This window comes from Nocardia stercoris (assembly GCF_003696265.1).
Lineage (GTDB): Bacteria > Actinomycetota > Actinomycetes > Mycobacteriales > Mycobacteriaceae > Nocardia > Nocardia stercoris.
Genome location: NZ_RFFH01000005.1, coordinates 1 through 54,828, shown reverse-complemented (window position 1 = coordinate 54,828; position 54,828 = coordinate 1). Strand labels below are relative to the sequence as shown.

The window sequence follows — 54,828 nt, the reverse complement described above, 5'->3', positions numbered from 1 at the left end:
ATCATCGATCGCCTGCACGCGGCCGGTCTGCGCGCGCATCTCGCCACCCTGCTGCCCGCGTCGAATGCCATCGCGGACGGCATCACCGCCCCGTTCGCCGAGCCGATCCGGCAGCGGATCAATGCCTGGGTCCGCGCTCAGCAGCTGAGCCACTCGGTGATCGATTTCGATGCGGCACTGCGTGATCCGGCGAATCCGTCGATTCTGGCCGCGCGCTACGCCGGGCCCGACCAGCTGCATCCGAATTCGGCGGGCCATCAGCGGATGGCGGAGGCGATCGATCCGTCCGCCTTCGCCGCCGGGCACTGCTGACCGGATGCACCCGGCCGATCGTGTCGGGGTACGGAACTCCGATGCCGCGGGTTAGGTTGGGCCCCACCAGCCGCAGCGGCCGCATGCGAGCGGCCCGGACAGCGAGGATCGTTCATGGCCCAACCGCCCAGCTACCCGGCCCCGCCTCAGTACCCGGTGCCGCAGCAGCCGCCGGCGCGCGTGAAACCCTCCGGCTGGTGGATCCTGGCCGGGGTCCTGGTGATCCTCGCCGGTCTGGCGGGTGCCGCCACCGCGGGGGTCATCGGATTCACGCACATGTCGCACACCATCGACGGATTCCAGCGTGTCCCGGTGCCGGGTCACGGTGACCTGCACCTGTCCGCCGGCCACGACTACACGGTGTACCTGGAATACCCCGGGGCCGGTTCCCGGCAGGTGCCCGAGCCGGTGCGCGCCCAATTGAGCGACCCCACCGGGCACATCGTGCACATGGGCGACTACGGCTCCGAGGAGACCTACTCGCTCGGTGCTCACGAGGGCCGCGCGGAGTTCACCTTCCACGCCGCCACGGACGGAACGTATCTCATGCGGACCGATGGTGATCCGGAGGCGACGCTGGCCGTCGGTGGCGGCATCGGCTCGTCGATCGTCACCTCGATCCTGGTCGCGGTGGCCGTCGCCGTTCTGGGTTTGCTGGCCGGGCTGGCGATCATCCTGACCACGGTCGTGCGCCGCGGCCGGGCCCGCCGCCGGCCCATGGGCTACGGGCCGGCCGCGCCGCCGGGTTACCCGGCGCCCTGAGCAATCGCGCTCAGTCGCGCGGGTGCAGTACGACGACGGGGATCTCGCGTTCGGTCCACGCCTGATAGGTGTCGAAGTCGGCGTAGATGCCGACCAGCAACGGCCACAGCCGGGCTCGTTCCCGTGCGTCGGCGGTGACCGCGCGCACGGCCCGCCGTTCCCGGCCGATCTGGATGTGCACGTCCGGGTTCGCCCGCAGATTGTGGTACCACTGCGGATGTTTGGGCAGCCCGCCCTGGGACGCGACGATCACGATGTCGGCGCCGTCGCGCAGGTAGAGCAGTGGCGTCGTGTACTGGTTGCCGGATTTGCTGCCGCGGTGTTCGAGCAGCAGCGTCGGGACCGGCTTGCGGAAGCCGGCGCCGATCCGCCACTTGCCACCGATCCGCCCGCCGGTGCGCCGGTACAGCCAAACATGTGCGCGGCCGGCGTATTTGAAGATCTTCGGCAGCACCGGCGCGTCGAGCTGCTTGGGCCGGGGTGGCGGGGTGACGGTCATGGCGTTCCTCACTGCGACGGTCCCGGGTGCGGGGTGCTCCCGATTCGCTCGGCGAGCATACATCTACGCCCCAGTGTATGGTCAAGAGCAGCAGTGTCGAGCCGGAAAGGGGCAAGCGTGCGCACCCATGGCTGGTCGGGGTCGGTCCCCGCCGACGACGCCGAAGCCGTCGACCGCATCGTGGCCGCCGCGCGCCGGGCCATCGACCGATCCGGAACCGAGTTCAGCGTCGCCGAGGTCGCGCGCGATCTCGGCGTCACCCGCCAGACGGTGTACCGGTATTTCCCCAGCGTCGAGGCCCTGCTCACCGCGACCGCCGTCGCCCAGACCGGGCATTTCCTCGACGTGCTGGCCGAGCATCTGCGCGAGATCCGCGACCCGGCCACCGCCGTCGTGGAAGGTATCGCCTACACCCTCGAACGGCTGCCGCACGAGAAGTACCTGAACCTACTGCTCACGCCCGGACGGGCCAGTGCCTTCTCCGCGGGTGTCACCTCCGACACCGCGCTCGCCTTCGGCCGCACCATGCTGCACCGGTACGCCGTCGACTGGGCGGCCGCCGGTATCGACCCCGACGAACTGACCGAGCACATGCTGCGGATCGTCCAGTCCTTCGTGATCGACCCGGGCCGCCCACCGCGCCGGGGCGAGGATCTGCGCGCCTACCTGCGGACGTGGGTCGCGCCGGCGCTCCTCGCACCGGGACACGCCGGTCGAAATTCGGTTTCACCCCGACCGTTGCGGCGGCAGGATGACCGCCATGACCGAGATCGTGCTGATCCAGGGTGATATCACCGAACAGGCCGTCGATGCCGTGGTGAACGCGGCGAATTCGTCGCTGCTCGGCGGCGGGGGCGTCGACGGCGCCATCCATCGCAAGGGCGGCCCGGCGATCCTGTCGGCCTGCCGCGACCTGCGCGCCGGGCACTACGGGAAGGGGCTCGCTACCGGGCAAGCCGTCGCCACGACCGCCGGAAATCTTCCCGCCCGCTGGGTGATCCACACGGTCGGGCCGGTCTGGTCCGCGACCGACGACCGGTCGGCACTGCTGGCCTCCTGCTATCGCGAATCACTGCGCGTGGCAGACGAATTGGGTGCGCAAACGGTGGCGTTCCCGGCGGTCTCCACCGGCATCTACGGCTGGCCGATGGACGACGGCGCCCGCATCGCGGTCGAGACGGTCCGGGCCACCGACACCGCGGTGCGCGAAGTCCGGTTCGTTCTGTTCGGTCCACAGGCCTACGCGGCGTTCGCCGCCGCACTCTGACCCGGTAGCGCGGGCGTCAGCTGGTCAGGATCCGGTCGCCAGGCGCTGCGCCCGCGCGACCGCGTCCTGCTGGATGCTCTCGAACCGCTCCCCCATCCGGTCCGACAGCGCCTGCGCGGCCGACAGCGGCCGGACCATGACCATGAGGTCGTCGATCAGACCCTGCTCGTCGACGTGCAGGAAGTCGCATCCGGTGATCTTCTTCCCGTCCACGACGGCCTCGAAGACGAGCGCGTGGTCGTGGCCGCTCGCGTCGGCGATCTCGCGGACGTAGCGGAAGTCCTCGAACTCCTCGATCACCGCGCTCAGGATGGCGGCGGTGATCGCCCTGCCGGGATACGGCTTGAAGGCGACCGGGCTGGTGAACACGACATTGTCGGCCAGCAACGCCTCGACGGCACCGAGGTCACGGGCCTCCACGGCCGCCCGGAAGGGATGCATGTTCTGGACCTTTCGTCGACGATCAGTGCATGCTATACCCCGGCCCGCGACGGGCAGAGGCGATGCGCCACAAGGAATTCCGGCAATTCCGGCCGGTTCGGCCGGGTTCGCGCCACCTCGGCGGACGCCCAGCCGTGTGGTGACCCGGACTCACTGTTTGTCGAACAACCGGACGTCGTGTGCGACGGCGGTGACCTGGAGTCCGTCGGGACCGGGCTGGATCGCGGTCAGCCGCGTACCCAGTGGGAGCTGCTGCAGCGGAACGGCGAAGGTGAGGGTCCGCCGCAGCCAGGCCAGCGAGATGGTCGGCCCGCCCGCGGCGGCCCGGGCCGAGACCGGGGTGACCTCGATCCCCTGATCACTCGGGGCGACGGTGACGACAACCGTGGCGGGCACCTGGAATCCCTCCACCGGGAACGTTCCGGCGACGTGCAACCCGTCCGGACCGGACGACACGGACTCCACGCCGGCGGGCGCGAAGCTCTTGACGGTGTCGTAGGGAACCAGGGCCGTCGCGGTGGCGGTCCGCGCCACGATGTTCGAGGTGCGATGCTGCAGCATGTCGCCGAGCGGGGCGGAGATGTCGCTCAGCTTCACGTTCAGATCGTGGACGGTGATCTGCTTGCCACTCCAGTCCCCGACGGTGATGTCGACGTCGTGATAGGTGCCGTCGACCGCCTGGGTGAGGAACGGGAACCCCCCGACCGCGACTCCCGGCTGCCGCGGGAGGTTGTACTGCGCCGCGGTCTCGCGACCGATCTCGTTCTGCGCGAGCACGACCCCGGCCCGGTCACCGACGATCAGCGCGATCGCCGCCACCACGGTCAGTATCAGAATTACGCGCATGCGCTCACCCGCTCGGCCATTCCTCCATCATGCTGGCGCCGGCCGGCGAGCGCCGCTGCCGACCCACCACCAGTGGAATTACGGTGACCACGATCACCTTCGGTGCGCGGCCGGTTCGCCGAATCGGACACATCCGGTCCCCGATCGGGGGGATCATCGTTATCCGGCGTCCCGCTCACACCGCCGCCGCACACCGTGGAGAAGGAAGGTCCGCGACCACGGCAGCGCGGCAGCATAGTTGGACGGAAGTCTATAAGCACCCGCAAACGCAGGTCGGAGGGACAGAAGGGGCCATAGTATGGCGACTCCGGCCCAACAAACCGACCGTCTGGAGTTTTTAGTTCGTGAACGATCCGATGAACCGGCTGACACCTGAAGACGACCTGCAGCTCAAAACCCATTCGATCCTGCCGAACTTGATGACACCCCAGGGTGTGTGGGTCTTCGACGAACCGCTGCCGAAGGAGACCTGGATCCGGGTCAACGAGCACTTGGCCGCGGGCTTCGGGTCACGCCGGGTCCGTAGAACCAGGATTCCGTTCGCGCGGGACTGGTGGGACACCCCGCTGCGCACGCACCCCGTCGACTTCGACGACCGGCCGGTGCCCGAGAACGGCTACCTGGACTGGATCTGGGAGAAGGGCGAGGTCGACCTGGACCCCTACGAGGGTTCCGTCTACCGCCTGTCGGTGTCACCGACCGCCGCGGGCGGCCAGATCATCAGCTATGTGGTGTCGCACGTGGTCCTCGACGGGCTGGGCGGCATCCTCGCGGTCGGCGACACCGTCGCCCGCATGGACAGCGACGCGCCGCCCTCCCGGACCGAGAGCGCGGGCCGGCTCGTCGGCACCACCCCGGCCCAACGCCGCCGCCGGGCCCATCTGGCCGACGCCCGCGGACAGCTGAAGGAGGCGGGCCGCGGCATGCGGCAGGCGTGGGGCGCCCGCAAGGTGAAGCTCCGGCCGCGCAACCCGCGCCCGGAGCTGCCACGACTCCCGCTCGGAAACCGCTGGATCCCCTCGGTGACCATGGCCGAGATCTCGATGGCGGAATGGAATCGGGTGGCCGCCGAGCGCGGCGGCACGGTCAACGCCCTCTACATCGGGGTGCTGGTCGGACTGTACGGCCGCATCGGCCGCGTCAGCGACGGTGACGAGGTGTGTGTGGTCGTTCCGCACTCCACCCGGGTCGACATGGAGGATCCGCGCGGAAATGCCTTGAGCAGCAAGGCGATCTGGGTTACCTACCGGGAGGGCACGAAGACCGACCTCGGCGAGATCCGCCGGGCGCTCAAGGCATCGCTCAGCGAGTCCGACGTCGAGAACAAGCCCGCCGCGGCGTATCTGGGCGCGATCACCCAGATGGCGCCGCAGTTCCTGGTGCCGATCGCCGCCAAGTCGACCAAGTCCCCCGAGTTGTTGTGCTCCAACCTCGGCAACCTGCCCCAGGTCGTGGCCGGGATCCAGGGCAAGCGCGCCAAGGTGGCCTTCGGCCTGCGCATGGCGGCCACCGACCCGGACAACTACCGCCGCTGGGAGGCGGGCCTGATGTGCCTGTGCGGGAACGACGGCGAGACCATGATCATGCAGATCGCCGGCCTCGACCCCGACCGGTTCCCGACGCGGGAGTCGCTCGAGAAGCTGGTCGTGGAGGAGTTCAACGAGTGGGGACTGCACCCGACCTTCTGGGGTTGAGCCGCGCCGGTCAGGGCACGAGCACGATCTTGCCGCGGGTGTGTCGGCGTTCGAGTTCGGTGTAGGCCTGGCGGACCCGCGCCAACGGGTAGATGTTCGCGATCGGGACCTCGAGTTCTCCCGCGGCGATCAGGGCGGCCAGCTCGGCGAGCACCTCCGCACCGGGCCTGGCGTCGGCACCCGGTTCGGTCCTGACTCCGTATTTCGCGGCGGCGGCGAAATCGGCGATGGTGTCGATCCGTTCGACCGCGACACCGAGGGCGAGGGCCAGTTCGACGTACCCGCCGCCGTGGGCGTCGATGAAGGCATCGACGCCGTCCGGTGCGGCGGCCTCGATCCGGTCGGCGACACCGTCTCCGTAGGCGACCGGGATCACGCCGTGGCGGCGCAACCATTCGTGGTTAGGTCGGCTCGCCAGGCCGATGACCGTGGCTCCGGCGCGGCGCGCGAGCTGCACGGCGAGCGAGCCGACGCCGCCGGCGGCCGCGGCGACCACGACCGTCTCGCTGCGGCCGGGGTGCACGGAATGCACTGCGCCCCAGGCCGTCACGCCCGCGACGTAGAGGCCGCCCGCCACCTCCCAGGGGACCTGCTTCGGTTTGGGTGTGAGGTTGCCGGCTTCGACCAGAACCGATTCGGCCTGGGCGGAACGCTTTTCGGAGAACCCGAGTACCTCGTCGCCCACCCGGAATCGGCTTGCGCCGGGCCCGATCTCGGCGACGACCCCGGCGAGATCGCTGCCCTGCCCGGACGGGAAGGTCGAGGGAAAGATCTCGGCCATCGCGCCGGTGCGGATGGCGGCCTCACCGGGGTTGATGCCCGCGGCCCGCACCTGCACGAGGACCTGTCCGGCTCCGGGCACCGGGCGGGGGACCTCGTCGACCCGCAACACGTCGATTCCGCCGAACTCGTTGTATCTGACTGCCTTCGTCGTTCGGGCCGCTCCCGTCACCACGGGACCGCTCCGGCGTCGTCGAAGAAGCCGCCGGTCGGCCCGTCGCCGGGCAGCGTCGCGAGGCGAATCGCGATGGCCGCGCCCTGCTCTGGTGTGCGGTCGCCGCGGAAGCCGTTGAGGTCGGTGGCGGTGAACCCGGGGCAGCCGGAGTTGATCAGGATGCCGGTGCCGCTCAGTTCCTTGACGTATTGGATCGTCAGGGCGTTGAGGAAGGTCTTCGAGGCCAAGTAGGCGGCCGGCACCGGGCCCAGATCGACGCCGGGTGTGGTCTGCAGGGCGAGCGAGCCGACGCTGCTGGACATGTTGACGATTCGCGGTGCGGCCGAGGCACGCAGCATCGGCAGCATCGCGTTGGTGACCCGGACGACCCCGATCACGTTGGTTTCCACGACGATTCGCACGGTCGCGGGATCGAGCGCGGTAGGGGTCTGGGGCAGATCACCGGTGATCGCGGCATTGTTCACCAGGACGTCGAGGCCGCCGGCCTGTTCGGCGATCGATTCGGCTGCGGCAGCGACGCTTTCGTCGTCGGTCACGTCGAGTGGTACACCGAACGCGTCGGTGCCGGCCGCGCGCAGCTTCGCCACCGCGGCGTCGCGGCGGTGCGAATCCCGCGCGCCCACACCGATGCGCCAGCCGAGGGCGCCCAGGCCCGCGGCGATCTCGTATCCGATTCCCTTGTTCGCGCCGGTCACCAGCGCGATCGTCTGTTCACTCACACCACCGATCCTGCGGCTGGGCGAGGTGCGGCGTCCAAGACCAGCCGAGTGGGCGGCGATACCGCGCGGATATCGCTCATGTTCAGCGCCGGATACGATGAGCCGGTGGAGACGCGGGAGATGCGATACTTCGTCGCCGTCGCCGAGGAGTTGCACTTCGGGCGCGCGGCACAGCGGCTCTCGATGGCGCAACCGCCACTGTCGCGCGCCATCCAGCGGCTGGAGCGGCGGCTCGGGGTCGTCCTGCTGCACCGCACCACTCGCGGTACCGCACTGACCGAGGCCGGGTCGGTGCTGCTGCGGGAGGCCCGCAACGCGCTCGACGCGGTCGAGGCCGCCGAGCGCCGCACCCGCCGCGCCGGCGCGGACCGGCCCGGTGTGGTGTTGGCTACCAAGGCGGGAGCCTCGAGGGAACTGGTGTCGAAACTGCTGGATGCCTACGCCGCGGAACCGGGCGCGCCGGCCGTCGAGGTGATGCTGTGCGGGCCCGGGGAGCCGGAAAGCCTGCTGCGCAACGGACGTGCCGATGTGGCCCTGCTGCACCGGCCTTACGACACGACAGCCGGATTCGACACCGAGGATCTGCATACCGAACCGCAGGTCGTGGTGCTGCCCGCGGGTCACCCGCTGGCTGCTCGGGCGCAGGTGTCGCTGGCCGAGGTGAACGACCGGGCGGATCTGCCGCTGCCGCGCTGGCCCGGACAGGACGGCAGCTATCCGGACGGGCCCGGCCCGCAGGTGCGCGACATGACCCAACTGCTCCAACTGATTTCGCTGGGGCTCGCCTGCGCGGTCGTGCCGGAGTCGCTGCGCAGCCAGCTTCGCGACGATCATGCCGTCGTGCCCGTGCCGGACGCGCCGGCGGTCACGACTGTCATCGCCTGGCCCCCGCACAGCAGATCCAAGGCGGTCGCCGACCTGGTGCGTACCGCGACGCGGCTCTGACCGACACCGCTTTTCCACCAGCCGCGCCGACTCGGCCGGCGTGCACCGATCGCTCATTCGAGGCCGATTCGACAGTACGCCGTGGGAATTCACACTTCGGCGCCTGCGTCATCGACATGAGAATGAGCGACCGGTCGGTCAATGATAAGCCGCCCTTTCGGAAATAGTCCTGCCGGAAGTTTATCTGGACAATCGCCCAAATTACGCCGCGATCCGATTGCTCTTTAGTCCGTTCTGCCGCTCGATTACTTATCCAGACAATTGTCCAGAGACTTGCCCGGCAACGAGCAGCGCCGCGTTCGGCGACGCGTACAGCATGCCGATTCCACCAAGGCGGAGAGTTGAGAAAGTGGAACCCGTGTCACTTTCAGAGGTGGAATTCATTTCAATTTTCCGGCTGTCCGAACACAGAAGAAGGGGCCGTCGCATCGTTGCGACGGCCCCTTCACGGATCGGCGAGCCTGTGGTTCACACCGATTGCTGAGAGTGCGCTGACGGACCGCAACGCACATCTCACCGAGCAAGCTCAGGACAGCGAACCCCGCGTCATAGTCGGGTAGGTCTGGATGGTGGTCGGGATCGTCGTCGTGGTCGGCGGCACGGTCGTGGTCGGCACCGTCGTGGTGGACGTGGTGCAGCTCCCGGTCAGCATGGGACCGGCGGCGGCCGGGGCCGATCCGCCACTGAGCGAGCCGAACAACGGGCCGAGGAACGGCAGCGAACCGGCACTGCCCGTCCCGCCACCGGAGCTGGTCGTGGTGGTCGGCGGCACGACGGTCGTGGTCGGAGCCGTCGTGGTGGTCGGCGGGACCGTGGTGGTGGTCGGCGGAGCCGTGGTGGTGGTCGTGCAGCTCGGGGGGGTGGTCGTGGTGGTCGGCGTGGAGTCGTAGGGGCCGATGACGACCGGCGCCGACGGGTTGGTGGTGTCCTTCACGGCATACGTGGCCGACACGGACGCGAAGCCGGTGTTACCCGGGCACAGGCCGCCGCCGCTAACCGCGACCGGAACCGTGCCGTTGACCACCGAGACCTTCGACGGGTTGTTCACCGAATCGGTCCCGTTGGTCCAGATACCCGGCAGGGTGACCGCCCCGGCCGGCGCCGCGTTACCGGTGCACGAGACCAGCCCGCTGATCGACGCGTACACGCCGTTCTGCGGAATCGTCAGATATCCGTTGATGGGCGAGCCGTACTGCCCGGTGATCGCCCAGTTGCCGCTGACCTGCACCGTGAGGTTCTCCAGCGGCGCGTTGATCGAACAGTTCGAGACCGTGGGTGTGCCCAGCGGCACGGTGATCGCACCGTCGCTGACGTTCGACGGGGACGCCGGGATCTTCCCGCTCACCGAGGAGATCGTGCAGGTGCCCTGGAACGAACCGACGTTCACTACCAGGTTGCCGACCAGGGTGCCGGTGACCGAATCACCGGCCGGCGTCACCTGGGTTCCGGCCGACGCAGGTGTCGCGCACACCGCGGCAACCGCGAGACCGGCGGTCGTCGCAAGTCCGGCCGTGGCCGCGATCGTCTTGGAGAATTTATTGCTGGGGCGCATTTCGTTTGCCTTTCGAAGCCACCGGTCGACACCCGCGGTATCGACCGGCTGCAAAGATAAAGTGCGCCTCCGCCGAATCGCAATCGCCATCCATTCGGCACCCGCTGAGCGGAACCGGATCGTCGAAATCCACACCGCGAACCTGACCGTCCAGTAGTGTGGAACACCGATGTGTCGGATCGTCGGAGAATGATCGGACATTCGACCGCACCACTATTTCCCGTCCGGCCCCAGAGCCGCCGGACGGTGCATCACGAGAGGCACAATTATGAGCAAGACCAAGGCGGGCTTCGGCATCACCGCGTTCGGCGCGATGGCCGCCGCGGCGACCCTGGTGGCACCGTCGGCGAACGCGCAGATTCTGAGCATTTCGTTCTCCAACCCCAACCCGATCGTCGGTTGCAGTTACAACGTCTTCGCGAACGTGGACCTCGTCGGCACCGCATTCCCGGTCACGTTCTCCGACAACGGCGTTCAGTTCGCCTACGTCAACCCCTCCGCGGGCTTCCAGCAGGCGTTCGCGGGCTGGGCCCCACAGACCGCGGGCGAGCACGTGATCACGGCCGCCGCCTCGACCAACGTGGTGACCACGAAGATCACCGTGAACAACCCGCCGCTGCTGCAGCAGCTGACCGGCACGGTGAGCTCCAACTGCCCGCCGGTGAGCATCCCGCTCTGATCCGGGTCCCGCGCACGACGCAGCACCGCAGCCTGGAGATACGTTGCGGTGCTGCGCATCTCAATCGCAGGACCGCCGGTCCGATGTGGTGCGCCCGGGAGGATTCGAACCTCCAGTCTCTCGCTTCGTAGGCGAGCGCTCTATCCGTTGAGCTACAGGCACTGGGCCCGCGCGCGGTGTCGACGATGACACCACCTCGGCGCCGAGGCAGAAGAAAGGCCGCGACGGAGATGCTCCGCGCGGCCCACATATCGGCTCCGAACCAGGTCAGAACCGATATCGAGCTGCCGCCACGGAGGCCCGCCACAGTCGGTACCGGCGTCGATTGCGGATCGTCGCGACCATGTGCTGCCTCCTTACTTGTTGTGCGGCTTGATGATTCGACGGTAGCACCGGGAGTTGCCGAGCGAAACCGATTATCCGGCAGGCCAGTTCACCAGTGCCACCGAGCCGCGCCGACACCGCGTCGCTTCGGGTCACGGAAGCCGGTTCGCGCGTCACCTACCATGCAGTGGAGAGCAGACCTGGAGGTACGCGATGTTGTCGGCCGTATTGGCGCAGCCGGAGAAGTTCCACACCGCGGTGTCGGTCGGGCAGCAGGTCGGCGAACACGTCGGCATCTTCGCCTTCGCGGTCTCGGGAGCCCTGCTGGCGGTGCAGAAGAAGTTCGACATCATCGGAATCGCGGTCCTGGCCACCGTGACCGCCGTCGGCGGCGGGATCATCCGGGACCTCGTCATCGGCCGGACCCCGCCGATCGCGTTCACCCGGCTGTCCTACGCGGTGGTGGCGCTGGCCGGCGCGCTGCTCATCTTCTGCTGGCATCCCCCGCTGCGGCTGACCCGCTGGCCGCTGTACACCACCGACGCCTTCGGCCTGGGCATCTTCTGCGTCACCGGCACCGAGACCGCTCACCGCTCCGGCCTCGGCGGCCCTTCCGCGGCGATCGTCGGCGTGGTCGCCGCGGTCGGCGGCGGTGTGCTGCGCGACCTGCTCGCCGGCGAGATCCCCCTGCTGCTGCGCCGCGACTCCGAGCTCTACGCGATTCCCGCCCTGGTCGGCTGCACGGCCACCGCGCTGCTGATCCACTACGGTCACCTCGACGACTTCACCGGCGCGATCGCCGCCCTCGCCGTCTTCGCCCTGCGCGTCCTCGCGCTGCGCTACCACTGGCACGCACCCCAAGCCCGCCCGCACCGCCGCCGCTGACCGCCTGCAGCCCAACGCATTTCCCCCGACTCGCCCCGAAGGAGATCCCGTGCTCGCCGTCGTACAGCTCATGGCCGCCCTCGCCGGCCTCGTCCACGTCTATATCTTCGTCCTGGAGTCGATCCGCTTCACCGACCCGAAGGTCCACCGCCGCCTCTTCCGGGTAGCCGAATCCGACCTTTCCGCCGTCCGCAACTGGGCTTACAACCAGGGTTTCTACAACCTGTTCCTCGCCATCGGCGCCATCGCCGGGGCGGGCCTGGTCCGCTCCTACCCCGCGACCGGATGGGCGCTGATCGTCCTGGCCTGCGGCTCGATGCTGGCCGCCGCCGTAGTCCTGATCACCACCGACCGCGCCATGCTCCGCTCGGCCATCGTCCAAGGCATGTTCCCGGCCCTCACCCTGCTGGCAGGTCTGACCCAGCTGTAGCGGCAAGGATCGCCACCGCAGGCGCCGGACCGTCCGAGGGCGACCTCACCGATCTGATCCTCGTCGATCCGGCAGGTGAAGGTCGCCTCGAACGGGTCTTTCGGTGTCCTTGCCGTTCGGGCCGTCGGCGGCGCCGAATTCGAAGGTGGTCGTCACCCGCTGCGTCACCGCCGCCGTGACGGTGAGTCGGGCCCGCCGATCAGAATCAGGTTGCAGCGTCGCTGCTCCACCGAAAGGCGGTGTCCGGCACCGAGATTGACATTGCGCACGCCGATACTGTGCAGCGGGTTCTTCGGGCGCACACAGGCCTCGATCTCGAAAGATGATGGGCGCCAACGAAAGTGGCGACCGGCTGGCGCCGTGTGGATGAGGTACATTCTGCTGAACCCGATCCGAGACCGCCTGCGGGCAGTCGATCGATGGAATCAGTCCGTCCAGCTGAAAGCTCAACTCCGCGTATGGAACCCAACGAACCGCCGTCGCCGGAGCAACCTGCCGTGCGGATGCCCCCCGCCTATCCGGAACTGTCGGCGGCGCAGACACGAGTCGTAGAGCAGACGATCCGGTGCGTCGACGAGATCTGTCGGCGCCATCCTCAGTTGGGTTCGGCGGTCATCCGCCTGCTGCGGACCGACTACAAGAACTCCAGCATCCATCGACTGCTGCCGGTGCCGATCCTCGGAGCGCTCACCGGAGAAACGGATCCGGCGCTGCCGCTGTGCGTCCTCTCCCGGCTGTGGTGGACCGGCGCCGATATCTTCGATGACCTCAACGACGGCCATTTCGACCCGACCCGGGTGGGACTGTCCCCAGGCCAGGCCACTATCGCGGCGGTGGCGTGCATGGGCCTGCTGCCGTCGGCCCTCGTCGCGCAGCAGGTGACGCAACCGACCGCGGTGCGCAACGCATGGATCGAACAGATCGCGGACGCCAATCTCGACGCCGCGGACAGCCAGCTGGCCGACATATCCTCCGCCGTCGACGCCGGCTCCGTGACCGACGTGCTGCGGAACTACGCCGGCAGATCGGGTTCGGCCTGCGCCCGCGACGTCGCGATGACAGCGGAGCTGGCCGGCGTCACCGCAGCCGAGGTTCCGTTGTGGCGAGAGTTCGGCCGCCGGTTCGGCGTGCTGCGCCAACTCGCGAACGACCGCAAGTCCCTGCTGCGGGATGTGCGCGACGACGAAGACCTCGCCAACGGCACCCGGACGCTGCTGCTGGCCCACGCGCTGGAGGGTTCGACGGCACAGGGGCGCGACGAGATCCACCGCGTGAGCGACCGAGCACGAACCGATCTCGCGGCCCGCGCCGTGTTGCGGGATGTCCTCACCCATCCCGACACCACCGAGCGATATGACGCACACGTCGTCGAGATCGGCCGGCAGCTGAAGTCGACGCTCGTCGATCTGGCCGCGCCGTCGCGACACCGTGCGGCCGTCGAGTGGATGATCGACGAGTCTGTCGTCACCGCAGTGTGTAGCGTGCGGATTCCGACCTAGCCGCAGTTCGAACGACCGCCCTGCCGACGGTGATTCGGCGCGAACACAGAAATCCCCGAACCCACAACAGCGGGTTCGGGGATTTCTCACACAGGTCGGATCGTTCGCGCCTGAGCGGACACCTGTGCCGAACTACCGAGAACGGCAGAGGTTCGGTGCCGGCACCTCGTCAGGCATCGATCGTGGTCTTCGGCCCGGTGAACCACTTCTTGACCGACAGATGCCAGGCGGCCCACAACAGGGCCAAGGCGCCGAGCACGACGATCGGGGTGTAGTTCACGAACTTCCAGGCGAAGTCCGGCGACCAGGGTGCGCCCGCCTCCGCGGTCGGGAACATGGCGATCACCGAGGTGACGAGGATTTCGACCACCGCCAACGGCGCCATCCACTTGTATTTCGCGCCCAGGTTCCATTTACCGGCCGGGAACGTGTCGCCGGCCTTCCAGCGCAGGAAGATCGGGATCGCGAAGGACAGGTAGAGGCCGACCACGCCGATGGACACGACAGCGTAGAAGGCGACCGGGGTCGGCGAGCCGTTGATATCCACCTTGACCAGTGCCGGCAGCGTCAGGATGACGCTGGTCACCGCAGTGGCGAGGACCGTCGCCACCGGCACGTGCCTGCCGTTCAGCTTGGACAGGGTGCCGGCGGCGGGAATCGCCCGGTCCCGGCTGAACGCGTACATCATGCGCGAGGTCGAGGTCATGCTGGCGAAGACGCAGAAGAACTGCCCGACAGTGGAGATGATCAACACCGCGCCGGTCCAGTTGGGGCTCAGGGACTGCCCCAGCAGCGCCGGGATCGCACCGTTGGCCTTGGTCAGCCCGTCCTCGTCCTGTACGGCGAACAGGAACGCCAGCAGCAGGATCCAGCCGCCGATACCCGAGTACAGGATGGATTGCCAGATGCCCTTGGCCGCCGCCTGCGAGGCCGATTTGGTCTCCTCGGACAGGTGGGCGGAGGCGTCATAGCCGGTGATCGTGTACTGGGTGAGAATCACCGAGATCGGCAGCACGAACAGCAGGAAGCCGGCACCGCTGGTGGAACCGCCGAAGAATCCGGTGTTGTTCACGGTGTGGGTCAACACCGCACCGAGGCTCGCGTGGTGGTCGGGCAGGGCGAACAGGATCACCACGACCGCCGCCGCGCCGACCACGTGCCACCACACCGAAATGTTGTTGAGGATGGCCAGCAGGTGCGAGGAGAAGATGTTCACAGTCGCGGCCAACGCCAGGATGACGATGAACTCGATGAAGACCCGAGTCAGGCTGTAGCCGGCGGCCCAGCTCTGGCTGAAGGTGCCCACCACGGTGTCGAAGAACGACGCGCACCCGTAGGCGACCGATGCGGTGACCGCGAGCAGGCCGATCATGTTCAGCCAGCCGGTGTAATACCCGGCTCGCGGCCCGCCGAGTTTACTGGCCCACCAGTAGATCCCACCGGAGGTCGGGAACGCCGATACCAATTCCGACATACAGAACCCGATCACCAGGATCAGGATGGAGACCAACGGCCAACCCCACGCGATGGCTGCGGGACCGCCGTTGTTCCAGCCCAGCCCGAAACTGGTGAAACAGCCCGACAGGATCGAGATCATCGAGAACGAGATCGCGAAATTGGAGAATCCTGACCAGGACCGGGTCAATTCCTGTTTGTATCCGAGTGCGGCCAGCACCGATTCATCGGAGTCTTCCTCCGAAATTCTCGCCTCGGCATCGATACTCACCACGAGCCTCCACTTCCGTAAATCCGGCGGTCCGGGAAGTCTCCGGTCCGCGACGGATCGAGCATCGAGCCGCCGTGTTTCGGAATGTGACCTCAGTCGTTAGGTCGGCGTAAGAGCGTGTTTCGACTCGGAAAACCGTAGTGAGAAAAGTTCGGCTGTGCGCCACTCGGCCGCCGAACAGTGCACGGTCATGCCGAATGCTGTGCGTTCTGTCGGAGCGTCATAGTTCGGACCATGGAACCTCGAGCCATAGTGAGGTCCGTCCGGCTTGGAGCTGGAGGTGGAAGTCGGGGCCCTCATGGGTCCGATCCTCTTCGGGATCGGTGAGTTGGCTGATGGTGCAGATGTAGTCGCCGTTGGGGAGCTCGAGACCGGATCCGTAGATATCCCTGTCGTCGCCCACGGTGGAGTCCGCGAACTGGGCGGCCATGGTGACGGTGTCCAGATTGACGACGACCAGCTCACCACGCGTCACGGTGATGGGCCCGGCGATTTGCCTGATGATCGGCAGCCCCGGATCCACCGGCGAATCCGACAGGTCGATCCGCCACTGCTCCTCGCCGCCGGTCCCCCACAGCAGCATCGTCCGCTGCCGCATCTGTGATTCGACGCGCTCGAACAGCCCCTCCAAGGTCCAGTCCGCACCGACGAACGACGTGTACGCGTGTGGGTCGACAAGACCGAGAAATCCCGAGTCGTCGGTCATTTCGTCGATCCGATGCTGAAACTGCGCCATACGTTCGATCCTCCCGGGATTGATCGCCGAACCTTACCGACACCACCGCGCCGCGCACGTCACGACCGTTCGGTCAGTGTCGCGATGACGGGGTACTTGGTGTTCAGTGTCAGCGAGGAGATGGGAGTCAGGTCCGGCTTCTCGACGGTCCACTCGAAGCGCCGCGCTATGGTCGACAACGCCAGCTGCATTTCCATCAGCGCGAACGCGTTACCGATGCATATGTGACCGCCCGCTCCGAAGGGCAGCAGCAGGTTACGGTCGCGGGCGGCCACGGCGTCGGGGGCGAATCGGTCCGGGTCGAAAGTGTCCGGCCGGTCCCAGAATTCGGGGTGCCGGTGCGCGTGGTAGTAGCTGTAGATCACCGAGGTTCCGGCCGGGATATGGAAGCCGCCGATCTCGTCGTCCGCCACGGCGCGGCGCTGCCCCATCCACGCCGGCGGCTTGAGCCGCAGCACCTCGTCCAGCACCTGCTTGGTGTAGGACAGCGCGGACAGGTCGGTCATCTCGGCGTGCCCGCCGGGCAGTGCGCCGTCCACGCTCTCGTGCAGTCGCTTGCGCTCGTCGGGATTCACGCTCAGCAGCAGCATGGCCGACGTCAGGGCGGACGCGCTGGTCTCGTGACCGGCGAAGAGCATGGTGACGACCTCGTCGCGCAACTCCTTGTCGGTGAAACGCTCGCTGGTGTCCTCGTCCTCGGTGTTCATGAGCATGGACAGCAGGCCGCCGGTCTCCTTTTCGCGCAGTTCCTGGATGACCGCGTAGACGACGGCGTCCATCTCGGCGATCGCCCGCCAGAAGCGACGATGGCTGGGGGTGGGAACCTTCAAGGGCACGAACGGCATTCGCACGAACCGGCCCAGTTCCACATTCGCGTTCTCCGCCGACCGGGCGAAGTCGGCCACATAGGCGCCGTGCGGATCCAGGCCGAACAGCGCGCGCACCACGATGCGCAGAGTCAGGTGGCTCAACTGCTGACCCAGGTCGACCGGCTGCCCGGTGCGGGCGTACTCGCTCCATTCCGTGCACATTCGGTCGATCTCGGCCACCATGATCGCGCTCAGGTCGGCGATCTGCTTGTGGTGGAACGCCGGCTGGACCAGGCGCCGGTTGCGCCGCCAGCGATCGTGGTCGGCGATCGTCGCCAGCCCGCGGCCCGCGAACGGCTCCATCACGTCGTACATCTGGGTTTCCCGCGTGAAGTTCCGCATACGTTCCTGCAGGATGTACTTGATGTAGTGCGGATGGGTCACCCCGAGCATGTTCCCGTTAACCAGCTGGAAGCGAAAGACGCTGCCGTGCTTGGCCATCGAGTCGGACAGGAACGAGATCGGGTCACCGACGAATTGTTTGGTGTTGCGGACACGACCCTTGATCAGCGGGGAAAGCTCTTGGGCTACAACAGAACTGGACATAACCGTTGATTAAAGCGGGCATTGCCCGGATTTCCCGACCATGGGGATCGCCCACCAGACCCCGCTGACCCCGGCGTCATCGAGCGAGCCGGCCAACAGTTGTGGAACCCTTGACGTTCCCGGGCCTGGCCGTGGAGCCCGGACACCCTCGACGATTTGTGGCTTGTCGCAACATAATTCAGGCTTGCGTCAGGGACGGCGACGGTTAGATTGTGTGGGTGCGAGCCGTGGATCAGGTCCTGCTGCCGAAGTATGTGCTCGACCATACCGGCTTGGCAGCCGCGGCGCGGCGGCGGGTGGCGCGGGAGGCGGGTCTCGAGGACTGGATGCTGTCGAGCGGGGATGCCATGGTGTCCAGTGATTGTCAGCTCCGGTTGTGGGAACTGGCCGAACACGAGCTGGACGATTCCGATGTGGCGCTGCGTGCCGCGGCGGCCTACGCACCCGGCAAGCTCGGACTGCACGACTATCTGCTGACCACGGCTCCGACACTGCAGGAGGGCTTGGCCGCCTGCAAGCCGTTCCTGAACACGATCACCACCAACTACGATTTCGATCTCGCGGCCTCGGACGACAGCGAGGTGACCGTCGCCATCCAACTGTTCAGCGGTGAGGGCCGAGCACGGGAACTGGCCATGCAATTCGCCGTGGTGGCCAACGTAGTCCGGGCCCGCCGCCTCACCGGTCGGCGGGTCGCCCCGGTGCGGGTCGGTTTCCGGCAGCAAGCTCCCGGCCGGACGGACCGGTTGGTCGAACTGCTCGGCACCACCCGGGTCGACTTCGGAATGCCGACCGATCACATCACCTTTCGCCTCGGCGACCTCGACAGCCGCCTGACGACCGCCGATCCCGTTCTCGCCCGAATCGTACGGCGGTATGCCGAAACGATTCCCGCGCCGTCACCGGTCGTCACCACCTGGACCGACCGGATGCACGGCATCCTGCTGAGCATGCTCGGCGAGGAGCCCGTCACGATAAATGTCGTCGCTCGGCGAATGGCGACCAGCGGGCGCAGTCTGCAACGCCGGCTCGCCGAGGAGGGCACGACCTGGACCGCGGAACTCGATCGCGCGCGACGCGCCCGCTGGGACCGTGTCGAGCGGTCACATCCGAAGGTCACCGGCGAAACCGCGAGAGAAATGGGCTATGCGGACGTCAGGGCGCTGCGTCGAGCTCATAGGCGGTGGTCCCACATGCGCTGAGCGCCGCGCAGGTCATGGCGCGGGATAGCGGGTATTCGGCACGTTCCGTCCTTACGCGTGGTCACCGGCGGCTGGATGATGAACCGGTCCACTCCCATCAAAATCTCGGAGTATCCCGTGTCCTCAGCAACGATCGTGGCAGCTCCCGGAGGGAAGCCTTTACTTGGGCATGCCCTGCAATTCCGCAACGACCCGTTGGCATTGTTCGAATTCCTTCGGGACCAAGGCGATATCGTCTCGGTCACGTTGGGCCCGCTGCGCGCCTACGTGCTGAGTTCCCCGGACCTGATCCGGGAAGTTCTTGTCGCGAAGGCACGGTCGTTCGACAAAGGGGCCCAGATCCAGGGCGCACGGGACCTGTTCGGCAACGGTCTGGTGGCGTCCGAGGGTGAGGAACATCGGCGGCAGCGACTGTTGATGCAGCCCGCGTTTCGGCGCGAACGCATCGCGAACTATGCCGTCGTCATGCGCGAAGAGATCGTCTCTCACCTCGACACCTGGCAGGACGGACGGGTTGTCGACGTCCGCGTCGAGATGACCGCACTGGCGCTGGCGGTGGCGTCGAAGACGCTGATCTCCTCGGAGATCGGCGAAAAGCTCTCCACCGAGGTGAAGTACAGCATGCCCCGGCTGCTGGATCTACTCTTCCGACGCATGACCAACCCGGTGCCGGTGCTGAAACGGCTGCCGTTGCCCAGCAACCGGGAGTACAAGGCCATTCTGGAGCGATTCCACGGATTGGTGGACGTGGTCATCTCCGAGCGCAGGCGCGACACTGCTGCCCGGAACGACTTGCTGAGCATGCTGTTGGAGGCGCGCGGAGAGGACGGAGAACCGCTGTCCGATCAGGAAATCCACGATCAGATGGTGGCGATCATCATCGCCGGATCGGAAACCACGGGGGCGATGCTGTCGTGGGCGTTCCACACGTTCGGCGAGAATCCCGAGATCGAGGCGCGCGTGCACGCGGAGGTCGACGAGGTGCTGGGCGGCCGCCCCGCGGAATACGCCGATGTTCCCCAGCTGGCCTACACCGCCCAGGTGGTCAGCGAGACACTGCGGCTGTACCCGCCGGGGTGGATCCTGACCCGCCGCGCCACTGCGGACACAGAGATCGGCGAGTACCGCATCCCGGCCGGGACCGACCTTCTGATGAGTCCGTATGCCGTGCAAAGGGATTCGCGCCTATTCCCGAACGCGACCACCTTCGACCCTGACCGCTGGTCGCCGGAACGGGTGACCGAGATTCCCCGGCACGCGATGCTGCAGTTCAGCGCCGGACCCCGCAAATGCATCGGCGATGTATTCGCCGTGGTCGAGGGAACTCTCGCGCTGGCCACCATCGCCGGCAGCTGGCGCCTCCGTCCGCAACCGGGCACCCGGATGGAAAAGGTCGCCGCCAGCACTTACACCACCCGAAACCAGCTGATGATCACAGAGAAACGGGGCAGCTGACCGCACCCCATCCGACGGTTCGAGCGACGCATGGGTGGACCGGTCACTCGGCTACCGGTTCGCAGGTGTCGCTCCACCTGTCGTGCTTACCTCAACTCCCGGTCACCCGAGCGAGAGACGACCCCCCGACCTCCGCGCTCGTTATCCATCACAGTGACGAGGTCGTGGCGGTCACGAGCGAAACAGCCGTACGAGTTGGCGTTTGGGGACCTTGGCTCGCAGCTCGTGCAGCGCCGTCGGGCCGGGCGCCGCGTTACCGATGACGGACCAGCTCCGCCGTGTCCCGAGGACCGCGTCGATTCCGATGCGCATGTCCTTGACGGCGGCCCGCTTCGCCTTAGGGACGTTGTCCATGGTCGCCATCAGGGCGAGCAGGTCAGCCGCGAGGTTGAGCGTCCACACCTCAGCTGCTGTGTACACCTCGAGGGTGCCGCCGGCGCCGTCCACCGCGAGCCCGGCCAGCTCGACGCGTGCTCGCGCGGCCATCACGGCCTGGGTGAGTACGTCGGCCGCCCCGGTCAGGCCGCGCGCTTCGATTCCGCGCCGCACCGCGGGCTCGTCGACCAGGGCGGCGTAGCTCCGCAGCATGGCGCCGATCAACCCACGCTCGTGCGTGTAGGGCCCGGCGTCGACCCGCACCAGCGAATGGCAGTAGGAACACAGCCCCTGGGGAGTGAGCGTAAGCGGCGCACCACAGTTGGGGCATTGAACAGATTCCGGCTTCATGGTCCGTTCCTCACCGCACGCGGTCGGTGAACCGTCCGGATTGCGGACCCAACCAGCTCCGGTGATGTTACCCGAGCCGAGGGGCCGGGACACTCCGCCGGCGTCCGGTGGGCACTCGGCCCGCGCGATGCGTGAGCGGTGGAAGGCATTCCGCCACAACGCCACCCAGCCGCCGCGGCTCAGCTATCCAGAGTCATCGGGGGACAGATGAGGCCGAACCCGCACTTCTGTCCGTTCCGGATTCAGGTGGCGAGGTTCGGGGCCCTGAGGTGGATTCCCCGCAGACCTCGGCTACGCGTCTGCGCCCTCGAATTTTCCGGGACGGAAAACTGCAGTGGCGCCGTGACCTGCCGCGATCCGGCGGGCTCGCCCGGAATCACACACAGCCGAGCCGCGCGATGCAAATCTTGGCCGCACCCAACGAGAGATCGATGACGGTGCCGTTGGAGGTCGGCCTGCTGCTCTTCGGCTGCCTCGGCGACCCGTGCTCACCGCTGGCGCCGACCGTGTCCGCCGACCTCGGACTGCCGGCGAGCCAGAGCTACTGACCCGACCTGGCGTCACTCGGAGGCCGGCCCTCCGTCACGCGGCTACCCACGAGCCGCGCGACGGAGCCCGAAATACATTGGGCAACATAAATCGAAGCCCTGACCCCCAGACAGGGGAGCAACCGACGCCGAGATCGGCCGATTCCTGGCATTTCAGGCAAGCACCCTGACGAGCTCGGTCGCAAGCGAAGCTGCCGAAAGAGGGTTCTGGGCGGTGAATACATTGCGATCCGCTTCGATATGCACAGACCACGGAGGCCCGGATCGATAATCGATCCCGAGGTTCGCCAGCCGGTCCGCGAGCAACCACTTTGCCATTTCGGCATGCCCAGCTTGCCGCTCCTCAGCATTGCTGAACGCAGTCACCCGATATCCGGCGAAGGGCGAAGTACCGTCGGCTCGGCCAGTCGCGAGTAGTGCGGCCGGAGCATGGCACGACATTCCCAGCGGCGTCCCTGTCGATAGCGTCGCAGTAAGGATCTCGGCCGAGATCGGGTCCGTGGCGAGATCTTCCATGCAGCCGTGTCCGCCCGGAATGTAGATCGCCTCGAAGTCGTTCACCCGGACCTCATCGAGGGGCACCGGCTCCCAGAGCTCCGTAGCCGCCTCGAGGGACGCACGTACATGGGCGGACCCGCCTGGACCGGCCATCGGCCCGGGCGTCAGACTGAGCCGATCAACGGCCGGGAGCACACTACCCGGCGTGGCGACCGCAATCCGATGTCCAGCCCTGCATTCGCCGAAGTCAGCGCGGCCCAATCGTCGACGCCGCCGGTGCGGCGCAGGGCGGTCACCTGTTCGTTGACGGCTCCCGGCGACGTGAAGTGCAAGGTCCTACGACCGAGCATCTGTTCTTCCGTTCCCGTCAAGCGGTGGGTGAGATCCGCCGGGGTGGGCGCTCGGGGTGAAACCCGGCAGCGACGAACACAGCTCCGACACCGTTCGCCCGCAAGCCTGCACAGTGCCGTCGGGGCGGACGAGCACGGCGGCGGCGCGCCCGCCGCGCAGCCAGCGGTGCAGCGCGGTACCCGGCACGGCACGCAACACCACGCCGCCGCGCTGTTCGACCGTCGCCGCCTCCGTCGGCGACGGCCCGGCCGTCGTGATGACGGCATAGCGCCCCGCGATGATGTCGTCGACCCGACGCCCGTCGGCCATCTGTTCGTTCGGGACCAGCCTTCCGGCCAGACCGCGCCGCAACCGCGGTGCGGCCACCAGCGCGGAGCGGTGCAGCGGCGGTGACTCTCCGCTGATGATCGTCCGGGTCAGCCCGGGCAGCCGGTGCAGTCGCGGAGCGAGCAGGCCGCGCAGTCGATCGCCCAGTTCGCCGCCCTCGGTCATGGTCAAGCCGGTGAGCTTGGCCAGCCGGATCATCATGTGCGCGTGCGGTTTCCGCTCGGTTTGGTAGGTGTCGAGCATCGATTCCGGCAGCTCGCCGCGCAGTACCCCGGCCAGTTTCCAGCTGAGGTTGGCGGCATCGCGCATGCCCGCGCCCATGCCCTGACCGATGAACGGCGGAGTGAGGTGGGCGGCGTCACCGAGCAGGAACACCCGCCCGGCACGCCACCGGTCGGCCAGTTGCGCGCGGAAGGTGTACTCCGCCACCCGGACCAACTCCAAGCCCTCGCGGTCGACGTCGGCCAGCCAGGGGCCCAGCAGCGGCCACAGTCGGGCGAGATCACGGAAGTCATCGGCGGATTCGCCGGGGCGCAAACGGAATTCCCACCGATGGCGGGTCGTGCCGATGCGCATGTAGGTCGCGGCTCGACGCGGGTCGCACACCTGATGCACGCCGCCCCAGTGTCCCAGGTCGGCGGTGGTCGCGAGGTCGACGACCAGCCAGCGCTGCTCGAATCGCAGGTCGCGCATGCGCGCGCCGATGGTGGTGCGCACCAGGCTGTTCGCGCCGTCGCACCCCAGCACGTAGCGGGCGCGCACCGACTCGGACCCGCCGGTGGCGCGGTCGTCGAAATCGACTCGGACACAGTCTTTCTCCACGGCTATTCCGGTGACTTCGACACCGCCGCGCAGCGAGACCGCCGGATGCAGCGCCAGATCGGCGCGCAACAGCGCTTCCAGCTCCGGCTGGTCGAACAGGTTGGCCTCGGGAAAACCGTTGCGGCCCCCGGCCGGATCGCGGTCGAATTGCGCCAGCACTCGATGCCGCGAATCCACCAGGCGCAACCCCAGGGCGGGCCGGCTGATCGCGTCGAATCCCGCGCCGATACCCAGACGTTCCACGATCCGCCGGATCTCACCGTCGAGATGGACCGCGCGCGGTTGCGGATAGACACCCTCCCACCGCTCGAGCACCATCGAGGGGATCCCGTACTGGGCGAGCAGCGTGGCCGCGGTGAGCCCCGACGGGCCCGCCCCGACGATCACCACCCGAACTGTCGGCGACGTCATCGGGGCCCACCGGTCAATGTGGCCACGTAGGCCGCGGCGACCAGAGCTGTTCCGGCCGCGGGCACGATTCCGGCTGTACCGTCGCCGTTTCGGAGATGGCCGGCGACCGCACCGGTCATCAACACCACCAGCCCGACCCCGGCCGCCCGGCCTATCACGGGTCGGACCGGTCCCAGCAGCACTCCACCGGCCGCGAGGAGTTCGACCGCGCCGATGCCGCGATAAGCGGTGGTGGAGTACCCGAGGTGCGCCGCACGCTCACGCATCGACGCGACCTTGGCCGTCCCGAGGGACAGGAATTCGGCGGCCAGCACGCCACCGAGCACCCTCGCCACGGTTTTCATTGCCGCACGTCGATTCTCGCGTCGATCGCATAGCGGCCCAGGATCGCCTCGACTGCGGGTCGGTCGGCGTCGGGGTTCAGCACGACGGTGGCGACGATCGTGCCGTCCTCGACCGCGGCGGCGATACCGGCCACACCGGTGGTCTCGGCGAACGCGTCGAGCAGTTCGCGGCGGGTGGCATCGGCGCGCAGGCCCAGCTTGTAAGGCTTTCCGACATCGGTGACGGGTAGCGCGTCGAGGATGGTGACCGTCTTGGGAGCGGCGGCGCGCTCGTGCACCCGCTCGGCGGCCCACGCCACCAGTTCGTCCTCGGTGACCTCGGCGCCCGCGGTGAGCGCGACGTAGGCGACCGGGACCTCACCGGCGTGGACGTCCGGGCGGCCCACCGCGCCGGCCGCGCTCACCCGCGGGTGGCTCAGCAGGGCGTCCTCGATGCTCGCGGGATCGATGTTGTGGCCGCCGCGGATGATGAGATCCTTTGCGCGACCGTGCAGATGGATGAATCCCTCCTCGTCGATATGGGCGAGGTCGCCGGTGCTCAGCCAGCCGTCGACCACGGTGCCCAGTCCGTCGAGGCGGTGACCGTGTTCGTCGCGGCCGGTCACGTATCCGGCGAAAACCGTTGGGCCACTGATGACCAGGACCCCGGTCTCCCCGGCGGGCAGTGCCTCCCACACCCCGTCTTCAGCCGTGCGGACGACCGCGACCTGCTGATAGGGCATGCGTTGCCCGACCGCGCCGGGCCGGGGAACATCCGGGAAGCTGCGCGCGGTGGCGCACGTCGCCTCGGTGAGACCGTATCCCTCCACCAACGTGACCCCGGTGTGCAGCTGGAAGTTCTCGCGCACCGCGAGCGGCAGCGGGGACGCGCCGACCATCGCGTAACGCAAGCTGGTGATGTCGGTGTCGATCGGACACTGCGCCAGCACCGCGTAGACCGTCGGCACGGCGCTGATCGCGGCAATTCGGTAGTGCGCCAGGATATTCCAGAACTCCGCGTAGAGCGTCATGTCCCGGTATCCCAGCGGACCGGCCCATACCACCGGCTGTCCGCGGAACAGCGGGGCGAGCAGGGTGACGACCAGTGCGTTGACGTGGAACAGCGGCAGCGCGGCGAAGACCACCGATTCCTCGTCGAGCAGCGAGTTGGCGGCGATCATCCACGCATTGGACACCTCACCGGAATGACGGTGCGCCGCCAGCTTCGGCACACCCGTCGTACCGCCGGTGTGGAACAGCGCCGCCAGATCCGATGCCTTCGGCGGTTCTCCGTGAAAACTGATCGAATCCTGTTCGGCGGCAAGGGTATCGAGGTAACCGATGCGGAGGCCGTCGATACCGGGCAGGGTCGGCGGCGGCTCCGGGGCCGCCGTCGGACGCAACACCAGCAGGGCATCCAGCAGACCGCGCGCCGCGAGTTCGCGTGCGGCGGCCCAGGTGTCAGGCTCGAGTTCCGGACCGGCGGCGATCAACACCCGCGCTCCCGAGCGGCGCAGCAGCTCCGCGACGTGCTCGTGTGACAGGCCGCCGTTGATCGGTGCGGCGATGCCCGCCAGCTGTGCGGCGAGAGTGGCCGGGATCAGTTCCGCGCAGTTGGGCGCGATCAGCGCGACCGCGTCGGCGCGGCGCACACCCAGCTCGTGCAGCAGGTTCGCGTACTTGTGCACGTCGACGAGCAGCTCGGAGTAGTTGCGCTGCAACGGCTCTCGCCATCGCGCCGCATCCGGCAGCACGGTGACCGCGGTGCGCTCCGGCCACCGCGCCGCCGCGCGGACCAGCAGGGCGTAGGTCGATTCGGGCAGACCGCGCGCCTCGAGCGGTACCGCTTCGATGGCCGCCAGGTCCTCCGGGCTGGTGTACCGGGGCCAGAGCGAGTCCTCGGTCGAGGTCTCGAGGGTCGTCGTGTTGTCGGTCATCGGGCGTACCTCACGACCGTGCGCTGGCGGCCCAGGTCGAGGGCGCCGTCGTCGGTGCCGATCGCGGCCTCGACCACGTCCCCGTCCTGCAGGTACTTCGGATTCTTGGCCTGCCCCTGGAAGAACAGCTTCCACTTGACCTTCGGCGGCAGCAGCGAGCCGAGCAACGCTACGGCCTTGGGCGGGGCACTGAGCGCGGTGCCGATCGGGGTTCCGGTGAGCAGCAGATCCCCGGCGTCCATGCGCTGGAATCGGGTCAGGGTACGCAGCGTCTCGACCGGCCGGTAGATCATGTCCGCGACCGTCATGTCCTGCCGCACTTGGCCGTTGACCCACAACCGCAACCGCAGGTCCCCGAACCGCTTCAGCTCGTCGGCGTCGAGCAGCACCAGCGCCGGGCCGACCGGCGTGAAGGTGGGATACGACTTCGCCTCGTAGAACTGGGTTTTCGGCAGCTGGACATCGCGGGCGGACACATCGTTGGTGACGACCAGGCCCGCGATGTAGTCGGCCAGGTTCTCCGCCGTCACCTCCGACCCGACCGGCATCTCACGGCCGAATACGAGGCCGATCTCCACTTCGTAGTCGAGCAGTTTCACGTGCGCGGGCCGGATGACGTCGTCGTGGGGTCCGCTGATCGATCCGGACGCCTTGCGGAAGAACGTCAGCGGCACGGTTTCGGGGTCCATGCCCGAGTCCTTCACGTGCGAGGCGAAATTCGTCATCTGCGCCACCACCCGGCACGGCGCCGTCACCGGGGAAATCAACGAAAGGCTTTCCACTGCCACGGTTTCCGCGCCGGATGCCGCTGCGGTGATCGCCGCACGATCGGCGAGCAGTTCCCGCGTGGTCGTCGCGGTGGTATCGATGCGGGCGGCACCGGCGGGGGTCTGCACCCACCAGGCGTCGGCGGTGCGGAGGATGGATGTGCTCATGAGTTGGCTACTTTCAACAGGCCGCGCAGGCGGCGGAGATCGAATTCGTTGTCCTCGCGCAGCGCCTCGACGATCGAGCGCAGTTCGCGCAGCGATTCGGCTCCGGGCTTGATGCCGAGGAAGTCCTTGGTTATGGGCGGGCCCCACTGCGCCAGACCGGACGCGGTCATCGGCGCCCAGCCCGGTTCGAGGGTGGAGTCGAACATGTCGCCGTCACTGAAGTGCTCCACCATGAACCCGTCGGGATCGCGCCAGTAGTCGAAGATCTGGCTGCCCTGAATATGGCGGCCGATCCCCCACGATCGGTGATAACCCTGCTCGCGCAGATACTCTCCACCGGCCGCGAGCGCGTCCAGGTCGGCGACCTGATACGCCGAGTGCACATACCGGTTCGAGGGGCCGAGCGTGAGCGCGAGGGTGTGATGATCGGCCGGCACCGAACCCTGGTCGCAGCGAATGAAACTCATGACCGGACCGCGCTGTCGCTGGCCCGGGTAATAAAGGAAGTCGCTGACGATCAGGCCCAGATTCCGCAGATACCAGTCGAGGGTTTCGCGGTATTTCGTCGATTGGATCACCACGTGCCCGAGCCTGCGCACGCGTGCCGGTGCGCGCAGCGGCCGCTGCGGGGCATTCACCCGCGCCACCTCGTGCCCGAAGTTGAACGTGTGGGGCCGCTGCGTCGGCAAAGCCTCCAGTTCGTGCGTCTCGGCGACCACCCGCACCCGCAGGCGGCTCGGATCCACGAGGTCGACGGTCAGCCCGCCCAGCGACTCCGGCAACGGCACGGCTCGCGCACCGGTCGCGGCGGCCAACCGCAGCAGATCGGCGGAATCGACCGCACGAAAGGCCGGGCCGACGAAGCGCGAGCGAGCCCCACGTCGAACGAGCACGCACGGCGAGCCTGGGTCAGTCCCGCGCAACTGCAGCTCGTCGGCGGTCCGCGCGGCGGTCGCGAAACCGAAGGCGTGGGCGAAGGTTTCCGCCCGATCCAGATCGGGCTTCTCGAACTCGAGCCACGCGAGGTCCAGCACTTTGATCACGGGGTCGCTCGCCCGGCCCGGATGCTCGCCCGCATGCGCCCCGTGCTCGCTGTGCAGATCGCTGTGTACATCGTGATGGCCGGTCATCTACCACTCCCTTCCAAGTACTGAAGATATCGTCACTTAAGAGTGGGTCGTCAGTCAAGACTTCTCTGACGATTACGTCAATATTGATTCGAGCGGCTACGATGTTGAGTCTGTACGGCAGGAGAGGTGCATCGATGACCGCAAGCAACGGGTCCGAACCCAACCGCCTGGAACGCCGCAAGGCCCGCACTCGCGCCGCGTTGGTCGGCGCGGCGCAATCGCTGCTGGCCGAGGGCAAGATCGCCGTACCGATCCTCGAGATCACCCAGGCCGCCGACGTCGGCATGGGTTCGTTCTACAACCACTTCCAGAGCCGCGAGGAGCTGTTCCAGGCCGCGGTCGAGGAGGCGCTCGACCGCCACGGCGCACTGCTCGATCAACTGTGCAAGGACATCGAGGATCCGGCTCAGGTCTTCGCGCAGAGCTTCCGCCTCACCGGCCGCCTGCACCGTCTGCACCCCACCCTCAGCAAAGTGCTGCTCAGTGACGGGTTCCGCATGGCGAGTTCGGACCGAGGACTCGCGCCCCGCGCGCGACGCGACATCGAGGCCGCAGCCGAAGCCGGGCGCTTCGATATTCGCGACCCGGAACTGTCGATGACCATCGTCACGGGTGCCGCCCTGTGCCTGGGGCAACTGCTGCACGACCACCCCGAACGCGACGACGCCGAGGCCGCCGACCAGGTGGCCGAGGACCTCCTGCGCCTGTTCGGCCTCTCCCCCGAAGAAGCCCGGGAAATCTGCCGACGCCCGCTACCCCCTCTCGACCTGCCGCGCGCCGGCTCGACCCCCTAGCCGGTCCCGCCTTCGGCCGAAGGAACGTATTCCCAAGTCACCGTTTACAGTTCGCCATGCGCTCGTTGTTCACGGTTGTTCGCCGAGAGCGTCGCGCATGACGTCGACTGCGGTGGTCACGTCCAGGGCGGGATCGAGCTTCGCGGCGGCGCGCACCGCGGCCAGGGCCAGCTCGAGCATGCAGTCGACCATCGATTCCACCTCGAACGGCTCGCCGTTGCGTAGCCAGTAGACGGTGGCCTGGTCGAGCGCGCAGCTTGGACGACGACGCGGAGCTGACCCATCGATTCGAAGGCACCGACATCCCCGCCGAACACCTCCCCACAGCACGGGCGGCCATCGGCTCCTGCCCGATGGCCGCCCTACGGGAACAGTCGAATTCGGACTAGCGCTGCGTCTGGATTGCGCAATCACATGGCACGGCCTGGACCTGTGTCGTCACCGACGGCAAGCCACAGCTGCCCGGTGCGCGCGAACATGTGGCCGGTGAGGTGAACGTTCGGCGGCTTGATGTAGAGCACGGCCGCTTGCCCCCTGGTCGCCAGGAACTCGACAGTGATCGCTGGGCCGGCCGCTCGGCCGAGCGCGATGAACGCCGACCTGCTGTAGGAGCGCAGCACGCTGATATAGGCGTCGTGCAGGATCGGAAGGACCGCGAACGGCGAGGAGAAGATCAGCACGATCAGGACCATGGGCAACAAGGTCAGCACGGGTACCACCGCCAACGCGATCGCCGGTGGCCGTATCACGTCGAGAACGAGGAATCTCCTACCGACACGGGTGGCTTCGGCGATGGCTCGGCAGGCGAGGCCGGGCGGGAGATGATGCAGGGTCATCGCCAGCACGACCAGGTCGTAGCTGCGATCGGGTGCGTCGATCGCGGTCGCGTCGACGACGCGAGCGATGGCGCGGGGATGGGCGCCCAAGGGACCTGCCTCGATCGCGGCAACCGATTTCGGATCCAGGTCGGTCACTGTCACCGTCGCGGTGGCGTGCAGATCCAGCACCCGTGCCGCCAGCCCGCCGTGGCCCGCACCCAATTCGAGCACCCGCGGATTCCGCAGGCCATCGAGCTGCCCGACCACCAGATGCGCGTTGCGGTCGTAGTCGTTGAACAGCGTGCTGACTCGATCGAGAAATGCGACGACCCTCTGTCTGCGCTGCGCGTCGTCTCTGTCGAGGTATTCGAGCCGCCCGGTCTGCAGACGCCGGTCGAGCCAGGACGCGTCCGGACCACCACGCGGCATCGTGTCGATCATCTCGATATCGGGTGAGTACTGAGCCATAGTCCTGCCTCTTGCCCAATGTCGGCCGGCCCTCCGACGAGGAGGTCTTGCGGTGGCCAGGGACTTCGGACCCTTGGAGGTCACCGACACCGGACGTGCGCCTCACAGCCTGGTCATCGCCTCCGGGCACCGACGCCCGGATCCCCGAACGCGACTCGGACGATCACCGGTACGACCAGCAGGGTGTCGAGCCGACGCCGCGTGCAGGCGGGACATGGGACCGAAACAGGATCCCTCCTGCAACCTACTCCCTCGGGCGTTGTCGAACACCAGTTCGGCGAGCGACTGTCGACAGTGCGAACGGGCCCGTCCGCGGACGGGCCCGTTCGCAGTGTCGATAGATCACGCGGCCTCGGATGCCAGTTCCAGGGCCGGCTTCGGGGAGCGCATGACCGCCGCGGTGACGGCGGCGCCCACCAGGGCGATGGTTGCCGCGCCGGCGAAGGCCGCGGAGAAACCGTGGGTCAGTTCCGGCGGGTTACCGAGTTCGTCGGCACCGGAGGCGCCGGCTACAGCGGTCATCGCGGCCAGGCCGACCGCCGAGCCGACCTGGTAGCTGACGTTGACGATGCCCGACGCCAGACCGCCTTCCTCGGGACGGGCCGCGCCGATCGCGGTGCCCAGGGAAGGGATGAAGGCCAGCGCCATACCGCCGGCGGCGACCAGCGACGCGGGCAGCACATCGACCCAGAAGTTGCCGGTGGCACGGACCAGCGACATGATCGCGAGCCCGACGCCCAGCACGGCCAGGCCGGTGACGATCATCGACTTGGCGCCGAAGCGCTGCATCGCCTTCGGGGCCAGCACCACCATGCCGAGCATGATCAGGGTGGTCATCGGCAGCAGCGCGGCGCCGGAGGGGAAGGCGCTGTAGCCGAGCACCTGCTGCAGGTACAGGTTCAGGAAGAACCACATGGGTACCCACGCGGCACCGAGCAGCAGCTGAGCGATGTTGGCGGCGGCCAGGTTCGGCGCGGTGAAGATGCCCAGGCGCATCAGCGGTTCCCGGCGGCGGGACTGGATGACCACGAAGCCGGCCAGCAATACGACGGCCGCGGCCAGTGCGCCCACGGTCGAGCCGGCGGTCCAGCCGACCTCGGGGGCACGGACGATGCCGTAGACCCCGGCACCCAGTCCGGCGGTGACGGTGATCGCGCCGAAGATGTCGACGGAGCCGGAACGTGTGGGGGCACTGGGCATCAGAGCCGGCACGGCGAGCATCGCGAGTACCGCGATCGGGATGTTGATGTAGAAGACCCAAGGCCAGCTGGCATATTCGGTGATCACACCACCGAGGAAGACGCCGGCGGTGCCACCGGCCGGTGCCGCCGCGCCGTAGACGGCCAGTGCTTTGCCCAGTTCCTGTGGCACGGCGCCGAACAGCATCATCAGCAGGGTCAGGGCAGAGGGCGCGATCAGTGCCGCGCCGGCGCCCTGCACCGCGCGCCCGGCGAGCTCGACGCCGACGGTACCCGCGGCCCCGGCGATCACCGAGCCGATCAGCAGCACCAGCCAGCCGGCCCCGAACACCCGGCGCGCGCCGAGCAGGTCCGACAGTCGACCGCCGAGCAGCAGCAGCCCACCGAAGGCGATCACGTAGGCGTTGAACACCCAGCTCAGGTTCCCCTGCGAGAACCCCAGCGAGGTCTGCAATTTCGGCAATGCGACCCCGATGATCGAGGTGTCCATGATGACCATGAACTGGGCGGCCGCAATGACCGCGAGTGCCAGCCACTTTCGAGAGGCCGGCTGTGTGGGGGTGGACATTTCGCGTCCGTCCTTCCAGAAGTCCGATGCAAAATACCGTACCCCCCTAGGGTATGCAGCTGTCAAGGTTCTCACCGCTGAAGGTTCGAGTGGCGCGCCGACCAGCGCAGTTCGCCGCGTCCCCCAAACGCTGCCGAACAACAATCCCCGCGGCACCGCGGCTGTTTCGAGGAGTGAGCCGCGCATACGCAGCTCACTCCTGTGATCAGTTGCAGCCGCAGATGTGCTGCAGAACAGCCCGCAATGCGGTCTGCCACTCGTCTTCGATCGCCACAAGGTTGCCGTGGTGGACGAATTCGTTGACGTCGGTGTCGGTGTCGTGCAGGAAATCGCCGAGCGGTTTGGTCCAGCCCTGCCAGTCATACGGGACACCGAGCAGATCGGCGGGCTGCTCGGGCAGCGCAGTGGCGGCACCGCCGGCCGCGATCGGCGCGTGCGGAAGAAAGACGTCCGGCTTCACGACATCGAGCGGCAACGGCAGTCGCAGCACCTGGCGCGACATCAGTTCGTGGACGAGTAAGCCCAGCGAGTCAGGACACGCACCGTGGAGAACCGACACTCAACCGGCGCGAAATGCGTTGTCCCAGTGATTCAAGCGCAGCTACGCGCCCGCACGGCTGCGGCGAGACGCCGGGCCAGATCGTTGACTTCGTCACGGAGCCCGGACAACTGCTCCGGTGGCAGCCCGACATCGCTGGTCACGCTCTCGATCATGCATTCGGACTGATCCTGCAACGCCCAGCTCACCGCGCTGGGCCGCAGGACGACCGCACGCTTGTCGCCGGCCGGGTCGCTCTCGACCAGACCGGCCGCGACCAGGCGTTTGACCAGCGGCGACACTGTGCCGTAGTTGAGGCTCAGCCGGGCACACAATTGCTTCATGCTCGATCCCGGCTGCTCCCACAGGGCCAGCATGACCAGGTACTGCGGATAGGTGAGTCCCATCTCGTCCAGGAACGGTCGGTATGCCGCCGCGACCAGACGTGACGCCGCGTACAGCGCGAAACACAGTTGATTGTCCAGCGCCAGCGAGATCCCCGCGGCGGGCTCGTGATCCGCCGCGGAGGTGTGTGTTGTCGTCGAGCTGTTCATGACTCCCATCCCGCGAGCAGCCGCATCACCGCCTCGGACGCTGATCGGTCGGCGACGGTGATGCGTACTCCCGCACCATCGTAAGATTTCACCACGATTCCGGATCGGTGCAGGGCCGTTGTCAGCCGCACCGTCTCCTCGTCGCCGCACTGGATGAACAGGAAGTTCGCTGAGCTGGCCGGCACCGCGAACCCCTGTGCGCGCAACGCCGTGCCCAGATGGTCACGTTCGCGGGTGATCAGCTCGATCCGCTGAGCCAGTTCGGATTCGGCCGCGTACGAGGCGGTGACGGCCACGTCGGCGAGCGAGTTGATCCCGAACGGCAACTGCCAGCGCCCGATCCGCGCGGCCAGCGCCGGTGCGGCGATACCGTAACCGATCCGCAGCGCGGCGAGCCCGTAGGCCTTCGAGAACGTGCGCAGCACAACGACATTGGGGTGCCGCCGCAGCACGTCGTGCACGTCGGGACGGTCCGCGGCACCGGCGAACTCGACATACGCCTCGTCGAGGACGACGATCACTCGATCCGGGACCGCGCCGAGCAACCGATCCAGTTCGGCGCGCGCGATACAGGTGCCGGTCGGGTTGTGCGGTGTGCACAACACTACGACCCGGGTCCGGGCATCGATCGCGGCCGCCATGGCAGGCAGATCCTGATATCCGTTCGCGGTCAACGGCACCCGCACCGACTCACCGCCCACGGTCGCGGTCATCAGCGGATAGCCGTCGAACGTCGGCGTCGCGGTCACCACCCGCTCACCGGGGGCGACGAATTCCTGCAGGATGTACATCACGACCCCCGTGGCGCCGGGGCCGACCACGATCTGGTCGGCCCCGAAGCCGGTGTGCCGCGCGATCGACCGGTGCAGCCGATCGGGCAGGAACTCGGGGTAGCGGTTCGCGTGGGGCAGCGCGGCGGCCAGCGCGTCCCGCACCGACTGCAGGGGCTGGAAGGGGTTCTCGTTCAACCCGAGTGCGTGCACCGTGCCCACGGCGGCCGGGCTCATGCGGCCGCCGGGCCCTGCCAGTCGACGGCTGCCGCCGCGGCGAAGTCACCGGCGTGCGCGAACCCGGCGAACAGCACCAGGTCTCCGGCCGCGACCCCACCGGTACGCACGACCCGATCGAAGGTGACCGGGATGCCGGCGCCGAACAGGTTGCCGCAGTCGTCGAAGGTGTCCGGGTGTCGCTCGGGCGGAAGCTGCAGTGCGTCACGCCAATTCCGCAGGAACAACCGGTTCGGCTGGTTGGTGACCAGCAGGTCGACGTCCTTGGTGTCGGTCCCGATGTTGCGGCACACACTGTAGGCGACCTCGGGCACCATCTGGTTCCCGCGGGTCAGCACCTTCGCGATCTTCGATTCGGTGAAACCGACATGCATTTCACCCGCGCCCGCCTCCCAGTACTTGCGCGGCGGTTCGGCGATCCCGGTCATCTGCCCGGCGTAGGCCGGATAGTGCCGGGCCACGATATCCAGGATCGGCGAATGACCGGACTTGGTGAGCAGCCCGACACCCGCGCCGTCGCCGGGAACCGCGGCCTGCGGCTTGGTGCGAACGGTGGGCTGGGTGAAGATCTGGCCGGCCGCGTTCTGCACCGTGCAGATGAGCGCCGCGCGGGCATCGGTGGTTTCGAGGATCTGGCGGGCGAGTTTCATCGCGTAGACGAATGCCGCGCAGCCGCCGTTGTGCAGGTCGATGAGCCATTCGGGGTTGATCCCGAGCCGGTGGGCGATTTCGCCGCCGTTGCCGACCACCGCGATATCGGGCAGCTGGGTGTGGGCGATCAGGACGTCGACCTCGTCGAGCAGCCCGCGGCCGCGCCGCTGCAGCATCGGCGCGATCGCCCGCTCGACCATGTCGGCGGGTGTCTCGCCCACGGCGATGTGGTGGCGATAGGCGGGCGCCTTGAACATGACGTGATCGGCGAGTTCGTCGGACTCGGCGAATTGCGCGAAATACTCGGCCGGCACCCGGTTCTCGGGCAGGTATCCGGCGATGTCGTCGAGACTGACCAGGGGCTTTCTCATCGTCAGCGCATCCAATCGGGCTTGATCGGCAGTCCGTTCGCGTGCCGGTATTCGGCGATCGCCTTCAGGTTTCGCAGTTCCAGCAGGTGACCGGCGTAGAAGAGGTCCCAGAAGTCGCCCACCCAGACCGGGCGGCCCGCCGGAGCGGTCTCCGGGTGCCCGTTCTCGTCGTAGAAGGGGTGGCGGCAGTTGGTCCAGATGACCACCGAGCCGGGCTTGCCGAACACCACCTGGGCGTCGATCACCCGCATCAGGTAGATCATCCACAGGTGTTCGCTCTGGTCCCAGGCACAGTGGTAGTCGACGGTGCGGGCTCCGGCGTTGACGACGGTGCGGGTGTAGATCCTGGTGTGGTCGCCGATCTTGTCGTCGGACACCCACAGCCCGTCGTCGCTGTTGCCCGGACCCGACGGGGGGCCGGGCTCGGCGACGCGCTCGAAATTACGCATGCTGTAGGTCCATTCACCCAGGCTGCGGGTGTCGGACAGATAGTCGAACAGCTCGGCCGGCGGCACGTCGATGTGCTCTTGAACGGTGATGTAGTCGCCGTACACCTCGGCGTGCGGATACACCGCGCGGGTCATGTCCAGTACCAGCGGCATTCCTGCCTTGACGCTGAGCTTCTCCACCCGGTACACGCCGGGCAGGTCGAGTTCGGGTGGATCGGAGACGGTCATGCGGAGAACTCCTCGAGAAACGGTGCGAACGGCGGGATCTCGTCGGGATCGCAATCGATGCAGACGAATACGGGACCGGGGATCGCCGCGGTCTCGTCCAGGGCTCGCTCGAGTTCCGCGAGGGTGCTCGCGGATCGAGCGGTAATGCCCGGCAGCAACGCGTCGATCGCCGCGGCCGGGTCGGAGGGTGCGAATCGGTTGAACGTGTAATCGCCGGAGTAGTAGAGCTGTTCGCGGGTCACACACATCGCGTGCGCGTTGTTGTTGAACACGACGAACGTCACCGGCGCCTGATATTCCGCGGCGGTGTGCACCTCGAATCCGTGCATGAGGAAGGACCCGTCGCCGGCGAGGACGTAGGTGCGCCGGCCACGCCCGAGCGCGCTGCCGATCCCCGCGCCGAATGCGTAGCCCATGCCACCCATGCCCAGAGCGACGACGAACAGGCCGTCCTCGGGCACCGGCAGGTGATGGATGACCGCCGCACCGGTGTTGCCGGCGTCGGCGAACACGCCGTCGCCCGGCGCCAGTCGCGCGGCGATCGCCGAAACTGCCTGGCGGTAGCGGATTCCCGCGCCGGTTGCGCTGGGTGGTTCGAGGCTGCCGGCGTCGATCCGGCGCGCGCGCGAGGCCCGCGGTGGTGCGGCCGCCGTGAGTCGTGCCAGGTTCTTCCGCAGCTCACCGCTCACACTCGCCGCGGCCGCGACGAACGGCGCGTCGATGCCGAGGTGGAGGACCGTCGTCTGCGCCAGCGCGGATTCCAGCCCGCCCCGCTCGGTCGTCGGCAACGGTGTTCCGACCACGAGGCACAGGGCGGCGTCCGCGATCAGTGCGGCGATCCCGGGGTGTCCCATGATTCCGGCGACTCCGGCGTACAACGGGTGGGCATTCGGGAACACGTCTTTGGCGTCCGGCGCTACGACCACCGCCGCATCCAATGCGACGGCGAGCGCGGACAATTCGGCTCGCGCGTCGGCCCGGGCGATCTCCGCGCCGGCGATGATCACGACCGTCCCGGCCGCGGACTCCACGACGAGGTGCTCAGCACGCGCATGGTCGGCCCGCGAGTGGTCGGCGGGCTTCGGATTCGCTGACCGTATTCCGTTCGCGTCGTGACCATCCGGTTCGCTCGGACGCCGGTCGCTCCCTGTTCGCGGCGCCCGGGCCTCGGTCTGCTGAATGTCCTTGGGTAGCAGCAGAACCGCGGGTCCCCCCTCGGCCACGGCCGCCAGGGCGTCCGCCAGCAGTTCGGGAAATCCGGCCGGGTCGTCGACCCGCGCACAGAAGCGCGAGACCTGACCGAACAGCATCTGTGCGTCGATGGTGCCCGCACGGCCGCTGGTGTCCTGGAAAGCGCCCCGACCTTCCAGCGCGGTCGGCGGCTGCCCGACCAGCGCGAGGACCGGTACCCGCGACGCGAACGACTCCCCCAGCGCCGCAACGAGATTCAGCGCTCCACCGCCCGAGGTCGCCAGCACGACACCGTATCGGCCGGTGGTGCGTGCGTACCCGTCGGCCATCGTGGCCGCCCCGAACTCGTGCTTGGCCAACACCAGGCGCGGGCGCGGGCCCAGCCGGTGCAGCGAATCGAAGACGTCCTCGATGTTCGCTCCCCCGACGCCGAAGACGTGATCGATCCCGTCGGCCGCCAGCCGAGCAACCAGATGATCCGCAACGGACGCCACATCGAACCCCTCTCAATTACATCGTGCGCGATGTATCGTGGGCGATGCTACTGCGGAAGTGGGCCAGATGCACATGACGGTGGCGCGGTTCACGTTTGCGACACGCGACCGAAACCCTTTGCGCCCGAACGGTTTCGACTGTCGTTCAGCCGATAGTGGCCGACAGATCCGGCAACATCTTGCCGATCTCCGATTCCCAGTTACGCCAGTTGTGTACGCCCTGGGCAGGCCAGTCGTAGGTGATGTTGTCGTAGCCGAGCGACCGCAGGCGCAGTTCGAACATTCGGGAGTTCGCCAGCGTCACGACCTCGATGGGGGTGCCTTGAACGATCTCCATGGGGTCGGAACCGTCACCGGGTCCGGGAAGGCCACTGGCTGCCGAGACCCACAGCCGGGTGTGGTTGGCCGCATCCCCGGCCCGGAAAGGTTGGACCAGAAAGCCAAGCAGCGTAGTGCGTCGCCACAGCCTCGGCGGGCACAGACCGGGAAGATCACGCGCCACGATGACAGTCGACGAAGGCGCCCACCCCCTGTTCGTGTACTACGAGCCGGTCGGCGGCGGCATGACGGTCAAGCGATGGAACCCGGGCAAGAACTGGCTCGATGTCGCCCACGAAAAATTCGCACGGACCGGGATACTCACCTGCCGGACGTGCCGGCGTGATCTTCGGCCGAACGCGCCGGAGCGGTTGTCCGCGTTCGACATCCCCGGCCAGGACCACTCCGGCATGCGGTTGTACTGCGGACCGTGCTGCAACGACGGCAAGGACGAGATGCACGCTGACCGCCGCGGCGTGTGGGATGAGTCGGGCGGCCGTCGTCTCGTCGAATCCGACAGCGGTATAAGCGTTCTCGGATTCGAGAGTCTTCGACTGCCGGTCTCATCCCGTCATCGGTCCTCACGTTCGGAGGGTCTGTGTACTGTTTGACGCTTCTTCTGAACGTCGCCGAGGAAATCCGCGACCTTCTGGCCGGCCGCGTCGAGTGCGCCTTGCGTCTTGTGTTTCGCCGCGCCTTCGGTGACGTCGCCGACGATATCGGTCAGACCTTTCGGCTCAGTGGTCGAGATCTCGAGCCGGTTCACCGCCTCGGCGAAACGCAGATAGGTGTCGACACTGGCGACCACCACGCGGGCGTCGATGGTCACCAGTTCGATACCGACCAGCGACACGCGGGCGAACGCGTCGATAACCAGTCCTTTGTCGAGGATGGTGTCTACGACATCAGCCAGGCTGGAAGAGTTCGGCCGCGCCAGTGTGCCGCTTCCGCCTCCTCCTGAGGGTTGGATAGTCATCTGGTTGCTCCTTGACTTACACGCGAGCGGCGGGCTACCGGGGTCTTGCGGCGGGTGGTCGTCGGGCGGGAAGGCGGCTCTGGTTCGTCCGCCTCGTTGTCCTCGCCTTCCTCGTCCTCCTCGTCGACCTCGCCTTCGTCGGTGTCGCTGATTTCTGCGTCGCGGGACGCTTCATCGTCGCCACGATCGTCTTCGGTGTCGGCTCGTTCCCTGCGGCGAGCGGTCTCGTCGTCTTCCACGACCTCGTTATCGTGGATCTCGCCGTGCCAACCCACGATGTCGTCGCTGTGCAATAGTGCCTCCGTCATGACATACCGCTGGAAGTGCTTGAGTTCCAGCCGGCATCGGCGACCCGCGGCGCGCCAGATATTGGCGGTCTTCTCGAACACTCCCTGCGGGTGGTACACGAGCACCACGAGAATGCGGGTGAGATCCGGGGTGAGCTCGTGGAAGCTGACGGCACCGTCGATGTAGCCTTTGGCGCCTTTGGAGCGCCACACGATCCGCTCGAACGGCACCTGCTCCACGATCGTGGACTCCCAGGTGCGTCTGGACCAGAACACTTTGCCCGTCCAGCTGAGCTTCTCGTCGGACACCTGCTCGACCTGCTCGAGCTTCTTCGTGAATTTCGGAAAGTCCGCGAACTGAGTCCACTGGTCGTAGGCCAGATCGATCGGCACGCCCACATCGATGTGCTCGACAATATTGGTCAGTTTCAGCTTCGTCGTGCCGCCTTTGCCCTTACCACCGGTCAGCGACTCCTTGACAGACTCGAACGTCTCCCGAACCGTGTGCCCGAGCTTGCTCGTCCCGGCGCTCATCGCCGCTTGCAGCGGCGACGCGCCGCCAGCCAGCTTTTCCACGCCGGTGACGGCCGCCAGCAGGTTGCCGCCGTTACCGTCTGCGTAGTCGTTGAGCCGGTCCACAGTTCCGGACACCCGGTTCGCCAGCCCGGCTGCCGCGCGTTGGGCCACAGTTCCCGCGAGGTTCTGCACCGATTGCTGCAGCAGACCCGTCGGGGCAGATGTGGCGGTTTTCCGTGCCGTCTCCCCAGCATGGCTCACGGCGTCGGCGACCTGGCCGATGGTGTGTGCGGTCGCTTTGCGATGCCCGTCGGTCTTCGGCATCGACCTCACCTCCTCACGCGTCGTACCGGCGCTTTGCTGCCGGCATCGGCATCGGCGCCGGCTCGGACCGAGGAGGACGACTTACGGTCCGTGGACCCGGAGTGGAGCTGTGGGCGTGGAGAGCTCGTTGTCCTGCTGCTTGTTTCACACTCGTCGTCGCCTCTCTCGGCGACGAGTGTCGAACCCGGTTCCAGCCGGGCACTGAGCGCATCGATACGGTTGCTCGCGGCAGTCACCGCAGCCGAGCGGACCGCTCCCAGCAACTCACCGCGCACCGTGTCGGTGAGCTGCGTCAGCTCCGGCGACGATTTGAGCAACGACGTCCCGCGCTCGAGCAGTTCCGTGGTCATCCCCGTGTTCCGCCTCGCCATCGCCGCACCTGCCAGCGACAACGCGAAACGCATCTTTCGCCTGCGCCCCAGCATGTAACCGACGCCCACCCCCGCCACAATTCTTGCCCCGCCTTTCATGATCTACTCCCTTGCTTGCTCGACTGCCGCAGCACCGAAATGGCCCCAGATCGTTCGAGGTCGAGCAACGACACCCTGATGAGTGGATAGGCCGTCATGCGAACGGCCATATCCAGCAAATACCCAGCAACCACACACCGAACCTGGCGTCAGGCGACCAGTCATACGGCGTGGTCCTTCTCGCTCCGCGCTGAGATGCGCATCTCGTTAGAGGCGATGGCGACCATGATCGCGGTCCACACCGCCCGCGCCGATCCGGCCTGCGTGGTGCAGCAACGAGTTACGTGAACCCGCATGATTGCCGGTGACCCGGATACACCTTCTGACCTCGGGTATACCGGATCACCGGTGTGCAACTCGCAGGGCACTTCCGGCGGGCGTCCCGCATTCTTCCCGCGAGGCAGCAGCGGCTCCGGCTACAGCACCCCGCTCACGCCGCGGGACTGCCCTGACCGAGGTTCCCTACGGCGCACTGTCCAAATCGATCCGGATGGTCAGCAAGTCGGTGCCGATGAGCCGGACCAGCAGGCTGTTCGGCTTCGGCAGCCGCCGCACCCGTTCATGGGCGTCGTCACCGTCGAGAACGGTGGCGGTGCCCGGATACCATTGGCCCTTGATCTGAAGTCGCACCCGTGGGTTCACTTCGAGGTTACGAACGTACTGGGACTTGCGCCCGAACTCGCTCACGAACATGAACGTCGCGCCATCGAGCTGCCCACCGATGGGCGTGGGCCGGGGCAGGCCCGACTTGCGTCCGACCGTCTCCAGCACGGCTTCATTGGGAAGGTACGGGGCCAGCCGCCGGCCCACAGGATTCACCACGTACCGCTGCAGGAGCACGGTGATGCGTCGCCGCAGATCCGCGGCTGGGGACGGCGCTGCACTCATTCGTCGATCCTGCCTCGAGCTGTGCAGCCGAAGCGGGATTCTTTCGGCGCGTCAGGACACCAGGTTCGCTCCCTTTCGGGCGCAACGCTCCGCCACGACCGCCGTCGAGGACGTGGTGTGGCGAAGCGGGTCCGATGTCGACGTCGATCGCCAGTACCTGAGGTGGGTTCCTGGGCGCGCGCTCCGAGGTCGCGGCAGTAGACGGGCGGCCGTCGTCGCAATGGTTACAGCGTTCGGATCCAGAGAGGCGGCCGGTGGTGGGTCTGGTCACGCGGGTAGGCCAGCGAACGCGAGCATTTCAGCACGAACAGGAGGACAATAAACTGCAGGAAGGTCGTCATGCGAGCGATACAGGGTCTGCTCAAAGTGGTGTTGGGGATCGTGACAGCCGTGCTCGGCACGGTAGTCGGGTTGCTCGCGACTCTGGTGTGGATTCTCGGCGCGGTGTTGTGCGCGACGATCCTTCTGATCCCGCTGGGACTTCCTGTCATCAAGCTCGGCAGCCGCCTGTTCGGTGCTGCTGGACAGCTGATGCATATCCCCTGACGCACCTCACCGACGTGAATCGCCTTCCGCGCCATGTCCGCAAGGGCGGCGGTCCCGTCGTCCTCGCCGCGCGTCGCCGGCTCGGCCCGCTGGACCTTGCCGAGTGGCCGATGCGCCTCGCGGCACGCGAGCGCAATCCCGTTTCGTGATCGATGCCTACTCGCTCGCCCGGCGGGCCAAACCGTGGGGTAACGAGCATGGGAACAACCACTCATTCCGAGGTAGGTCGGGCAACTCACTGAATGCTGCGGCAGTGTTCGGAAAACGAACACCCCGACCATGAGGTCAGACCGGCTGGCGGGCGTCGCGACGGCGTAGTTCGTGGATGAGTACGGCGGAGCTGTGGTCATCGAGGACGGATTCACCAGCCGCTACTCGCCGGATGGCGTCGGACAGCCCGAACAAAGCGGGGTCCTTGACCAGAAACCCACGAGCGCCGGCTCGGACAGCGTCGATGACGAGGTGGGGACCGCAATCCGTCGTGAGGATCAGAACAGGCGGCGCCGGATCGCCTGCGGCGGTGCGGCACAGGGACAATCCGTCGCCGTCGGGCAGATCGGGATCGATCACGATGATGTCGGGGCGAAGGCGTTCGGCGGCAGACACGGCGTCGCGCAGCGTGGCGACCTCTGCGACCACCGTGATCGTGGTATCAGCTTCGAGGAAGTCGGTCACCGCGGCGCGAGTGCGTGGATGATCGTCGACCAACAGCACTCGCACTGGGAGAGAAGGCGCCGGAAGACGCCTCTGGTGCTGGGCCGACTGGTTCATTCTTCGAGTGTGCGCTGGCGGTGAGGGCGGTGGGAGCAGGAGTTGTTCCCCGGTGCGGGTGACTTTGTTCCCCGAGGCCCGGGGTCGTTCGGTGTGGCCGATCCGCACTGGTAGGCGGGTTTTTGCGGTGGGATGATCGTCGTGTGGGATCTCCTGCTGAGCCGTCGGCCGAGCCGGGCCCGCCCGAGACGACACCCTCCGAGCCGGTGGCGTCGCCGGAACCGATGAATAGGTCCGCTCGCCCGCGGACCGGTAGTTTCCGGTTCTGGTTCGCCACCCGCCGCTGGGAATGGTCACCCGAGGTGTACCGGATGCACGGCTACACCCCCGGCGAAGTCGAGCCGACCACCGACCTGCTCCTGAAGCACAAGCACCCCGGTGACCGCGACCAGGTCGCCGAGATCATCGCCCGCTCCCTCACCGAGGGAGAACCGTTCTCGAGCCGCCACCGGTTCATCGACACCCACGGTGCCGAACATCAGGTGCTGGTGGTCGCCGATCGCATCCACGACGCCGACGGCCGCGCGGTCGGCACCGCCGGCTACTACGTCGACCTGTCGGGCACCCTCACCGACGTCGGCCAGGAGGCCCTCGACGAGCAGCTTCCCGAGCTGCTCGAGTCGCGGGCGGTCATCGAACAGGCCAAGGGCGTGCTGATGCGCGTCTACCGCATCGACGCCGACCAGGCGTTCAAACTGTTGGTGTGGCGGTCCCAGGAGAACAACACCCGCCTCCGGGACCTCGCCCAACAGCTGATCGCCGAGCTGCCCGAAATCCCGGCCGCGCCGGAGGCGACCGTGGCGAGGTTCGACCACATCCTGCTGACCCTGCACGAACGCATCCCGCACTGACGCTACCGACACCCGACAGGGCCCCACGAGAACTCTCAGCTGTCCAGTTCGTCGGTGTCAGCGTTGCTGCTCACAGCCGTTCTTACCTCTGCCCGCTGCATTCGAAGCACCATGCGAGAGGAGTTCTGTTGTGACCAGCTCGAACGATCCCATGGCGACGGTGCGTCAATACGTCGACGCATTCAACCGCGGCGACGCGGAGGCGATGATCGCGGCCTGTGCTGACCCGATGCAGATTCTGGACGGGATGTCGCCGCATGTGTGGCAGGGAATTCGTCAGATGCGGGGTGACCTGATGAGCTTTGATGCCGTCCGGAAGCGCGACCAGCACGGTGAATCGGCTGGTCCGTTCCACGAGAGTCGCGATCGCGGACGGTCGGGACCCCATCACCAGATCACCCTCCCAGTGGCCGGCGACCTGCCGGCCCTCGACTTCGATCGGCCGTTCGCTGATCGGCACCAGGTCGCTGATGACCTGGCGCCCGTCCGAGCGGTGCGCTCATTTCGGATGTCTCATCAGCCGGCCGGTACGGAGTTTGCGTGACAGGTTCCGCTCGATCGCCTTTCGCCCAGGATCGAACAAGGTCAGATAGATCGCCTCGTGTGAAACCTGCATCGATCGGTCCCCAGGGAACTGGTGGCGCAGCCAGCCGGCGATCTGTTCGGGTGACCAACAGGCAGCCGGCTTCTCCACGACAAGGACTCTCAACAGCGGATTCCGTGCCAGATTGGCGTGTTTCGGACGTCGCGCGCGCTGGTAGGCCCGCTGATCGGCCATCGCCGCGCGATAAGCCGTTCGTCCGCCGCTGCGCGCTGTTTCGCGTGCGATGGTCGACGGCGAACGCCTCAGGGACGCGGCTATCTCGCGGGCGGACCGGCCCGTTGCCAGGCCGCGAGAGATCTCTTCTCGCTCGGCGATCGTCAGGCACTGGATGCGTCGCCGTGACGGCGGCCTGCGGATCCCACCGGTCTGCGCAAGGAACCGCCGGACGTGTTGGCAGGGGCATCCCGAGAGATCGAGCTATCGCACTGAACGATTCACCGGCCCGCCACCTGCGCGACGCGTCTCCAGCGGCGTTCGATGACCGCGGCCGCGCCGGGCGTCAACGTGATCAGCTCGTCGGCGGCGGCATCGGCACGTCGAGCTGTTCGTCGTGCGCGCGGCGATCGGGACGGTGAGGATTGCGCAGGTGTCGCCGGGCCGAAACCCCATGAACCTCTACACTTCCGGCGGCCTCTGACTTCCGGCGTCCGACGGGCCGGCAGATCGGAAGCGCTGTCTGTCAGCTCACAATCCGGACGCTCGGACACAGGATCGACGTCTGGCGTGGCATAGTCGAGAGTTGAGAACGGGCTTCTTGCAAAGAATTTGCCTGGCTCACCTACAGAAAAGAAGTTGTAACAGCATGGCTCAAGGCACTGTGAAGTGGTTCAACGGCGAAAAAGGCTTCGGCTTCATCGCCCAAGACGGAGGCGGCCCGGACGTCTTCGTGCATTACTCGGCCGTCAGCGGCTCGGGTTACAAATCCCTCGAAGAGGGGCAGCGTGTCGAGTTCGGTGTAGAGCAGGGCCAGAAGGGTCCGCAGGCACAGGACGTCCGCGCCATCTGATTCTGCGTGACCAGGAAGCTCCGCACCATAGAGGTGCGGAGCTTCTTTCGTTGACCTACCTTGCCAACACGCCACCGCCGCTAGGGGCCGCGATTGTCGTCGATGATGTGCTGCAGCTCGCTGTTGATGCGTTGCGCTTCGGCGAGTTGGTCTTCGAGGATGACGATCCGGCAGGCAGACTCGAGCGGGTTACCGTCGTCGACCAGTTGCCGCACCCGTGCTGCGATCCGCAACTGATAGCGGGAGTAACGACGGTGCCCGCCCTCGGAGCGTTGCGGCGTAAGCAGTTTCGCTGCGTCCAGGGTGCGCAGGAAGGCTTGGGTGACTCCGACGATTTCCGCAGCCCGACCCATGCTGTAGGCCGGGTAGTCGTCATCGTCGAGCCGGTCGGCGGGAGTGCTGTCGACAGGGCGCGCGTGTGGATCTTCCACTAAACCTCTCGTCGGGTTCATGCCCTCAGGCCCCGGCGCATACAGCGCGCCGGGGCCTGAGGTCGTTTTTCGAAGGGGATTTCTCAAACTGGACTACCGGCCGAGGAGGCCGGTGACTGACACCGCGTCCGCTTGTGTAGACAGGGACGCAAATTACGTGCGTATGTACTCGTGGACCACCTCCTGGGTCGTAGGTTGCGCAACCCCGCACCCAATTGCCGGCACGGTCCCGCTTCGAAAGTCGTCGTACTACTTTCGGCGCTTCTTTCGCGGTGTTCTTCGTCCCCTCCTGCGGTACTGCCCAAAAGCGAATCCTTCATCCGCAGGAGGGGACGGCGAAACCAACTTCTTCCGGGCAGTTCATCTCTGCCACGGCCACTCGACTTCTTGCTCTCTCAACGAGAGAGACAGTACAACTCCTGACATCGATTGTCTACATCCATGGGTGCAGATTTCGTCAGCGGCGTTCGCGTTGCCGATGCAGTCCCGGCGCTCGGATCCCGATCCCGCACGCTGGGCAGTCACCGAGATCGCATCCACCGCGTGTTCAATTCCCTGACCTGTGGCGGCGCAGTAGAGCGGCGATGACGGCGTCGAACAGGTCGGCGGGCCTGGTCGCAGGACAACCTGGCTAGGCCGGTGTCGGGGCGCCGGGTAGTGGTCGGCGAGATATTTGCCAGGGCTGGGCTGCCGGTTTCGTGCTTCTTTCCGGCCGGGTGGCTCGCCGCTGGCCGGGCCATGGGCACCCTTCTGCGGCTGCCCGGGGGCACGCGACTGTGGGCATCGATGCGGTCGCGACGGCGAACGTGCTTGGTCGGGTCGACCTCAGAAGACGTGTCGGATGAACCATGACCCGCCCGCCAGGGCTAGCAGGCGGGGCCGCCTGCACGCCGACGATGTCACGGGCGGCGCGCCATTGTGACGGGGTCGCCCGCCTCGCGGTCGTTCAGGCCGATGACGAGTCGCAGCATCAGGTGCTCGCCGTCGTCGACCGCAAGGTCACTTCGGCCGGGATTCGCCGGGTTGGTCCTCGGCTCTGCGTACGCCGCCGCTGTGACTGCCGACTTCTACACCTTCGTCGGAGGCTTCGGTTTCCGAGGCCTGCGATGCGGGTTGCTCGTCGGCTGGGGAGGTGGTGGCACCCCCCGGAGTGTCCTCGGGGCGAGGCGCTTTGAAGTTCGGGTCGCTCACCGGGTGTCCAGCGCCTCCGGTGTTGGCGCCGGACCCTTCGCCCGCGCTGCTGGTCGTATTTCCTTCGGCGCTTGTTCGACGGCCTTCATAGGGCGGTATCGCCGGTTCCGCGTCTCCCGGAGGGAGGGTCCCGCTCCCGCCGATGTTTTCTTGCGTCGGGTTATGGTCGCGTGTCGAGGTAACTTCTTCCTCATCGAATGTGCCGGCGGGGCGATCCGCCGATCCGCCGTCCGGCGTATCCGACCCGGTGTCTCGCGAGCCCTGGGCTCCTCGTGCCGATTGGGGCTCTTCAGATAAATGGTTGCTACACATACCTCCACCGCCTCCTCTCGCAGATCGTTGAATTGACTGCTCTTTATTTCAAGGGTGATGCCCGAGTGAACTGCAGTCCAAGCCATCGCGACGACGATGTGGCGACCACATTGGGCCAGCTGAACGTGAGCGACGGACGGGCATTCACTCAGCGCTTCCTCATAAGCGGCTCCATGGATAATGCTTGACCGCGGCGGCCGTATCATTCTTGCGAGCCATTTCGACGGTCGCGAACACAGTCGCCTGGTCGGACTTGGGTACTCACCGACTATCCCGATCTTCGGACACTGACCGTTGAAGCTCAGGAGTCGTCGTATCGTTTGCCGGCTGGATTGCCGGTCGTGACGACCGTGCGGTCGGCGTTCCGGCCTCGCATCCACCGGCGGCCGACGACGACGGCGGCGATGGCGACGGGCAGGATCAACAACAGCAGAAGTTCCATGGCGGCGACATACCCTTCCTGACTATGTCTGCACGCGGAGCGCCGCAGACGGTTCGGAATTCACCCGCGCAGAAGCAGGGGCGGGAACGACGTCGACCGGCCGGATCCGAGCTGGTCCAGGGTGCGTTCCGTACCGCAGAGCGTGGACTGCCCAGCAGAGCGATGCCGCCAGGCGCCAACAGGTCAGGCAGCATTTCCCACAGTGGATCGAGGATGTTGCGGCCCTCTGGAATCCCAGGCTCGACCAGGCCCCGGCAGGACCCCGGCCGCCGCCCCGGCACGTACGGCAGGTTGGCCAGGATCAGATCGAACTGTCTTACTGGCGTAGCAGCAAAGTCGCCACAGCGCACGTCGATCCACAGACCACGAAGGCTCGCGTTGAGCCGCGCGGTGACCGTGGCACACAGCCTGCGGTCACCAGCGCGGGCACTGATCCACCGGATCACTCACCATCAGCCGCACCCGGGGAGCCGCTGTCGGTGTGGCTGGGCGGAACAGCCCGACGACATCCTGGCCACGGCCTTCTCCGAGTCGACGGAGTCGAGTCTGATCTGGGACGGCCGAGTCATTCAGCGACCGACCAGCTGACCGCCGAACTCACGGTCTCCCCAGCCCGGCCGGCCTCGCCGGACGACTGTCGCGTCCGCGCGGTCATCCGGTGACGACCCGCAATGTCTCCGCCGTCGGGTCCGAGGCGTCGGGGACATTCATCCCGGCAGCGATACCCGAACGCAGGTACTCCACGACTCCGCGGTCGATCAGCTCACCGGGCACGATCACCGGGATGCCCGGCGGATAGGGGGTGACCTGTTCCGCGGCGATCCGCCCCGGCGCCTCGCCGATCGGTACTCGCTCGCACGGTCCGAAGAACGCATCCCGCGGCAGCAGGACCGAGGTGAGTTGCAGTTCGCGAGGATGCGGCAGGTACATCTTCGGCGCCTGAGCATCCACAGCTTCCACCCGCCACGCGGTGAGCGCATCGATCAGCGCGCCGACCGTGGTGTCGTCGTCCGCGATCGACAGCGTGGCCAGAACGCGCCGGTGATCGTTGTGCCCGAGGTCGATTCGACGGTTCTCCCGCAGCCAGTCGACGACCTGATACCCGGAGGCTCCGGTCGCGGACACATAGAGCAGAACCTGCAGCCGGTCGAGATCGTGCGATGCCTCGGCCCCGAGCAGCTCGTCGTCCATGACCGAGATCCCGGGTATGCGGCCGAGTTCGTCACGGGCATGCTTGGCGAGTTGCAGTGCGCTACCCAGCAATTCATGACCACTCTCCACCATCTGGCGGCGCCAGCCGTCGATTGCCGCGTACAGCAACACATTCGGGCTGGTCGTCACGAGCAGGTCCGCGCACAGCTTCAACCGGGCGCGGTCGATCAGGTCGCCCTGGACGTGGAACACCGAGCCCTGTTCGAAACCCGCGCCCATCTTGTGGACACTGACCAGGCACATGTCGGCTCCGGCGTCCATCGCCCACGTCGGCAGCTCGGGATGGAACGGAAGATGCGCCCCCCACGCCTTGGCGGTGCCCGGGCGGGCTGAACCCGTAGCGGCCGAGGCGCCGGTAGTCCGCCAATGCCTCCAATATTGGTGCTCGAGTCTGTTCCACGCGAAGCGCATACCCGCTCGGTTGTGCCGTACACCGCCGGCACAGGCGCGGCGTCTGCGCGGCACCGGTCCCCGGCAGAGGTCGTTAAGCGCAGCGGTCCGACGTTCACCGATTCGCGCAGGTAATGCAGCTGACCGGTGTGGGTTGCAGTCCTGTTCCGGCTGACTACGTCTGGACCTGAATCGGCACGGACGGTTTCGAATTCACCCCCGCGGACGCGGCGACGGGAACGATCTCTGCCGACCGCACCGCACGGATGACGACCAACTCCTCATGGGTCGCGTCGGTTGCGATCAGGCCGCGAGCAGCGAGCCAGGCCGAGCGTATAGGGGGCACCGCCCACCCATCCGCGCAACTTCGGTATCGCTGGTGCAGTTCGGCACCCGCTCACCTGGTATTGAGCTGTTGCTCATGACCAGGCGCGGCCCGGACCACGGCGACCATGGGCTACTCGCCCGACGGAAGGCCGTCGGGGATCACCGGCATGAATGTGCGTTCACCACCACTGATCTCTCTCACGGGACGATCACCGGGGTTCCGGGCACGACGATGCGGACGGCGATCTCTGGCGCGAGCCGCGCGACCGCGTCGGCGTAATGCCGTGGATCCTGGTCGGTTTCGGTGATCATCCGGTCGCCGAGCCGTCCGCTGTGAAACGCGTAGTGATGCGGAATGGCGAGCGTGGGCCGCAGGACGGCGGTCAGTTCCGCGGCCTGCCTCGCGTTCATGACCATCTGCGTCAGGTTCATCGGGCGCACGCACAGGCCGTTGGTCGGCAGGATCGTCAGGTCGATGTGCCCGAATCGTTCTGGTATGGCGTCCATTTCGGGTACCCGCAGGCTGTCTGCGCCGAAGAAGACTGTGCGCTCACCGGATTGGAGAACAAAAGTGACCTCGTGGACGCCGTGCTCGCCCGGCGTCGCGGTCACGGTCAGATCGCCGACTGTGGTGGACTGCCACGCCTCCACGGTGCGGACATTCCGGAATCCTTTGGCCCGCGCGAGGGCCGCGACGGTGCCGGGCCCGATGACCGGGGTATCGAGATCGAAGCCTGCCGCGACAAGGGCGTCGAGATCGCAGTGGTCGTAGTGCTCGTGGCTGATCACCAGGGCGTCGACGTGACCCAGCGTCTCGATCCCCGCCGCGGTGGGCTCACCGGGGTAGTAGGTGGCGGTCTGGGTGAACCACGGGTCGGTGAGAACACGGACCGCGCCGAACTCGAGCAGTTGGCAGGCGTGCCGGATACGGGTGACGGTGAGGGGAGTGCTCATGCCGCCGCCCTCCCCAGATCGAGCATTGCGCCGAGCAGCTCTTCGGGCGATTCGACCTGTGGCATATGGCCGGTGCGTGGCAGCAGCGTGAACGTCGCCATCGGGATCGCGGCGGCGTAGGCGCGACCGTAGTCGGGGCCGACGATGCCGTCGCTCTCACCCCACAACACGTGGACGGGCAGGTGCAGATCACCCAGCCGCCGCCGCAGAGTGGGGTCGGACATGGAAGGACCCGTATAACCGATCAGGGCCTCGAGGTCCGGACTCGGCCCAGCACCCCCGGTGTTCGGCGGCAACGGCGCCTTGCTCGGATCGTGGAAGGAGTGCGCCCGGATTTCGGCCGGCGCCAGCCCAGTGATGTCGGTCATCGGGAGGCCCTCGACCTCGATGCCGATCCCGTCGATGATGACCGCCCCGCTGACCCGCGGGCTGCCTTGCAAGGCGATCTCGGCGGCCAGCCAGCCTCCGAAGGAGTTGCCGACCACGGTCACATCGGTGAGGTCGAGGTGGTCGAGCAGCGCGATATAGGTCCGCGCCAATTCGGTTACGCCGGCGAGTGTCTCGGCGCGCGGGGTGCCCGCGAAGCCCGGATGTGTCGGCAGCAGGACACGCGCGTGGGTGCGCTCGGCGAGCAGGTCGGCGAAGTCGGCCATGGTCGCGGGCCCGCCACCGCCGTGCAGGAGCAGGAAGGGTTGGGTGCGGTCGCGATCGGCGACCGTCAGCCGCACCGGGCCAACGGAATCGCTGTGCAGAGTAATGGTTTCGGTACGAGCGGGCCGAAGGACCCCGACCGGGGAGAGAGTGCTCATCGTGCCTTCTTTCTCACGAGTGTCGAGATGAGCTATATAAGCAACCTTAGAACAGGAACCTTATATAAGCAACAGGAGATTTCCCGGTAGCATCATCGCTATGCCACGCCGTCCCGCAGATATCGCCCTAGCCGTGAAGCGTCTTCAGTACCGCCACCACCGCAGGGCCAGTCAGGCTCTCGCGCCGCTGGGCATCTCACTCGTCCAGTGGGACACCCTGCGGCACCTGCATCGGAAGCCCGACGCCTCGCTGCACGACCTCGCCGTCCTGACCTTCCAAACGGATCAATCCTTCGGCTCCCTGGCCGCACGGATGGTCGACCGTGGTCTGATCGAACGAGTTCCCGGGCCGGGTCGCGCGGTCAAGCACCGGCTGACCGAGAAGGGCGCGCGGCTACGCGCCGAGGGGCAGGACATCATGGACGAGCTCGCCGCAGCCTCATTGGCGGCCCTCTCGGCGGACCAGCTCGATCAACTGGGTGAACTACTGGACCTCGCACTGGGCCCCGATCCCACGGCGTGATCCGGGCCGAGAGGCCGGAAACGACGATCCTGGCGGGTCGTTGGGTGCAGGCCCCCAACACGTTTCGCCTTGGAGATACTTGTCCCGATTCTGCTGTCCGCTGGCCTCGGCCCGCAGCGACCGGCGCCACGAACATCGGCGCGAGCGTCCAGAGCAGGGTCGCGATGCCCGGGCCACGACAGCGTCTGCTGACGACACCACTCAGCGGCTGCGGTCCAGGCCGCTGAATCCCCGCTCGGGCCGGATCGGGCGCATCCGCAACTCCGCTGTCAGAACACCTTCGCCGGGCTCGTGACCGGATCCTGAGTGCGTCCCTGCACGACAGCGAGCCGGGTGAGCAGGGTCTGCGCGAAAGTAGCTTGCAGCGCGGCGCTACCCCGCTGGACGGCGTACACAGTGAGTAGCGCGAGTGCACCGACGATCGTGTTGAAGAGTGTCCGGTTGTGGGCGGTGTCCGCGCCCATGATCGTCTCTGTGACGATGTCGTGGCTGTCGCCGTAGGGAATGAACTTGCCCCAGAACCAGTACGTCAATCCACCCAGCGCCATTGCCCACCACACGATCGGCAGCACGAAGGTGATGATCGCGATCGGTAGGTTGACCACCGCGTACAACAGATCCAACCAGCTCTGCCCCTGGCCGATCGGTGCGGTGATCCGACGGAACCAACCCGCTCCTTCCGGGGCCGCGGCGTATCGAGGCCGCGGTGCCGCCCTGCCCGTCAACTGCAGAAGACGTAGGCGCTCGAGATCGGCGAAACCGCGCGCGAGCAGCAACGTCAGCGCGAGTAGCGGAATCCCGACGAAGATCACCGCAGTGCCGATGCTCGCCGCGAAAAGGGATACAAGGAGGCTGAAACTGACCAATGCGAGGGGCAATCCCAAGAACGTGTATGCAAAGTCGAGGCCCAAGCGCCTGATGATCGTCACGCAGGAAACGCTAGGGCCATACCCTGCAATCGCTCATCCAACCCGGGTAGGGGGTCGGTCTGCTCCCAGGGAGGGAGGCGACCACCGATACGCGCTGCGTGACCGCACGAACCCGCAGGCAATAGCACGCGTTTGGGGTCCGAGGGATGAGATCGCTTGTGCGAGAGTGGGATCTGCGTTCCGGCTCGGCGCGCTACCTCGGGGATCGAAAGGCCGGTGATCTCGAGCAGCTCCCGGGCCCGGTCGATCCGCTGATCCAGCAGCCACTGCAATGGGCTGCAACCGGTTTCGGCGCGGAAGATCGGAGGCCTGGACCGGCCGACGCCGCCATTCGACTTCGTCCCCCAGCCGCACCCGGCGAACGTGCACGTGGAATCGGCCCCGACGGGACGCACACCGAGCGTGATGCTCGACAGCGGTGAGATCGACGCCCTCGTCTCGTCCAACGTTCTGCAGTGCGTGCTGGACGAATCGCCCCACGTGGCCCGGCTGTTCCGCGACCACGAAGCCGTCGAACGCGAATACTACCGCCGCACAGCAATTTCCCGATTATCACACCGTCGTGCTACCCCGGTCACTGGTCGCCGCACGTCCCGACCTCGCTCGAACCGTCTACGATGCACACCTGGCCGCCAAGGACGCCGGTCTGGATCGATATCGCCACGGCCGCAAGCTGTACCAGGTCCGCACGATGCTCCCCTGGACCAACGCACTGGTCGAACGTTCGGCTCTGACGCAGCACGGCTCGCCGTGACGGCAGCCGCCACTACTGCCGTCTCGCCGGCACAGACGTCGCCCGCCTGTTTGCGCTGGTGCAAACTGTCGCCGAAGCCCATCTCGCCGACGTGGCCGTCGCAGCCGCCGCCGTCCTCGGCTCGCCGCAAGACGCCATCACCAGAGAAGAGCTCCTGCGCCGTCAGGACACGGGCGAGATCACCCTGATCGCGCGTGCTGATCCGTACACGGTGGGTGCAGGTCCGCACCGACAGGGTCTCCAATAGTGGGAGGTACCGAGTCGAGGGTCTCAGTATCCTGACGCGTGTTCCATTCTTCGAGGAAGGCGCGGTCATCATGCGCAGATTGCGACAGCTTGCCTATCTGGGAATCACCGCCCTTGCTGCACTTGCCGGATCTCTCACGGTGGCCACACCGGCTGAAGCGGCAACTCCGGCCTCTGTCTGTGGCAGCGGATTTTACGAGATCGACCACGCCGACCTGAACAGCGGCGGAACATTGGTCGGCACCGTCTACCTGATGTACAACAACGGGACGGACTGTGTGGTCACGTGGCGAAGCAATCCGAACGCCACCAAAATCGATATGGTCGCGTATGTACAGATACCCAATACTCCGGGCCAGCAGGACGACAATTGGTACACCACCTACGCCGGACCGGTCAAAGTCTATGCGCCTCATACCTGCATCCAATGGGGAGGCAGCATGTGGAGCTCGGGTGGCGGCATCAATGCCGGTTACAATTCTCCCGTCGGACACTGCACATAGATCCAGCATGATCGACAAGAAGTTCACCCGCACCTGACCTGACCCCATGATTTCGGTCCGGGGAGTGTGAGAGCCTTGCGGCCCACGAAGTGGGCGGGAAGGCTCGATGACCATGGCGACACGCAAAAGGCACACCCCGGAACAGGTCGTGCGGAAACTGGGCGAGGCTGATCGGCTGCTGAGCGAGGGCAAAGACGTCGCCGACGTGTGCCGGGCCCTCCAAATCACCGAAGCCACCTACTACCGGTGGCGCAACCAGTTCGGCGGCCTCAAAGCCGACGATGCCAAACGGTTGAAGGACCTCGAACGCGAAAACTCGACCCTGAAAAGGCTTCTCGCTGAAGCGGAGCTGGAGAAGGCAGCGTTGAAGGAGATCGCCAAGGACGCTCCTATAGATGTCAAGCCGCCATCGCCCGGTAGTCGGTGCGTAAGGCGCGGAACACTTCTCGTGCAAGATAGCGTTTGAGACAGCGCAGGATTTCGGGGGTGGTCTTGCCGTCATGTTTGCGCCGTGCGGCGTAGGCCTTGGTGGCGTCGTGGTATCGCAGGCGGACAATGACGGCGGTG

59 protein-coding genes, 1 tRNA gene and 3 pseudogenes (1 of these 63 only partly in view) are annotated in these 54,828 nt (G+C 67.0%); 23 read left to right on the top strand and 40 right to left on the bottom strand.

All coding sequences use genetic code 11. The features are described from left to right. A protein-coding gene (locus EBN03_RS14075) for a GDSL-type esterase/lipase family protein (protein ID WP_158675624.1) crosses the window boundary here: on the top strand, positions 1-312 show its 3' portion. It extends 99 nt beyond the left edge of the window; the window shows 312 of its 411 coding nt (coding positions 100-411); its start codon lies off the left edge, out of view; its stop codon occupies positions 310-312. 114 nt (positions 313-426) lie between these two features. Beyond that, positions 427-1,074: a hypothetical protein gene (locus EBN03_RS14070; RefSeq protein WP_122188477.1), complete on the top strand. Its 648-nt coding sequence runs from the start codon at positions 427-429 to the stop codon at positions 1,072-1,074. A gap of 10 nt (positions 1,075-1,084) precedes the next feature. On the opposite strand, the gene EBN03_RS14065 is transcribed toward EBN03_RS14070, so the two are convergent. Then, complete coding sequence (locus EBN03_RS14065; protein ID WP_122188476.1) at positions 1,085-1,573, bottom strand: nitroreductase family deazaflavin-dependent oxidoreductase; 489 nt, start codon at positions 1,571-1,573, stop codon at positions 1,085-1,087. Between the two features lie 117 nt (positions 1,574-1,690). Here EBN03_RS14065 and EBN03_RS14060 point away from each other — a divergent pair, with 117 nt between their 5' ends. Beyond that, positions 1,691-2,362 carry a TetR/AcrR family transcriptional regulator gene (locus EBN03_RS14060; RefSeq protein ID WP_122188475.1) on the top strand — a complete coding sequence of 224 codons (672 nt, stop codon included), beginning with the start codon at positions 1,691-1,693 and terminating at the stop codon, positions 2,360-2,362. Beyond that, positions 2,334-2,840 (top strand): O-acetyl-ADP-ribose deacetylase, encoded by a 507-nt coding sequence (locus EBN03_RS14055; RefSeq protein ID WP_122188724.1) that lies wholly within the window; start codon positions 2,334-2,336, stop codon positions 2,838-2,840. Before EBN03_RS14060 ends, EBN03_RS14055 begins: the two co-directional genes overlap by 29 nt. A 24-nt stretch (positions 2,841-2,864) precedes the next feature. Here the strand turns inward: EBN03_RS14055 and EBN03_RS14050 are convergent, their stop codons facing one another. Beyond that, the gene (locus EBN03_RS14050) at positions 2,865-3,281 is read right to left on the bottom strand and encodes a nuclear transport factor 2 family protein (RefSeq protein ID WP_122188474.1); all 417 of its coding nucleotides are present in this window, start codon (positions 3,279-3,281) and stop codon (positions 2,865-2,867) included. 150 nt (positions 3,282-3,431) lie between these two features. After that, a complete protein-coding gene (locus EBN03_RS14045) occupies positions 3,432-4,127 on the bottom strand; it encodes an LmeA family phospholipid-binding protein (RefSeq protein WP_122188473.1) in 696 nt (231 codons plus the stop codon). Between the two features lie 344 nt (positions 4,128-4,471). Here EBN03_RS14045 and EBN03_RS14040 point away from each other — a divergent pair, with 344 nt between their 5' ends. Next, positions 4,472-5,821, top strand: coding sequence for a condensation domain-containing protein (locus tag EBN03_RS14040; protein WP_122188472.1), 1,350 nt, complete (start codon positions 4,472-4,474; stop codon positions 5,819-5,821). A gap of 10 nt (positions 5,822-5,831) precedes the next feature. Here the strand turns inward: EBN03_RS14040 and EBN03_RS14035 are convergent, their stop codons facing one another. Both EBN03_RS14035 and EBN03_RS14030 read right to left on the bottom strand, forming a co-directional pair. Continuing rightward, positions 5,832-6,773, bottom strand: coding sequence for an NADP-dependent oxidoreductase (locus EBN03_RS14035; protein WP_199742785.1), 942 nt, complete (start codon positions 6,771-6,773; stop codon positions 5,832-5,834). Beyond that, positions 6,770-7,495 (bottom strand): SDR family oxidoreductase, encoded by a 726-nt coding sequence (locus EBN03_RS14030; protein ID WP_122188471.1) that lies wholly within the window; start codon positions 7,493-7,495, stop codon positions 6,770-6,772. The genes EBN03_RS14035 and EBN03_RS14030 overlap by 4 nt, the downstream gene beginning before the upstream one ends. 105 nt (positions 7,496-7,600) lie before the next feature. Between EBN03_RS14030 and EBN03_RS14025 the strand changes: the two genes are divergently transcribed. Further along, positions 7,601-8,440: a LysR family transcriptional regulator gene (locus tag EBN03_RS14025; protein WP_122188722.1), complete on the top strand. Its 840-nt coding sequence runs from the start codon at positions 7,601-7,603 to the stop codon at positions 8,438-8,440. A gap of 526 nt (positions 8,441-8,966) precedes the next feature. On the opposite strand, the gene EBN03_RS14020 is transcribed toward EBN03_RS14025, so the two are convergent. Next, positions 8,967-9,992 (bottom strand): hypothetical protein, encoded by a 1,026-nt coding sequence (locus EBN03_RS14020; protein ID WP_122188470.1) that lies wholly within the window; start codon positions 9,990-9,992, stop codon positions 8,967-8,969. A gap of 268 nt (positions 9,993-10,260) precedes the next feature. Between EBN03_RS14020 and EBN03_RS14015 the strand changes: the two genes are divergently transcribed. Further along, positions 10,261-10,671, top strand: a complete 411-nt coding sequence (locus EBN03_RS14015) for a hypothetical protein (RefSeq protein WP_122188469.1) — start codon at positions 10,261-10,263, stop codon at positions 10,669-10,671. 86 nt (positions 10,672-10,757) lie between these two features. Here the strand turns inward: EBN03_RS14015 and EBN03_RS14010 are convergent. Continuing rightward, a tRNA-Arg gene (locus EBN03_RS14010) sits at positions 10,758-10,833 on the bottom strand. A gap of 375 nt (positions 10,834-11,208) precedes the next feature. Between EBN03_RS14010 and EBN03_RS14005 the strand changes: the two genes are divergently transcribed. The 3 genes from EBN03_RS14005 (at position 11,209) to EBN03_RS13995 (ending at position 13,809) form a co-directional block, all read left to right on the top strand. Continuing rightward, complete coding sequence (locus EBN03_RS14005; protein WP_122188468.1) at positions 11,209-11,880, top strand: trimeric intracellular cation channel family protein; 672 nt, start codon at positions 11,209-11,211, stop codon at positions 11,878-11,880. Between the two features lie 49 nt (positions 11,881-11,929). Further along, positions 11,930-12,310 carry a DUF1304 domain-containing protein gene (locus EBN03_RS14000; RefSeq protein ID WP_233608377.1) on the top strand — a complete coding sequence of 127 codons (381 nt, stop codon included), beginning with the start codon at positions 11,930-11,932 and terminating at the stop codon, positions 12,308-12,310. Positions 12,311-12,768: 458 nt separating this feature from the next. Beyond that, a complete protein-coding gene (locus EBN03_RS13995) occupies positions 12,769-13,809 on the top strand; it encodes a polyprenyl synthetase family protein (protein ID WP_122188467.1) in 1,041 nt (346 codons plus the stop codon). A gap of 169 nt (positions 13,810-13,978) precedes the next feature. Here the strand turns inward: EBN03_RS13995 and EBN03_RS13990 are convergent, their stop codons facing one another. The 3 genes from EBN03_RS13990 to EBN03_RS13980 all read right to left on the bottom strand — a co-directional run bounded on the left by EBN03_RS13990 (position 13,979) and on the right by EBN03_RS13980 (position 17,686). After that, the gene (locus EBN03_RS13990; RefSeq protein ID WP_122188466.1) at positions 13,979-15,538 is read right to left on the bottom strand and encodes an amino acid permease; all 1,560 of its coding nucleotides are present in this window, start codon (positions 15,536-15,538) and stop codon (positions 13,979-13,981) included. A 217-nt stretch (positions 15,539-15,755) separates the two neighbouring features. Beyond that, complete coding sequence (locus tag EBN03_RS13985) at positions 15,756-16,271, bottom strand: hypothetical protein (RefSeq protein ID WP_122188465.1); 516 nt, start codon at positions 16,269-16,271, stop codon at positions 15,756-15,758. Positions 16,272-16,330: 59 nt separating this feature from the next. Next, the gene (locus tag EBN03_RS13980; RefSeq protein ID WP_122188464.1) at positions 16,331-17,686 is read right to left on the bottom strand and encodes a cytochrome P450; all 1,356 of its coding nucleotides are present in this window, start codon (positions 17,684-17,686) and stop codon (positions 16,331-16,333) included. A 218-nt stretch (positions 17,687-17,904) separates the two neighbouring features. Here EBN03_RS13980 and EBN03_RS13975 point away from each other — a divergent pair, with 218 nt between their 5' ends. Together EBN03_RS13975 and EBN03_RS13970 are read left to right on the top strand one after the other, a co-directional pair. Continuing rightward, positions 17,905-18,888 carry an AraC family transcriptional regulator ligand-binding domain-containing protein gene (locus EBN03_RS13975; RefSeq protein ID WP_147471580.1) on the top strand — a complete coding sequence of 328 codons (984 nt, stop codon included), beginning with the start codon at positions 17,905-17,907 and terminating at the stop codon, positions 18,886-18,888. A gap of 57 nt (positions 18,889-18,945) precedes the next feature. After that, the gene (locus EBN03_RS13970) at positions 18,946-20,343 is read left to right on the top strand and encodes a cytochrome P450 (RefSeq protein ID WP_122188462.1); all 1,398 of its coding nucleotides are present in this window, start codon (positions 18,946-18,948) and stop codon (positions 20,341-20,343) included. A 171-nt stretch (positions 20,344-20,514) separates the two neighbouring features. On the opposite strand, the gene EBN03_RS34130 is transcribed toward EBN03_RS13970, so the two are convergent. From EBN03_RS34130 to EBN03_RS13930, 7 genes are all read right to left on the bottom strand, one after another. Next, positions 20,515-21,069, bottom strand: coding sequence for a zinc ribbon domain-containing protein (locus EBN03_RS34130; protein WP_158675623.1), 555 nt, complete (start codon positions 21,067-21,069; stop codon positions 20,515-20,517). Positions 21,070-21,770: 701 nt separating this feature from the next. After that, complete coding sequence (locus EBN03_RS13955; protein ID WP_122188459.1) at positions 21,771-22,268, bottom strand: type 1 glutamine amidotransferase domain-containing protein; 498 nt, start codon at positions 22,266-22,268, stop codon at positions 21,771-21,773. 183 nt (positions 22,269-22,451) lie between these two features. Further along, entirely contained in the window at positions 22,452-24,026 is a 1,575-nt protein-coding gene (gene mhpA, locus EBN03_RS13950; RefSeq protein ID WP_122188458.1) for a bifunctional 3-(3-hydroxy-phenyl)propionate/3-hydroxycinnamic acid hydroxylase MhpA, read from the bottom strand. Further along, a complete protein-coding gene (locus tag EBN03_RS13945; protein WP_122188457.1) occupies positions 24,023-24,370 on the bottom strand; it encodes a DoxX family protein in 348 nt (115 codons plus the stop codon). The genes mhpA and EBN03_RS13945 overlap by 4 nt, the downstream gene beginning before the upstream one ends. Then, complete coding sequence (locus EBN03_RS13940; protein WP_122188456.1) at positions 24,367-26,286, bottom strand: acyl-CoA synthetase; 1,920 nt, start codon at positions 26,284-26,286, stop codon at positions 24,367-24,369. The genes EBN03_RS13945 and EBN03_RS13940 overlap by 4 nt, the downstream gene beginning before the upstream one ends. Then, entirely contained in the window at positions 26,283-27,221 is a 939-nt protein-coding gene (locus EBN03_RS13935; RefSeq protein ID WP_122188455.1) for a fumarylacetoacetate hydrolase family protein, read from the bottom strand. The genes EBN03_RS13940 and EBN03_RS13935 overlap by 4 nt, the downstream gene beginning before the upstream one ends. Then, positions 27,218-28,351, bottom strand: coding sequence for a VOC family protein (locus EBN03_RS13930; RefSeq protein WP_122188454.1), 1,134 nt, complete (start codon positions 28,349-28,351; stop codon positions 27,218-27,220). Before EBN03_RS13930 ends, EBN03_RS13935 begins: the two co-directional genes overlap by 4 nt. Positions 28,352-28,485: 134 nt before the next feature. Between EBN03_RS13930 and EBN03_RS13925 the strand changes: the two genes are divergently transcribed. Beyond that, the gene (locus tag EBN03_RS13925; protein WP_122188453.1) at positions 28,486-29,145 is read left to right on the top strand and encodes a TetR/AcrR family transcriptional regulator; all 660 of its coding nucleotides are present in this window, start codon (positions 28,486-28,488) and stop codon (positions 29,143-29,145) included. 69 nt (positions 29,146-29,214) lie between these two features. On the opposite strand, the gene EBN03_RS35530 is transcribed toward EBN03_RS13925, so the two are convergent. From EBN03_RS35530 to EBN03_RS13875, 10 genes are all read right to left on the bottom strand, one after another. Further along, entirely contained in the window at positions 29,215-29,337 is a 123-nt protein-coding gene (locus EBN03_RS35530) for a hypothetical protein (protein WP_267899287.1), read from the bottom strand. Positions 29,338-29,555: 218 nt separating this feature from the next. Further along, a complete protein-coding gene (locus tag EBN03_RS13915) occupies positions 29,556-30,431 on the bottom strand; it encodes a class I SAM-dependent methyltransferase (protein ID WP_122188452.1) in 876 nt (291 codons plus the stop codon). 342 nt (positions 30,432-30,773) lie between these two features. Continuing rightward, positions 30,774-32,198 (bottom strand): MFS transporter, encoded by a 1,425-nt coding sequence (locus EBN03_RS13910; protein ID WP_122188451.1) that lies wholly within the window; start codon positions 32,196-32,198, stop codon positions 30,774-30,776. A gap of 205 nt (positions 32,199-32,403) precedes the next feature. Next, entirely contained in the window at positions 32,404-32,700 is a 297-nt protein-coding gene (locus tag EBN03_RS13905; RefSeq protein ID WP_122188450.1) for a hypothetical protein, read from the bottom strand. 89 nt (positions 32,701-32,789) lie between these two features. Continuing rightward, entirely contained in the window at positions 32,790-33,290 is a 501-nt protein-coding gene (locus tag EBN03_RS35525; protein WP_122188720.1) for a MarR family winged helix-turn-helix transcriptional regulator, read from the bottom strand. After that, the gene (locus EBN03_RS13895) at positions 33,287-34,297 is read right to left on the bottom strand and encodes a pyridoxal phosphate-dependent aminotransferase (protein WP_122188449.1); all 1,011 of its coding nucleotides are present in this window, start codon (positions 34,295-34,297) and stop codon (positions 33,287-33,289) included. Before EBN03_RS13895 ends, EBN03_RS35525 begins: the two co-directional genes overlap by 4 nt. Further along, positions 34,294-35,319: a 3-oxoacyl-ACP synthase III family protein gene (locus EBN03_RS13890; protein ID WP_122188448.1), complete on the bottom strand. Its 1,026-nt coding sequence runs from the start codon at positions 35,317-35,319 to the stop codon at positions 34,294-34,296. Before EBN03_RS13890 ends, EBN03_RS13895 begins: the two co-directional genes overlap by 4 nt. Positions 35,320-35,321: 2 nt before the next feature. Beyond that, positions 35,322-35,996, bottom strand: a complete 675-nt coding sequence (locus tag EBN03_RS13885) for an SRPBCC family protein (RefSeq protein ID WP_122188447.1) — start codon at positions 35,994-35,996, stop codon at positions 35,322-35,324. Then, positions 35,993-37,681 (bottom strand): thiamine pyrophosphate-binding protein, encoded by a 1,689-nt coding sequence (locus EBN03_RS13880; RefSeq protein WP_122188446.1) that lies wholly within the window; start codon positions 37,679-37,681, stop codon positions 35,993-35,995. Before EBN03_RS13880 ends, EBN03_RS13885 begins: the two co-directional genes overlap by 4 nt. Positions 37,682-37,826: 145 nt before the next feature. Continuing rightward, a complete protein-coding gene (locus EBN03_RS13875) occupies positions 37,827-38,018 on the bottom strand; it encodes a hypothetical protein (protein WP_122188445.1) in 192 nt (63 codons plus the stop codon). A gap of 166 nt (positions 38,019-38,184) precedes the next feature. Here EBN03_RS13875 and EBN03_RS33745 point away from each other — a divergent pair, with 166 nt between their 5' ends. Next, positions 38,185-38,610: a hypothetical protein gene (locus tag EBN03_RS33745; RefSeq protein WP_147471578.1), complete on the top strand. Its 426-nt coding sequence runs from the start codon at positions 38,185-38,187 to the stop codon at positions 38,608-38,610. Here EBN03_RS33745 and gvpJ read toward each other — a convergent pair. From gvpJ to EBN03_RS13855, 4 genes are all read right to left on the bottom strand, one after another. Then, the gene (gene gvpJ, locus EBN03_RS13870; RefSeq protein WP_122188444.1) at positions 38,571-38,975 is read right to left on the bottom strand and encodes a gas vesicle protein GvpJ; all 405 of its coding nucleotides are present in this window, start codon (positions 38,973-38,975) and stop codon (positions 38,571-38,573) included. The two genes, EBN03_RS33745 and gvpJ, sit on opposite strands and share 40 nt — an antisense overlap. Next, a complete protein-coding gene (locus tag EBN03_RS13865) occupies positions 38,972-40,102 on the bottom strand; it encodes an SRPBCC family protein (protein WP_122188443.1) in 1,131 nt (376 codons plus the stop codon). Before EBN03_RS13865 ends, gvpJ begins: the two co-directional genes overlap by 4 nt. 5 nt (positions 40,103-40,107) lie before the next feature. Beyond that, positions 40,108-40,572, bottom strand: a complete 465-nt coding sequence (locus EBN03_RS33740) for a hypothetical protein (protein ID WP_147471577.1) — start codon at positions 40,570-40,572, stop codon at positions 40,108-40,110. A gap of 462 nt (positions 40,573-41,034) precedes the next feature. Further along, on the bottom strand, positions 41,035-41,460 hold the full coding sequence (locus EBN03_RS13855; protein ID WP_122188441.1) for a nitroreductase/quinone reductase family protein: 426 nt from the start codon (positions 41,458-41,460) through the stop codon (positions 41,035-41,037). A 339-nt stretch (positions 41,461-41,799) separates the two neighbouring features. Here EBN03_RS13855 and EBN03_RS13850 point away from each other — a divergent pair, with 339 nt between their 5' ends. After that, a complete protein-coding gene (locus EBN03_RS13850; RefSeq protein ID WP_122188440.1) occupies positions 41,800-42,006 on the top strand; it encodes a hypothetical protein in 207 nt (68 codons plus the stop codon). Between the two features lie 285 nt (positions 42,007-42,291). On the opposite strand, the gene EBN03_RS13845 is transcribed toward EBN03_RS13850, so the two are convergent. After that, positions 42,292-42,726, bottom strand: coding sequence for a response regulator (locus EBN03_RS13845; RefSeq protein WP_158675621.1), 435 nt, complete (start codon positions 42,724-42,726; stop codon positions 42,292-42,294). A 275-nt stretch (positions 42,727-43,001) separates the two neighbouring features. Between EBN03_RS13845 and EBN03_RS13840 the strand changes: the two genes are divergently transcribed. Both EBN03_RS13840 and EBN03_RS34125 read left to right on the top strand, forming a co-directional pair. Then, positions 43,002-43,628, top strand: a complete 627-nt coding sequence (locus tag EBN03_RS13840) for a PAS and ANTAR domain-containing protein (protein WP_122188719.1) — start codon at positions 43,002-43,004, stop codon at positions 43,626-43,628. Between the two features lie 130 nt (positions 43,629-43,758). After that, positions 43,759-44,172, top strand: a complete 414-nt coding sequence (locus EBN03_RS34125; protein ID WP_122188438.1) for a nuclear transport factor 2-like protein — start codon at positions 43,759-43,761, stop codon at positions 44,170-44,172. Here the strand turns inward: EBN03_RS34125 and EBN03_RS35840 are convergent. Beyond that, positions 44,128-44,517 carry a transposase gene (locus tag EBN03_RS35840; protein ID WP_456093814.1) on the bottom strand — a complete coding sequence of 130 codons (390 nt, stop codon included), beginning with the start codon at positions 44,515-44,517 and terminating at the stop codon, positions 44,128-44,130. The genes EBN03_RS34125 and EBN03_RS35840 overlap by 45 nt on opposite strands. Before the next feature lie 517 nt (positions 44,518-45,034). On the opposite strand from EBN03_RS35840, the gene EBN03_RS13820 reads away from it, so the two are divergent. After that, the gene (locus EBN03_RS13820; protein WP_122188437.1) at positions 45,035-45,238 is read left to right on the top strand and encodes a cold-shock protein; all 204 of its coding nucleotides are present in this window, start codon (positions 45,035-45,037) and stop codon (positions 45,236-45,238) included. Positions 45,239-45,318: 80 nt separating this feature from the next. Here EBN03_RS13820 and EBN03_RS13815 read toward each other — a convergent pair whose 3' ends face one another. The 5 genes and pseudogenes from EBN03_RS13815 to EBN03_RS13795 all read right to left on the bottom strand — a co-directional run bounded on the left by EBN03_RS13815 (position 45,319) and on the right by EBN03_RS13795 (position 51,306). After that, positions 45,319-45,690 carry a MerR family transcriptional regulator gene (locus EBN03_RS13815; RefSeq protein ID WP_122188436.1) on the bottom strand — a complete coding sequence of 124 codons (372 nt, stop codon included), beginning with the start codon at positions 45,688-45,690 and terminating at the stop codon, positions 45,319-45,321. A 1,783-nt stretch (positions 45,691-47,473) separates the two neighbouring features. Beyond that, positions 47,474-47,614: a hypothetical protein gene (locus EBN03_RS34120; RefSeq protein WP_158675620.1), complete on the bottom strand. Its 141-nt coding sequence runs from the start codon at positions 47,612-47,614 to the stop codon at positions 47,474-47,476. A gap of 651 nt (positions 47,615-48,265) precedes the next feature. Then, a pseudogene (locus EBN03_RS13805) lies at positions 48,266-49,138 on the bottom strand (aminotransferase class I/II-fold pyridoxal phosphate-dependent enzyme); the annotation flags it as partial. A gap of 603 nt (positions 49,139-49,741) precedes the next feature. Continuing rightward, positions 49,742-50,497 (bottom strand): MBL fold metallo-hydrolase, encoded by a 756-nt coding sequence (locus EBN03_RS13800; RefSeq protein ID WP_122188434.1) that lies wholly within the window; start codon positions 50,495-50,497, stop codon positions 49,742-49,744. Beyond that, entirely contained in the window at positions 50,494-51,306 is an 813-nt protein-coding gene (locus tag EBN03_RS13795) for an alpha/beta fold hydrolase (protein WP_122188433.1), read from the bottom strand. Before EBN03_RS13795 ends, EBN03_RS13800 begins: the two co-directional genes overlap by 4 nt. A gap of 133 nt (positions 51,307-51,439) precedes the next feature. Between EBN03_RS13795 and EBN03_RS13790 the strand changes: the two genes are divergently transcribed. Then, a complete protein-coding gene (locus tag EBN03_RS13790) occupies positions 51,440-51,829 on the top strand; it encodes a MarR family winged helix-turn-helix transcriptional regulator (RefSeq protein ID WP_233608376.1) in 390 nt (129 codons plus the stop codon). Positions 51,830-52,098: 269 nt separating this feature from the next. On the opposite strand, the gene EBN03_RS13785 is transcribed toward EBN03_RS13790, so the two are convergent. Further along, entirely contained in the window at positions 52,099-52,758 is a 660-nt protein-coding gene (locus EBN03_RS13785; protein WP_158675619.1) for a sensor domain-containing protein, read from the bottom strand. Beyond that, entirely contained in the window at positions 52,755-53,153 is a 399-nt protein-coding gene (locus EBN03_RS35835) for a helix-turn-helix domain-containing protein (RefSeq protein ID WP_407671153.1), read from the bottom strand. The genes EBN03_RS13785 and EBN03_RS35835 overlap by 4 nt, the downstream gene beginning before the upstream one ends. A gap of 167 nt (positions 53,154-53,320) precedes the next feature. On the opposite strand from EBN03_RS35835, the gene EBN03_RS13775 reads away from it, so the two are divergent. The 4 genes and pseudogenes from EBN03_RS13775 to EBN03_RS13760 form a co-directional block, all read left to right on the top strand. Continuing rightward, on the top strand, positions 53,321-53,512 hold the full coding sequence (locus tag EBN03_RS13775) for a hypothetical protein (protein WP_122188430.1): 192 nt from the start codon (positions 53,321-53,323) through the stop codon (positions 53,510-53,512). Further along, a pseudogene (locus EBN03_RS13770) lies at positions 53,502-53,702 on the top strand (ArsR/SmtB family transcription factor); the annotation flags it as partial. The gene EBN03_RS13775 and the pseudogene EBN03_RS13770, both read left to right, overlap by 11 nt. A gap of 127 nt (positions 53,703-53,829) precedes the next feature. Then, positions 53,830-54,261: a hypothetical protein gene (locus EBN03_RS33730; protein ID WP_147471576.1), complete on the top strand. Its 432-nt coding sequence runs from the start codon at positions 53,830-53,832 to the stop codon at positions 54,259-54,261. A gap of 112 nt (positions 54,262-54,373) precedes the next feature. Further along, positions 54,374-54,643 (top strand): annotated as a pseudogene (locus EBN03_RS13760) (transposase); the annotation flags it as partial. Between the last annotated feature and the right edge of the window lie 185 nt (positions 54,644-54,828).

Excerpts from the sequence above, each read along its gene's own strand:
- EBN03_RS14070 (WP_122188477.1), top strand. The coding sequence starts at position 427 with ATGGCCCAACCGCCCAGCTACCCGGCCCCGCCTCAGTACCCGGTGCCG.
- EBN03_RS14065 (WP_122188476.1), bottom strand. The coding sequence starts at position 1,573 with ATGACCGTCACCCCGCCACCCCGGCCCAAGCAGCTCGACGCGCCGGTG.
- EBN03_RS14055 (WP_122188724.1), top strand. The coding sequence starts at position 2,334 with ATGACCGAGATCGTGCTGATCCAGGGTGATATCACCGAACAGGCCGTC.
- EBN03_RS14050 (WP_122188474.1), bottom strand. The coding sequence starts at position 3,281 with ATGCATCCCTTCCGGGCGGCCGTGGAGGCCCGTGACCTCGGTGCCGTC.
- EBN03_RS14045 (WP_122188473.1), bottom strand. The coding sequence starts at position 4,127 with ATGCGCGTAATTCTGATACTGACCGTGGTGGCGGCGATCGCGCTGATC.
- EBN03_RS14020 (WP_122188470.1), bottom strand. The coding sequence starts at position 9,992 with ATGCGCCCCAGCAATAAATTCTCCAAGACGATCGCGGCCACGGCCGGA.
- EBN03_RS14015 (WP_122188469.1), top strand. The coding sequence starts at position 10,261 with ATGAGCAAGACCAAGGCGGGCTTCGGCATCACCGCGTTCGGCGCGATG.
- EBN03_RS14005 (WP_122188468.1), top strand. The coding sequence starts at position 11,209 with ATGTTGTCGGCCGTATTGGCGCAGCCGGAGAAGTTCCACACCGCGGTG.
- EBN03_RS13995 (WP_122188467.1), top strand. The coding sequence starts at position 12,769 with ATGGAACCCAACGAACCGCCGTCGCCGGAGCAACCTGCCGTGCGGATG.
- EBN03_RS13985 (WP_122188465.1), bottom strand. The coding sequence starts at position 16,271 with ATGGCGCAGTTTCAGCATCGGATCGACGAAATGACCGACGACTCGGGA.
- EBN03_RS13980 (WP_122188464.1), bottom strand. The coding sequence starts at position 17,686 with ATGTCCAGTTCTGTTGTAGCCCAAGAGCTTTCCCCGCTGATCAAGGGT.
- EBN03_RS34130 (WP_158675623.1), bottom strand. The coding sequence starts at position 21,069 with ATGAAGCCGGAATCTGTTCAATGCCCCAACTGTGGTGCGCCGCTTACG.
- EBN03_RS13955 (WP_122188459.1), bottom strand. The coding sequence starts at position 22,268 with ATGGCCGGTCCAGGCGGGTCCGCCCATGTACGTGCGTCCCTCGAGGCG.
- mhpA (WP_122188458.1), bottom strand. The coding sequence starts at position 24,026 with ATGACGTCGCCGACAGTTCGGGTGGTGATCGTCGGGGCGGGCCCGTCG.
- EBN03_RS13945 (WP_122188457.1), bottom strand. The coding sequence starts at position 24,370 with ATGAAAACCGTGGCGAGGGTGCTCGGTGGCGTGCTGGCCGCCGAATTC.
- EBN03_RS13940 (WP_122188456.1), bottom strand. The coding sequence starts at position 26,286 with ATGACCGACAACACGACGACCCTCGAGACCTCGACCGAGGACTCGCTC.
- EBN03_RS13935 (WP_122188455.1), bottom strand. The coding sequence starts at position 27,221 with ATGAGCACATCCATCCTCCGCACCGCCGACGCCTGGTGGGTGCAGACC.
- EBN03_RS13930 (WP_122188454.1), bottom strand. The coding sequence starts at position 28,351 with ATGACCGGCCATCACGATGTACACAGCGATCTGCACAGCGAGCACGGG.
- EBN03_RS13925 (WP_122188453.1), top strand. The coding sequence starts at position 28,486 with ATGACCGCAAGCAACGGGTCCGAACCCAACCGCCTGGAACGCCGCAAG.
- EBN03_RS35530 (WP_267899287.1), bottom strand. The coding sequence starts at position 29,337 with ATGGTCGACTGCATGCTCGAGCTGGCCCTGGCCGCGGTGCGCGCCGCC.
- EBN03_RS13915 (WP_122188452.1), bottom strand. The coding sequence starts at position 30,431 with ATGGCTCAGTACTCACCCGATATCGAGATGATCGACACGATGCCGCGT.
- EBN03_RS13910 (WP_122188451.1), bottom strand. The coding sequence starts at position 32,198 with ATGTCCACCCCCACACAGCCGGCCTCTCGAAAGTGGCTGGCACTCGCG.
- EBN03_RS13905 (WP_122188450.1), bottom strand. The coding sequence starts at position 32,700 with ATGTCGCGCCAGGTGCTGCGACTGCCGTTGCCGCTCGATGTCGTGAAG.
- EBN03_RS35525 (WP_122188720.1), bottom strand. The coding sequence starts at position 33,290 with ATGAACAGCTCGACGACAACACACACCTCCGCGGCGGATCACGAGCCC.
- EBN03_RS13895 (WP_122188449.1), bottom strand. The coding sequence starts at position 34,297 with ATGAGCCCGGCCGCCGTGGGCACGGTGCACGCACTCGGGTTGAACGAG.
- EBN03_RS13890 (WP_122188448.1), bottom strand. The coding sequence starts at position 35,319 with ATGAGAAAGCCCCTGGTCAGTCTCGACGACATCGCCGGATACCTGCCC.
- EBN03_RS13885 (WP_122188447.1), bottom strand. The coding sequence starts at position 35,996 with ATGACCGTCTCCGATCCACCCGAACTCGACCTGCCCGGCGTGTACCGG.
- EBN03_RS13875 (WP_122188445.1), bottom strand. The coding sequence starts at position 38,018 with ATGGAGATCGTTCAAGGCACCCCCATCGAGGTCGTGACGCTGGCGAAC.
- EBN03_RS33745 (WP_147471578.1), top strand. The coding sequence starts at position 38,185 with ATGACAGTCGACGAAGGCGCCCACCCCCTGTTCGTGTACTACGAGCCG.
- gvpJ (WP_122188444.1), bottom strand. The coding sequence starts at position 38,975 with ATGACTATCCAACCCTCAGGAGGAGGCGGAAGCGGCACACTGGCGCGG.
- EBN03_RS13865 (WP_122188443.1), bottom strand. The coding sequence starts at position 40,102 with ATGCCGAAGACCGACGGGCATCGCAAAGCGACCGCACACACCATCGGC.
- EBN03_RS33740 (WP_147471577.1), bottom strand. The coding sequence starts at position 40,572 with ATGAAAGGCGGGGCAAGAATTGTGGCGGGGGTGGGCGTCGGTTACATG.
- EBN03_RS13855 (WP_122188441.1), bottom strand. The coding sequence starts at position 41,460 with ATGAGTGCAGCGCCGTCCCCAGCCGCGGATCTGCGGCGACGCATCACC.
- EBN03_RS13850 (WP_122188440.1), top strand. The coding sequence starts at position 41,800 with ATGCGAGCGATACAGGGTCTGCTCAAAGTGGTGTTGGGGATCGTGACA.
- EBN03_RS13840 (WP_122188719.1), top strand. The coding sequence starts at position 43,002 with ATGAATAGGTCCGCTCGCCCGCGGACCGGTAGTTTCCGGTTCTGGTTC.
- EBN03_RS13820 (WP_122188437.1), top strand. The coding sequence starts at position 45,035 with ATGGCTCAAGGCACTGTGAAGTGGTTCAACGGCGAAAAAGGCTTCGGC.
- EBN03_RS13815 (WP_122188436.1), bottom strand. The coding sequence starts at position 45,690 with ATGAACCCGACGAGAGGTTTAGTGGAAGATCCACACGCGCGCCCTGTC.
- EBN03_RS34120 (WP_158675620.1), bottom strand. The coding sequence starts at position 47,614 with ATGGAACTTCTGCTGTTGTTGATCCTGCCCGTCGCCATCGCCGCCGTC.
- EBN03_RS13800 (WP_122188434.1), bottom strand. The coding sequence starts at position 50,497 with ATGAGCACTCCCCTCACCGTCACCCGTATCCGGCACGCCTGCCAACTG.
- EBN03_RS13795 (WP_122188433.1), bottom strand. The coding sequence starts at position 51,306 with ATGAGCACTCTCTCCCCGGTCGGGGTCCTTCGGCCCGCTCGTACCGAA.
- EBN03_RS33730 (WP_147471576.1), top strand. The coding sequence starts at position 53,830 with ATGCGCAGATTGCGACAGCTTGCCTATCTGGGAATCACCGCCCTTGCT.